The organism is Achromobacter sp. 01N37, assembly GCF_056399725.1.
The window spans coordinates 115,344-172,361 of record NZ_JBFTRX010000012.1 but is presented as its reverse complement, the minus strand read 5'-3'; the positions used below and the strand labels follow the sequence as shown (position 1 = coordinate 172,361).

At 65.7% G+C, this 57,018-nt stretch carries 52 protein-coding genes (2 of these 52 running past the window's edge); 29 read left to right on the top strand and 23 right to left on the bottom strand.

Annotated features, from left to right (window positions below; genetic code table 11):
• Positions 1–765: the 5' portion of a phosphoribosylformylglycinamidine cyclo-ligase gene (gene purM, locus AC1DSJ_RS22830; protein WP_054420588.1), read on the bottom strand. It extends 285 nt beyond the left edge of the window; 765 of the gene's 1,050 nt are visible here — the first part of the coding sequence; it begins with the start codon at positions 763–765; its stop codon lies off the left edge, out of view.
• Between the two features lie 419 nt (positions 766–1,184).
• On the opposite strand from purM, the gene hda reads away from it, so the two are divergent.
• From hda to AC1DSJ_RS22810, 4 genes are read left to right on the top strand one after another with little or no spacing between them, the layout of a single operon-like run.
• Positions 1,185–1,886: a DnaA regulatory inactivator Hda gene (gene hda / locus AC1DSJ_RS22825; RefSeq protein ID WP_054420587.1), complete on the top strand. Its 702-nt coding sequence runs from the start codon at positions 1,185–1,187 to the stop codon at positions 1,884–1,886.
• Positions 1,883–2,581, top strand: a complete 699-nt coding sequence (locus AC1DSJ_RS22820; RefSeq protein WP_054420586.1) for an HAD family hydrolase — start codon at positions 1,883–1,885, stop codon at positions 2,579–2,581. The genes hda and AC1DSJ_RS22820 overlap by 4 nt, the downstream gene beginning before the upstream one ends.
• Positions 2,582–3,973 carry a polynucleotide adenylyltransferase PcnB gene (pcnB, locus tag AC1DSJ_RS22815; protein WP_054420585.1) on the top strand — a complete coding sequence of 464 codons (1,392 nt, stop codon included), beginning with the start codon at positions 2,582–2,584 and terminating at the stop codon, positions 3,971–3,973.
• Between the two features lie 16 nt (positions 3,974–3,989).
• A complete protein-coding gene (locus AC1DSJ_RS22810; protein WP_441370527.1) occupies positions 3,990–4,466 on the top strand; it encodes a 2-amino-4-hydroxy-6-hydroxymethyldihydropteridine diphosphokinase in 477 nt (158 codons plus the stop codon).
• A 190-nt stretch (positions 4,467–4,656) separates the two neighbouring features.
• Here the strand turns inward: AC1DSJ_RS22810 and AC1DSJ_RS22805 are convergent, their stop codons facing one another.
• From AC1DSJ_RS22805 to AC1DSJ_RS22790, 4 genes are read right to left on the bottom strand one after another with little or no spacing between them, the layout of a single operon-like run.
• Positions 4,657–5,553, bottom strand: coding sequence for a sugar kinase (locus tag AC1DSJ_RS22805; protein WP_054420583.1), 897 nt, complete (start codon positions 5,551–5,553; stop codon positions 4,657–4,659).
• Positions 5,550–6,383, bottom strand: coding sequence for an HpcH/HpaI aldolase/citrate lyase family protein (locus tag AC1DSJ_RS22800; RefSeq protein WP_054420582.1), 834 nt, complete (start codon positions 6,381–6,383; stop codon positions 5,550–5,552). Before AC1DSJ_RS22800 ends, AC1DSJ_RS22805 begins: the two co-directional genes overlap by 4 nt.
• Positions 6,380–7,573, bottom strand: coding sequence for a CaiB/BaiF CoA transferase family protein (locus AC1DSJ_RS22795; RefSeq protein ID WP_441370526.1), 1,194 nt, complete (start codon positions 7,571–7,573; stop codon positions 6,380–6,382). The genes AC1DSJ_RS22800 and AC1DSJ_RS22795 overlap by 4 nt, the downstream gene beginning before the upstream one ends.
• Positions 7,570–8,400: an HTD2 family dehydratase gene (locus AC1DSJ_RS22790; RefSeq protein WP_342067582.1), complete on the bottom strand. Its 831-nt coding sequence runs from the start codon at positions 8,398–8,400 to the stop codon at positions 7,570–7,572. Before AC1DSJ_RS22790 ends, AC1DSJ_RS22795 begins: the two co-directional genes overlap by 4 nt.
• Before the next feature lie 150 nt (positions 8,401–8,550).
• On the opposite strand from AC1DSJ_RS22790, the gene AC1DSJ_RS22785 reads away from it, so the two are divergent.
• Positions 8,551–9,444, top strand: coding sequence for a LysR substrate-binding domain-containing protein (locus AC1DSJ_RS22785; RefSeq protein WP_054420579.1), 894 nt, complete (start codon positions 8,551–8,553; stop codon positions 9,442–9,444).
• 40 nt (positions 9,445–9,484) lie between these two features.
• Here AC1DSJ_RS22785 and paaG read toward each other — a convergent pair whose 3' ends face one another.
• Genes paaG through AC1DSJ_RS22770 form a run of 3 tightly spaced genes read right to left on the bottom strand, consistent with a single transcriptional unit; the run spans position 9,485 to position 12,790 of the window.
• Positions 9,485–10,402 (bottom strand): 2-(1,2-epoxy-1,2-dihydrophenyl)acetyl-CoA isomerase PaaG, encoded by a 918-nt coding sequence (gene paaG, locus AC1DSJ_RS22780; RefSeq protein WP_441370524.1) that lies wholly within the window; start codon positions 10,400–10,402, stop codon positions 9,485–9,487.
• Complete coding sequence (locus tag AC1DSJ_RS22775; protein WP_441370523.1) at positions 10,399–11,565, bottom strand: acyl-CoA dehydrogenase family protein; 1,167 nt, start codon at positions 11,563–11,565, stop codon at positions 10,399–10,401. The genes paaG and AC1DSJ_RS22775 overlap by 4 nt, the downstream gene beginning before the upstream one ends.
• Before the next feature lie 34 nt (positions 11,566–11,599).
• Positions 11,600–12,790: an acyl-CoA dehydrogenase family protein gene (locus tag AC1DSJ_RS22770; RefSeq protein WP_346552217.1), complete on the bottom strand. Its 1,191-nt coding sequence runs from the start codon at positions 12,788–12,790 to the stop codon at positions 11,600–11,602.
• 198 nt (positions 12,791–12,988) lie between these two features.
• Between AC1DSJ_RS22770 and AC1DSJ_RS22765 the strand changes: the two genes are divergently transcribed.
• The 5 genes from AC1DSJ_RS22765 to AC1DSJ_RS22745 are packed head-to-tail and all read left to right on the top strand — an operon-like array spanning position 12,989 to position 18,124.
• Positions 12,989–13,393, top strand: a complete 405-nt coding sequence (locus AC1DSJ_RS22765) for a Zn-ribbon domain-containing OB-fold protein (protein ID WP_054420576.1) — start codon at positions 12,989–12,991, stop codon at positions 13,391–13,393.
• Positions 13,390–14,562, top strand: coding sequence for a thiolase (locus AC1DSJ_RS22760; protein ID WP_441370522.1), 1,173 nt, complete (start codon positions 13,390–13,392; stop codon positions 14,560–14,562). The genes AC1DSJ_RS22765 and AC1DSJ_RS22760 overlap by 4 nt, the downstream gene beginning before the upstream one ends.
• A gap of 17 nt (positions 14,563–14,579) precedes the next feature.
• On the top strand, positions 14,580–16,100 hold the full coding sequence (locus AC1DSJ_RS22755; protein ID WP_441370521.1) for a class I adenylate-forming enzyme family protein: 1,521 nt from the start codon (positions 14,580–14,582) through the stop codon (positions 16,098–16,100).
• 57 nt (positions 16,101–16,157) lie between these two features.
• Positions 16,158–17,132 carry a Bug family tripartite tricarboxylate transporter substrate binding protein gene (locus AC1DSJ_RS22750; RefSeq protein ID WP_441370520.1) on the top strand — a complete coding sequence of 325 codons (975 nt, stop codon included), beginning with the start codon at positions 16,158–16,160 and terminating at the stop codon, positions 17,130–17,132.
• Between the two features lie 29 nt (positions 17,133–17,161).
• The gene (locus tag AC1DSJ_RS22745) at positions 17,162–18,124 is read left to right on the top strand and encodes an NAD(P)H-dependent flavin oxidoreductase (protein WP_054420572.1); all 963 of its coding nucleotides are present in this window, start codon (positions 17,162–17,164) and stop codon (positions 18,122–18,124) included.
• A 98-nt stretch (positions 18,125–18,222) separates the two neighbouring features.
• Here AC1DSJ_RS22745 and AC1DSJ_RS22740 read toward each other — a convergent pair whose 3' ends face one another.
• Both AC1DSJ_RS22740 and AC1DSJ_RS22735 read right to left on the bottom strand, forming a co-directional pair.
• Entirely contained in the window at positions 18,223–19,218 is a 996-nt protein-coding gene (locus AC1DSJ_RS22740; RefSeq protein WP_476760396.1) for a Bug family tripartite tricarboxylate transporter substrate binding protein, read from the bottom strand.
• Between the two features lie 262 nt (positions 19,219–19,480).
• The gene (locus AC1DSJ_RS22735) at positions 19,481–20,380 is read right to left on the bottom strand and encodes a LysR family transcriptional regulator (protein WP_054420571.1); all 900 of its coding nucleotides are present in this window, start codon (positions 20,378–20,380) and stop codon (positions 19,481–19,483) included.
• Between the two features lie 150 nt (positions 20,381–20,530).
• Between AC1DSJ_RS22735 and AC1DSJ_RS22730 the strand changes: the two genes are divergently transcribed.
• Genes AC1DSJ_RS22730 through AC1DSJ_RS22720 form a run of 3 tightly spaced genes read left to right on the top strand, consistent with a single transcriptional unit; the run spans position 20,531 to position 23,545 of the window.
• Positions 20,531–21,445, top strand: coding sequence for an SDR family NAD(P)-dependent oxidoreductase (locus AC1DSJ_RS22730; RefSeq protein WP_054420570.1), 915 nt, complete (start codon positions 20,531–20,533; stop codon positions 21,443–21,445).
• 7 nt (positions 21,446–21,452) lie between these two features.
• The gene (locus tag AC1DSJ_RS22725) at positions 21,453–22,313 is read left to right on the top strand and encodes a MaoC/PaaZ C-terminal domain-containing protein (RefSeq protein WP_054420569.1); all 861 of its coding nucleotides are present in this window, start codon (positions 21,453–21,455) and stop codon (positions 22,311–22,313) included.
• Complete coding sequence (locus AC1DSJ_RS22720) at positions 22,310–23,545, top strand: CaiB/BaiF CoA transferase family protein (protein ID WP_175170762.1); 1,236 nt, start codon at positions 22,310–22,312, stop codon at positions 23,543–23,545. Before AC1DSJ_RS22725 ends, AC1DSJ_RS22720 begins: the two co-directional genes overlap by 4 nt.
• Positions 23,546–23,629: 84 nt before the next feature.
• Here the strand turns inward: AC1DSJ_RS22720 and AC1DSJ_RS22715 are convergent, their stop codons facing one another.
• Positions 23,630–25,153: a fumarate hydratase gene (locus AC1DSJ_RS22715; RefSeq protein ID WP_054420567.1), complete on the bottom strand. Its 1,524-nt coding sequence runs from the start codon at positions 25,151–25,153 to the stop codon at positions 23,630–23,632.
• A gap of 244 nt (positions 25,154–25,397) precedes the next feature.
• Positions 25,398–26,165, bottom strand: coding sequence for a crotonase/enoyl-CoA hydratase family protein (locus tag AC1DSJ_RS22710; protein WP_476760395.1), 768 nt, complete (start codon positions 26,163–26,165; stop codon positions 25,398–25,400).
• Between the two features lie 314 nt (positions 26,166–26,479).
• Here AC1DSJ_RS22710 and glyQ point away from each other — a divergent pair, with 314 nt between their 5' ends.
• Genes glyQ through def form a run of 8 tightly spaced genes read left to right on the top strand, consistent with a single transcriptional unit; the run spans position 26,480 to position 33,960 of the window.
• The gene (glyQ, locus tag AC1DSJ_RS22705) at positions 26,480–27,379 is read left to right on the top strand and encodes a glycine--tRNA ligase subunit alpha (protein ID WP_054420565.1); all 900 of its coding nucleotides are present in this window, start codon (positions 26,480–26,482) and stop codon (positions 27,377–27,379) included.
• Positions 27,380–29,518 carry a glycine--tRNA ligase subunit beta gene (glyS, locus tag AC1DSJ_RS22700; RefSeq protein ID WP_054420564.1) on the top strand — a complete coding sequence of 713 codons (2,139 nt, stop codon included), beginning with the start codon at positions 27,380–27,382 and terminating at the stop codon, positions 29,516–29,518. It begins immediately after the preceding gene.
• Positions 29,515–30,054, top strand: a complete 540-nt coding sequence (gmhB, locus tag AC1DSJ_RS22695) for a D-glycero-beta-D-manno-heptose 1,7-bisphosphate 7-phosphatase (protein WP_054420563.1) — start codon at positions 29,515–29,517, stop codon at positions 30,052–30,054. The genes glyS and gmhB overlap by 4 nt, the downstream gene beginning before the upstream one ends.
• Before the next feature lie 4 nt (positions 30,055–30,058).
• Positions 30,059–30,787, top strand: coding sequence for a lysophospholipid acyltransferase family protein (locus tag AC1DSJ_RS22690; RefSeq protein ID WP_054420562.1), 729 nt, complete (start codon positions 30,059–30,061; stop codon positions 30,785–30,787).
• Entirely contained in the window at positions 30,774–31,841 is a 1,068-nt protein-coding gene (locus AC1DSJ_RS22685) for a M48 family metallopeptidase (RefSeq protein WP_427949586.1), read from the top strand. The genes AC1DSJ_RS22690 and AC1DSJ_RS22685 overlap by 14 nt, the downstream gene beginning before the upstream one ends.
• A 20-nt stretch (positions 31,842–31,861) precedes the next feature.
• The gene (locus AC1DSJ_RS22680; protein WP_441370519.1) at positions 31,862–33,004 is read left to right on the top strand and encodes a 2-aminoethylphosphonate--pyruvate transaminase; all 1,143 of its coding nucleotides are present in this window, start codon (positions 31,862–31,864) and stop codon (positions 33,002–33,004) included.
• Positions 33,005–33,015: 11 nt separating this feature from the next.
• The gene (gene gloA / locus AC1DSJ_RS22675; RefSeq protein ID WP_054420560.1) at positions 33,016–33,411 is read left to right on the top strand and encodes a lactoylglutathione lyase; all 396 of its coding nucleotides are present in this window, start codon (positions 33,016–33,018) and stop codon (positions 33,409–33,411) included.
• Between the two features lie 15 nt (positions 33,412–33,426).
• Complete coding sequence (gene def, locus AC1DSJ_RS22670) at positions 33,427–33,960, top strand: peptide deformylase (RefSeq protein ID WP_054420559.1); 534 nt, start codon at positions 33,427–33,429, stop codon at positions 33,958–33,960.
• On the opposite strand, the gene AC1DSJ_RS22665 is transcribed toward def, so the two are convergent.
• Positions 33,957–36,302: an acyl-CoA dehydrogenase gene (locus AC1DSJ_RS22665; RefSeq protein ID WP_441370518.1), complete on the bottom strand. Its 2,346-nt coding sequence runs from the start codon at positions 36,300–36,302 to the stop codon at positions 33,957–33,959. The genes def and AC1DSJ_RS22665 overlap by 4 nt on opposite strands.
• A gap of 149 nt (positions 36,303–36,451) precedes the next feature.
• On the opposite strand from AC1DSJ_RS22665, the gene AC1DSJ_RS22660 reads away from it, so the two are divergent.
• A complete protein-coding gene (locus AC1DSJ_RS22660; protein ID WP_054420557.1) occupies positions 36,452–37,681 on the top strand; it encodes a nucleoside recognition domain-containing protein in 1,230 nt (409 codons plus the stop codon).
• Positions 37,682–37,724: 43 nt separating this feature from the next.
• Here the strand turns inward: AC1DSJ_RS22660 and pyk are convergent, their stop codons facing one another.
• Entirely contained in the window at positions 37,725–39,167 is a 1,443-nt protein-coding gene (gene pyk / locus AC1DSJ_RS22655) for a pyruvate kinase (protein WP_054420556.1), read from the bottom strand.
• A gap of 128 nt (positions 39,168–39,295) precedes the next feature.
• Here pyk and AC1DSJ_RS22650 point away from each other — a divergent pair, with 128 nt between their 5' ends.
• Positions 39,296–40,438: a glycerate kinase gene (locus tag AC1DSJ_RS22650; protein ID WP_441370517.1), complete on the top strand. Its 1,143-nt coding sequence runs from the start codon at positions 39,296–39,298 to the stop codon at positions 40,436–40,438.
• Between the two features lie 120 nt (positions 40,439–40,558).
• Here AC1DSJ_RS22650 and rsmA read toward each other — a convergent pair whose 3' ends face one another.
• From rsmA to AC1DSJ_RS22635, 3 genes are read right to left on the bottom strand one after another with little or no spacing between them, the layout of a single operon-like run.
• On the bottom strand, positions 40,559–41,350 hold the full coding sequence (gene rsmA / locus AC1DSJ_RS22645; protein WP_054420554.1) for a 16S rRNA (adenine(1518)-N(6)/adenine(1519)-N(6))-dimethyltransferase RsmA: 792 nt from the start codon (positions 41,348–41,350) through the stop codon (positions 40,559–40,561).
• 18 nt (positions 41,351–41,368) lie between these two features.
• Positions 41,369–42,973 carry a peptidylprolyl isomerase gene (locus AC1DSJ_RS22640; RefSeq protein WP_175170758.1) on the bottom strand — a complete coding sequence of 535 codons (1,605 nt, stop codon included), beginning with the start codon at positions 42,971–42,973 and terminating at the stop codon, positions 41,369–41,371.
• Positions 42,970–45,360, bottom strand: coding sequence for an LPS-assembly protein LptD (locus AC1DSJ_RS22635; RefSeq protein ID WP_054420552.1), 2,391 nt, complete (start codon positions 45,358–45,360; stop codon positions 42,970–42,972). Before AC1DSJ_RS22635 ends, AC1DSJ_RS22640 begins: the two co-directional genes overlap by 4 nt.
• Before the next feature lie 168 nt (positions 45,361–45,528).
• Between AC1DSJ_RS22635 and AC1DSJ_RS22630 the strand changes: the two genes are divergently transcribed.
• The 6 genes from AC1DSJ_RS22630 (at position 45,529) to AC1DSJ_RS22605 (ending at position 50,666) form a co-directional block, all read left to right on the top strand.
• Positions 45,529–46,569, top strand: coding sequence for an aminoglycoside phosphotransferase family protein (locus AC1DSJ_RS22630; protein ID WP_441370516.1), 1,041 nt, complete (start codon positions 45,529–45,531; stop codon positions 46,567–46,569).
• Positions 46,569–47,255, top strand: a complete 687-nt coding sequence (gene murU / locus AC1DSJ_RS22625; RefSeq protein WP_441370515.1) for an N-acetylmuramate alpha-1-phosphate uridylyltransferase MurU — start codon at positions 46,569–46,571, stop codon at positions 47,253–47,255. Before AC1DSJ_RS22630 ends, murU begins: the two co-directional genes overlap by 1 nt.
• A 146-nt stretch (positions 47,256–47,401) precedes the next feature.
• Complete coding sequence (locus AC1DSJ_RS22620) at positions 47,402–48,100, top strand: DUF6776 family protein (protein ID WP_175170754.1); 699 nt, start codon at positions 47,402–47,404, stop codon at positions 48,098–48,100.
• A gap of 186 nt (positions 48,101–48,286) precedes the next feature.
• Positions 48,287–49,912: an FAD-dependent oxidoreductase gene (locus tag AC1DSJ_RS22615; protein WP_441370514.1), complete on the top strand. Its 1,626-nt coding sequence runs from the start codon at positions 48,287–48,289 to the stop codon at positions 49,910–49,912.
• Positions 49,909–50,136, top strand: a complete 228-nt coding sequence (locus tag AC1DSJ_RS22610) for a hypothetical protein (protein ID WP_441370513.1) — start codon at positions 49,909–49,911, stop codon at positions 50,134–50,136. Before AC1DSJ_RS22615 ends, AC1DSJ_RS22610 begins: the two co-directional genes overlap by 4 nt.
• 26 nt (positions 50,137–50,162) lie before the next feature.
• A complete protein-coding gene (locus tag AC1DSJ_RS22605) occupies positions 50,163–50,666 on the top strand; it encodes a MarR family winged helix-turn-helix transcriptional regulator (RefSeq protein WP_441370719.1) in 504 nt (167 codons plus the stop codon).
• On the opposite strand, the gene AC1DSJ_RS22600 is transcribed toward AC1DSJ_RS22605, so the two are convergent.
• The 6 genes from AC1DSJ_RS22600 to AC1DSJ_RS22575 all read right to left on the bottom strand — a co-directional run.
• Positions 50,663–50,989: a 4a-hydroxytetrahydrobiopterin dehydratase gene (locus AC1DSJ_RS22600; RefSeq protein WP_054420546.1), complete on the bottom strand. Its 327-nt coding sequence runs from the start codon at positions 50,987–50,989 to the stop codon at positions 50,663–50,665. The genes AC1DSJ_RS22605 and AC1DSJ_RS22600 overlap by 4 nt on opposite strands.
• Before the next feature lie 9 nt (positions 50,990–50,998).
• Complete coding sequence (locus AC1DSJ_RS22595; protein WP_054420545.1) at positions 50,999–51,646, bottom strand: YiaD family glycine zipper/OmpA-like lipoprotein; 648 nt, start codon at positions 51,644–51,646, stop codon at positions 50,999–51,001.
• 163 nt (positions 51,647–51,809) lie between these two features.
• Positions 51,810–52,475, bottom strand: coding sequence for an HAD family hydrolase (locus AC1DSJ_RS22590; RefSeq protein WP_441370512.1), 666 nt, complete (start codon positions 52,473–52,475; stop codon positions 51,810–51,812).
• A 119-nt stretch (positions 52,476–52,594) separates the two neighbouring features.
• Positions 52,595–53,203, bottom strand: a complete 609-nt coding sequence (locus AC1DSJ_RS22585; RefSeq protein WP_342066835.1) for a hypothetical protein — start codon at positions 53,201–53,203, stop codon at positions 52,595–52,597.
• A 42-nt stretch (positions 53,204–53,245) separates the two neighbouring features.
• A complete protein-coding gene (locus AC1DSJ_RS22580) occupies positions 53,246–56,389 on the bottom strand; it encodes a T6SS effector BTH_I2691 family protein (protein ID WP_054420542.1) in 3,144 nt (1,047 codons plus the stop codon).
• Positions 56,386–57,018, bottom strand: partial view of a hypothetical protein gene (locus tag AC1DSJ_RS22575; protein WP_441370511.1) — the 3' portion only. It continues 315 nt past the right edge of the window; only the last 633 of its 948 coding nucleotides appear in the window; its start codon lies off the right edge, out of view — the gene reads right to left on this strand; the stop codon is at positions 56,386–56,388. Before AC1DSJ_RS22575 ends, AC1DSJ_RS22580 begins: the two co-directional genes overlap by 4 nt.

Here is a 57,018-nt window from a genome sequence, read left to right as displayed (position 1 = left end):
ACCGCCGCCGGTGATGTGGGCCAGGCCCTTGATGTCGGTGCCGTGCTTGGCCAGCGCGGCCAGCACTTGCTTCACGTAGATGCGCGTGGGCGCCATCACGACGTCAACCAGCGGCTGGCCGTGGAAGTCGTCGGTGGGCTTGGCGCCGGCGCGTTCGATGATCTTGCGCACCAGCGAAAAACCGTTGGAATGCACGCCGCTGGAGGCCAGGCCCAGCACCACGTCGCCCGGCTTGATGGACTTGCCGTCGATGATGGCGGACTTTTCCACCGCGCCCACCGCAAAGCCAGCCAGGTCGTATTCGCCGTCCGGGTACATGCCCGGCATTTCAGCGGTTTCGCCGCCGATCAGCGCGCAGCCCGACAATTCGCAGCCCTTGGCAATGCCGCCCACCACCGACGCCGCCGTGTCCACCGAGAGCTTGCCGCAGGCGAAGTAGTCCAGGAAGAACAGGGGTTCAGCGCCCTGCACCAGGATGTCGTTGACGCTCATGGCGACCAAGTCGATACCCACGGTGTCGTGGCGGTTCCACTCGAAGGCCAGGCGCAGCTTGGTGCCCACGCCGTCGGTGCCCGAGACCAGCACGGGCTCGTTGTACTTCTTCGGCACTTCGAACAAGGCGCCAAAGCCGCCGATACCGGCCAGCACCCCGGGGCGCATGGTGCGCGCGGCGAGGGGTTTGATACGGTCGACCAGGGCGTCGCCTGCGTCGATGTCGACACCGGCATCGCGGTAGGTCAAGGGGGCTTTAGGTTGATTCGTCATGAGAAATGCCGTGGGGTATGTAACAATTGCTGGGAATTTGGTGGAACGCCCTGCATTTTACGATGTTGCGGCGTTGAGCAGGGATCGAACCGGCCGCGCGTGGGGATTGCGGCAGGGGCCGGTCTGACCGGCCAGGGGGCAAAAAAGGGCGCAAACCCAAGCCAGGCAAAGCCCTTGGGCGCGACACCATCCCCCCAGGTGGTTTAAAGTGTCGGGTTGGCCGGTATGGATTTTGCCAGTTTCTGGCGGATAGCGCCTGGAAAGGGCTTGCCCCGGCCCCTTGCTTCACCGTTTTTTGGCTTTTCCGGCAACACCGGCATGTCCTGCGCCGCTGCGCGCCCCCGCGATGCAATTGTCGTGCCGGGCCGTGTTTGTGCCGGGCTGCGGCAGTACCGAACCAGCCTGATTGATAACCTCTCATGAACCGCCAGCTGCTGCTCGACGTTCTTCCCGCGCCAGCGCCATCGCTGAACAACTACATCGCCGGCCCCAACGGGGAAGCGCTGGCAGCGGTGCGCGCGCTCAATCCGGGCCGCGCCCTGTATATCTGGGGCGCAGCCGGTTGTGGCCGCACGCATCTGCTGCGCGCGCTGACCGCCCGCCCCGACGCCGTCTTCATCGACCCCGCCAAGGGTGAAACGATGCTGCGCCGTCTGGCCGAGGCCGATTCCAAATCGCCCATGCCCAAGTTCGTGGCCGTGGACGATGTGCACCGCATGGACGACACCCGTCAGGCCGCGTTGTTCGCGCTGTACAACCGCTGGCGCGAATCCGCCGCCACTGGCCGCGCCTTTGCGCTGGCCTTGGCGGGCGACCGCGCCCCGCTGTCGATGCCGCTGCGCGAAGACCTGCGCACCCGCCTGGGCTGGGACCTGGTGTTCCGCCTGGACCCGCTGTCGGATGCCGACAAGCTCGCCGCGCTGTCCGCGCAGGCCGCCGAACGCGGCATGCATCTGGCGCCTGAAATCATCAACTGGATGTTGATTCACCACGAACGCGACATCCGCAAACTGGCCGCGCTGATCGACGCGCTTGACCGCTATTCCCTGGCCACCGGCCGTCCCATCACCTTGCCTTTGTTGCGGGCCATGCTCGCAGACCCTGATTCACAACGCACATGACCTCCCGACGTCTCGCCCTGTTCGACCTGGATCACACCCTGTTGCCGCTGGATAGCGACTACCAATGGGCCGACTATCTGGCACGCACGGGCCGTGCGGGAGACCCGGACGAAGCCCGCCGTCAGAACGACGACCTGATGGACCGCTACAACCGCGGCGAACTCACCGCCGAACAGGCCGCCGAGTTCATGCTGGGGTTGCTGGCGGCGCATTCTCCTTATGACCTGGCGGACTGGCACGAAGAATTCATGCGTGAAGTCATCCGCCCGTCCATCACCGCCGACGCCCGCGCGTTGGTGCAATCCCACCTGGATGCTGGCGACCTGTGCGCCATCGTCACGGCGACCAACAGCTTCGTCACCGCCCCCATCGCCCGCGCCTTTGGCGTGCCGCACCTGGTGGCTACCGACGCCGAATACCTGAACGGCCGCTACACCGGCCGCATCCTGGGCACGCCCAGTTTCAAGGAAGGCAAGGTGGTGCGCGTGAACGATTGGCTGTCCGCGATGCGCCTGGGGCTTGCGGATTTCTCCGAATCGTTTTTCTATAGCGATTCGGTCAATGATGTACCGCTGCTCGAAAAGGTGACCCGTCCGATCGCCGCCAACCCCAGCCCGACCCTGCGCAATATCGCTCAGGAACGTGGCTGGCAAGTGATCGACTTGTTCGACCACATGGAAGACTCGAAGTCCTAAATGATCACTGACACCATAAAAAAATTCGTCGGCCGCTTGTTCGCGCCGGCGCCCCGGGGGCCGTTGCGCATCGAGCGCGACAAGCACGGCATCGACCGCCGTAACGTTTCGCGCCACGCCATCAAGGTCTGCGAAGTGCTGCGCCAGCACGGCTATGACGCATTTATCGTCGGCGGCGCCGTGCGCGACCTGATCGTGGGGCTGGAACCCAAGGACTTCGACGTGGCCACCAACGCCACGCCCGAACAGATCCGCCCGCTGTTTCGCCGCGCCCGCATCATCGGCCGCCGCTTCCAGCTGGTGCACGTGGTGTTCGGCCAGGAAATCATCGAAACGTCCACCTTCCGCGCGCCCGCCTCGGAAGAGCAGGAAACCGACGAGCACGGCCGCATCCTGCGCGACAACGTGTTCGGTTCGCAGGAAGAAGACGCCAAACGCCGCGACTTCACGATGAACGCGCTGTACTACGACCCGCACAACGAGGAAGTCATCGACTACCACAATGGCGTGGCCGACTTGAAAAAGCGCCAGGTCCGCATCATTGGCGACCCGGTCAAGCGTTACCGCGAAGACCCGGTCCGCATGCTGCGCGCCGTGCGTTTTGCCGCGAAGCTCAATGGCACGATCGACCCGGCCACGCGCCAGCCGATCAGCACCATGGCCGAGCTCATTGAAAACGTGCCGGCATCCCGCCTGTTCGACGAAATGCTGAAGCTGCTGACCTGCGGCCACGCCATGGATTGCCTGCGCCAGTTGCGCGCAGACGGCCTGCACAACGGCCTGTTGCCGTTGCTGGATGTGGTGCTGGAACAACCGGGCGGCGAGCACTTCGTTGAACTCGCGCTGGAACGCACCGACGCCCGCGTGCGCGCCGGCAAGACCATCAGCCCCAGCTTCCTGTTTGCCGCCCTGCTGTGGCAGCAGGTGGACGTGCGCTGGAAGCAGCTGCGCGCCCAGGGCGAGCACACCATTCCCGCGCTGTCGCAAGCGGCGGATTCCGTGCTGGACGAACAGACCGAGAAGCTCGCCATCCAGCGCCGCTTCTCGTCCGACATGCGCGAAATCTGGTTCATGCAGCCGCGTTTCGAACGCCGCATGGGCAAGACGATTTTCCGCATGATCGAGCAGCCGCGCTTTCGCGCCGCCTGCGATTTCCTGCAACTGCGCGCCGCGGCCGGCGAGTTCGACAGCGTGCTGGCGCAATGGTGGATGGACTTGGCTAACGCCGATGACGTCACCCGCGCCGACATGATCGAAGAAGTCTCGCGCCTGCCGCGTGAAGCCGGTGATACGGGTGGCGGTGGTGGCGCAGGCCCGTCCACGTCGTCGGGTCCGCGCAAGCGCCGCCGTCCGCGCCGCTCGCCGTCGCGCGGCCCGTCCAGCGCCGAGTAACACCGTGCCGCCTGCCATGGTCCGCGCGTATATCGGCCTGGGCGCCAACCTGGGTGATGGCGCGGCCACGCTGCGCCACGTGCTGGCCGAGCTGCAAGCCACGGACGGCATCGCCGCCGTGACGGCATCGCCGTTCTACCGCAGCGCCCCCGTGGAGGCCACCGGCCCCGACTTCGTCAATGCCGTGGCAGCGCTGGATACGCACTTGCCGCCTTTGGCCTTGCTGGACGCGCTGCAAGCGCTGGAAAACCAGCACGGCCGGCAGCGTCCTTATAAGAACGCGCCTCGCACGCTGGACCTGGATCTGTTGCTGTACGGAGATAGGTCGATGGATCACGAACGCCTGATCCTGCCGCATCCGCGCATGCATCAACGGGCGTTTGTGTTGCTGCCGCTAAGCGATCTGGCGCCGGAAATCAGCGTCATGGGACGGCCGGTTTCGGCGTGGATTGCAGAGATCAAAGATCAGGCGATTGAGCGAATTGCGGTTTGAGGGACGCGGGCCGGTATGGGCTTGCAGCATCCTCTGATGGGTGGCGCTTCGCAGGATGCGTGAAGCGCGGCACCGTCTGGACCAAGCATCCCGCACGTTCAAGCATCCCGCACGCTCAAGAATCCCGCACGCTCAAGAATCCCGCACGCTCAAGCATCCCGCACGCGCAACCCATCACACCACCGCAGCGCTACCCCTTCGGCGCGAATGCCATCATCGCCCGTTCCACATCTTCCACCTTCGGCAGCCCGGCTTCATTGCCCAGATGCTGAATCTTGTGCGCCGATGCCGCGCGCGCGAAAGTGAAGTGTTCCGCCCAGGGTTGATCCGGGCGGTTCAGGTAAGACCACACATAGGCGCCGTGGAACACGTCACCCGCCCCCGACGTATCCACAATGCGATGACCCGGCACGTCCAGCGACGGCAGGATATCGACGTGGCCCGTTTCGTCGTACCACAGCATGCCGCGCTCGCCCATCGTGACGGCGCCGATGCGGCAGCCGCGGGCCTTGAGCAGATCCAGCAAGCCTGCGGGCGTCAGGTCCAGCTGTTCGCACATGCGTTCGGCGCAGACGGCGACGTCGATGTAGCGCAGCAGCTCGTCAGTGTTCTCGCGCACGCCGCCGCCATCCAGTGACGTCAGCACCCCCGCCTGCCGGCAAGCGCGCGCATAGTGCAGCGCGGCGTCGGGCTGATGGCCATCCAGATGCAGGGCGCGGTACCCGCTGATATCCAGCCGCGGGAATTCATTCAGGTAGTCCACATCGCGCGCGCGAACAATCGCGCGCTTGCCGTGGTTGGGCATGATGAACGACAGCGACGACCGCCGCACATGCCGCGCGTGCAGCGTCACGCCGTGCGCCGCCGCCATGTCGGAATACATATGCCCCAGCCAGTCGGGCGCCAATGAACAGATCAGATCGGGCGGCGACCCCAGCCGTCCGCACGCAAACGCCGCCGTGACGGCGTTGCCGCCAAAGGACACGGCGTAGTCACGCGCCACGCTTTTTTCGTCGCCGGTGGGCCAGGTGTCGGCCAGCACGGTGACGTCGATATAGGTATGCCCGATAAACAGCGCGTCGCTCATGCGGGGGCCTGCTCGCCCGCTTGGGCCAGCACCAGTCGGGCGCGTGCGATCACGGGCGCATCGACCATCTTGCCGTCCAGCATGAAGGTGCCGGCCGCCGTCTCGCGATGCGCGGCAACGACGCGGCGCGCCCAGTCGAGTTCTTCCCGCGCCGGCACGAAGGCCGCGTGGATCACCGGAACCTGCGCCGGGTGGATGCACAGCATGCCGCCAAACCCCATCTGCTGAGCGCGGCTGGCCGCCTGCGCCAGCCCGGCCACGTCTTGCACGCCCGGAAACACGCCGTCCAGCGCGGGCGCAAGGCCCGCCGAACGGCTATGCAGCAAGACCTGCACCCGCGCATGGTCCAGCACCGTATCGGCGCCGGGCGTGTCGGGCGTCAGGCCCATGTCCAAGCCGTAGTCCAGGCTGCCGAACGCCAGCCGCGCCACGCCGGGCGTGGCGGCGACCTCGGCCGCGTTGAGCAGGCCGCGCGCGGTTTCAATGATGGGAATCACCGGCAGACCGGTCTGCGCCACATGCCGCACCTGGGCCAGGCTTTCGGCCTTGGGCAACAAGATGCCGGCCACGCCGGGCCGGCCACGGCACGCTTTCAGATCGTCGTCGTGCCAGGAGGTTGATGCGTCGTTGATGCGCACCCACAAACGGGCCTCGCGATGCGTCCCCAGGAAGTCGCAAAGCGATTCCCGGGCAGACGCCTTGGCCAGATGTTCGACGGCGTCTTCGAGATCGACGATGACGGTGTCGGCGCCAGCCGCCAGCGCTTTGGGGATGCGCTCGGCGCGCGAGGCCGGCACGAACAGGGCGCTACGAACGACGGGATGGGTCACACGACCTCCGAATCATGGAACTGCGCCACTTGTTCTGGCGCGTATCCCAGCGATGCTAGCACCGCATCCGTGTTTTGGCCCACGGCAGGCACGGCGGCCATGCGCGGCGTAAAGGCGTTGCTGCTGGCGGGCGGCAGCAGCGCGGGCAGCACGCCGGCGGGGCTGTCCACCTGGCTCCAGCGGGCGCGCGCCTGCAACTGCGGGTGCGCCCAGACGCCTGCCATATCGTTGACGCGGGCGTTGGCAATTTGCGCATCTTCCAGCCGTTGCGTGACCTGGTCGATGGACAAGTCGGCAAACGCCGCCACGATCAGATCGCGCAAGGCGCCGCGGTTGGCGGTGCGCTGCGAATTCGAGATAAAGCGCGGGTCTTCGGCAAGCGAGGCCTGGCGCAGCACCTGGGCGCAGAACACGCGCCATTCGCGTTCATTCTGCAGGCCCAGCATGATGGTCAAGCCGTCGCCCACCGGGAACGGGCCATAGGGGTAGATGGAGGCGTGCGCCGCGCCTGCGCGCACGGGGGGCTTTGCGCCTTCGAACGCGTAGTACATGGGAAAACCCATCCACTCGACCATGCTTTCCAGCATGGACACGTCCAGCCGGCTGCCCAGCCCAGTTTTCTGGCGCAGCAGCAGCGCGTTCAGAATGGCCGAATACGCATACATGCCCGCCGCGATATCGGCGATGGAACACCCGGCCTTGACCGGGTCGTCCTGCGTACCGGTGACCGACAGAAAGCCGCTTTCGCTCTGGATGAGCAGGTCGTAGGCCTTCTTGTCCTGATACGGGCCGCCTTCGCCATAGCCCGAGATATCACACACGATCAGGCGCGGGAATTTCTTGTGCAGGGCGTCAAACGACAGGCCCAGCCGGGCCGCTGCGCCCGGCGCCAGGTTTTGCACCAGCACGTCGGCCGATTCCAGCAGACGGTCCATGATGCCACCGGCCTCGTCGCGCTTCAGGTCCAGTGTCAGGCTTTCCTTGGACCGGTTGGTCCAGACGAAGTGCGACGACAAGCCGCGCACGCGCTCGTCGTAGCCGCGCGCGAAATCGCCGCTGCCGGGGCGTTCGATCTTGATGACGCGGGCGCCCATATCCGCCAGCTGGCGGGTGCAGAACGGCGCGGCGATGGCGTGTTCCAGGCTGACGACGGTGATGCCGTCCAAGGGGCGGGATGCCTGTGTGCTCATTCGGTAAACCTCAGTTCAGCTTGGTGGGCCAGCGTGCCGTCCTGCTCGGCCCACAGCTGGGCCAGGCCCGGCTCGGTCAAGCGGCCGGCTACCTGGAAGGGCGTGGGCGAAATCAGCGGGCGCAGGCCACGGTAGGCCAGATGCGTCAGGCGCGCCTTGGGATGGGCACGCGTAAAGGCGGCGACCATTTCCGTGGCGATCAACGGGCCATGCACAACCAGGCCGGGATAGCCCTCGGTGCCCGTCACGTAGGGGTGGTCGTAATGAATGCGATGGCCGTTGAAGGTCACCGCGGAATAACGGAACAGCAGAATGGAAGACGGGTTGACGGTGTCGCGCCATTGCGCCTCGGGGGCCGGTTCGCTGCCTGCGAGCTTGGGCGGCGACGGCTGGCGGTACACGATGTCCTGCTCTTCCTGGATGACGATTTCGCCCGCCTGGTGGTATTCGTGGCGCACGGTGACAAACAGCAAGGCGCCCGTGCGGCCCGTTTTTTCCTTGACGTCGGCAACGGTGGACACGCGCTCGGCCGGCACACCCACCTTCAGCGGCTGGCGGAACTCAACCCGGCCGCCCGCCCACATGCGGTTGCGGTCCTGGGCGGGCGGCAGGAAACCGCCGCGCGAGGGGTGCCCATCTGTCCCCAAGCCATCCATGCCCACCGTGCTGATGAAAAACGCCCATTGCCACAGCGGCGGCAAGGCTTCTCCCTGCGCGGGCGCGGCCCCGCCCAGGGTGGCGGCGATACGCGCGGCATGGCCGGGGTCCATGGCGTCCGCCTTGCGTTCGCCGCTGCCGATCCAGGCTGCCGGATCTGTAGAAGTCATGCCATATCCTTTGGTGGGGTTTTCTCAAGGATGAAGAATGCCCGCAAGCCGTCCCCGTTGTGAATTCGTTTTTCCTCAAGGCGGGGTTTGCGGCGCCTGAATCGACAGCCCACGCCCAGTCCCGGCGCCGCGCGCCGTAAACTACACCCCATGCACTTCGACCTTGCCGACCTTCGCCTGTTCATCCACATCGCCGAATCCCCCAGCCTGACCCAGGCGGCCAAGCGGGCGCATCTGTCCCTGGCCGCGGTCAGCGTGCGGATCAAGGCGCTGGAGAACCAGCTCAATTCCCGGCTGCTGTACCGCGACAGCCGCGGCGTGGAAATCACGCCCGCCGGCCAGAAGCTGCTACAGCATGCCCGCGTGATCATGCGCCAGGTCGACCACCTGAAGCATGACTTCCAGGAGCAATCAGATGGCGACGCCGGGCATATCCGGATCTTCGCCAACACCACGGCCGTGACCGAATTCATGCCGGACATCCTGGCGCAATTCCTGGCGGGCCACCCGGGCGTGACGGTGGACTTGCAGGAACGCCTGACGCGCGACATCGTGCGCGGCGTGCTGGACGGCACGACCGACCTGGGCATCGTGGCAGGCCCCGTGGACGCGCCCGAACTGCAAGCCATCCACTTCAGCACCGACCGGCTGGTGCTGGTCGTGCCCAATGGCCACCCGCTGCAAGACCAGGACAAGGTCAAGCTGATCGACGCGGTGCGCTACCCGTTCATCACCATGCACGAAGGCTCAACGCTCGTCGCCTTCCTGCGCGACCAGCTGGAACGCAACGGCCAGCGCCTGCCGCAGCGCATCCAGCTCTATAGCTTCGATTCCATCTGCCGGATGGTGCAGGCGGGCGTGGGCGTAGGGGTCATTCCTGATTCCGCTGCCCGCCGTTACGGCGCCGACACCAAGTTGCGAGTGGTGGAACTGGATGAACCCTGGGTGGTACGCGAACGCAAGCTGCTGGTGCGCGACATTGACGCCCTGCCCGGCTGCGCGCGCGAACTCATCGAACAGATCCAGGTTCCGCACGCGCCGTGATGCACGGTAGGTTGGGTGATGTCCGGCATCACGTCCGGGCTCACTTCCCGCTGAAGGCCGGCGGCCGTTTTTCGGCAAACGCGCGCATGCCCTCCAGGTAATCGTCGGTGTAGCCCAGCTCGCGCTGCAAGCGGCATTCCATATCGAACTGCTGCGCCAGCGTGTTGCCGCTGGACGCATGCAGCGCGGCTTTCGTCGCAGCGTATGCCCGCGTTGGCCCCGCCGCCAGGGTTGCCGTCACATCAGACAGTGTGGCGGCAAGCGCATCGTCAGGCACCACGCGCCAGATCAGGCCCCAGGATTCCGCTTGCGTGGCGGTCACCGCTTCGCCAAACAGCGCCGCCCCCATCGCGCGGGCCGACCCCACCAGACGCGGCAGGAACCACGTGCCGCCTGCATCCGGCAGCAAGCCGATCTTGCTGAAGGCCTGAATGAAGCGCGCGGACTGCACGGCAAATACAACATCGCAAGCCAGCACCAGACTCGCGCCCGCACCCGCCGCGACGCCATTCATCACGCACACCACCGGCACCGGCAAAGCGCGCAGTCGTGTGATCAAGGGCCGATAACATGCCTCAAGAATCTGGCTCAGGTCGCGCCGCGAGCCATCTTCGGCAGGTTTGCGTTCGCTTAAGTCCTGGCCAGCGCAAAAGCCACGGCCGGCGCCGGTGATGACCAGGCCGCGCAAGTCCGCATCGGCTTCCATGACATCCATTGCGCGCGCCAATTCGGCGTGCATGACTTCGGTGAAGCTGTTCAGGCGATCAGGCCGATTGAGCGTGATGACGCCGACGCCACGGTCCAGCGTGAATTGAATCTGAGTGTAGTCGCCGGGGTTGCCGACTTTGTTGCCGACTTTGTTGCCGACTTTGTTGCCGACGTTGTTGTCGGCTTTGTTGCCGGCTTTGTTGCCGGCTTTGTTGTCAACCGCTGCCGCGCGGGAAGGTTGTGCGCTCATGCCCATTCCTTTTCAGTGGCGGATTTCTTTTCAGTGGCGGATTCCTTTGCAGCGGCCAGTTGCTCAAGCACCGCCAGCTGTTCGGCAGTGTCGCCCAACAGTTGATCGATCACCGTCAGCCGCTTGAAGTAGTCGCCCACATCCAGCTCGTCCGTCATGCCCATGCCGCCATGCAGCTGCACCGCCATCTGCGCCACAAGGCGCCCGGCGCGCGCCGCTTCCAGCTTGGCCGACGCAATCATGCGGCGGCGCTCCGCCAGGTCCGGCTCGGTCAACGCCGCCACCGCCACATAGGCCATGGACAGGGCCAGTTCCTTCGCCACCAACATCTCGGCCAAACGATGCTGCAACGCCTGGAACGTCGCCAGCGGCTGGCCGAACTGCTTGCGCGTTTTGAGATAGTCGACGGTGATTTCCAACAGGCGGTCCATCGCGCCCGCCGCATGCGCGCACAAAGCCGCCGTACCCCATTGCAACGCCTGCGCCAGCGCCTGATCGGCAGCCGGCCCTTCCGCCAGCAAGGCATCCGCAGGCAAGCCGACCGCATCCAGATCCAGCCGCGCACAGCGCGCGCCGTCCAACGTGGGCGTGTCGGTGACGCGTACGCCCGCCGAGTCTGCGGGCACCGCCAGCAACAGCGTCTGGCCGTCTGCGCCCTTCGCGCTGACCAGCCACGCCGTGGCGGCGGCGCCATGCCACACCAGATGTTTGACGCCGTCCACGCGCCAGCCCTCAGCCGTTTTGGCGGCGCGGCAATCTTGCGGGTCGGTGTCGTAGCGCCGGCCGGGTTCCTGATACGCCACGCTGACGATGGACTCGCCCGACGCAATGCCGGGCAACCAGCGCGTGCGCACCGCGTCATCGCAGGCATCCAGCAAGGCTGCGCCCATCACGGCGCTGGGGATGACCGGCTCGGACACCAGCCCGCGCCCCAGCTCCACGTGCACCGGCAGCAGGCTGGCCGGCACTTCGCCAAAGCCGCCAAAATCCTGCGAAATGGTCAGGCCCAGCACGCCAAGCTCCGCCAGCGCGCCCCATGCCTTGGGGTCAAGCCGGCCAGCTGCCTGACGGGCGCGGCGCTGGGGATAGGTCCATGCCTGGTCCACCAGGCGGCGCAGGCTGTCGGCCAGCATGCGCTGTTCTTCGGTATAGATGAAATCCATGCGTCTCTTCCTGTCGGGTTGCGCGTCAGCCGGCCTACAGGCCCAGCACCAGGCGGGCGATGATGCCCTTCTGCACTTCGGTCGTGCCGCCGTAGATCGAGGTCTTGCGCATATCGGCGTAACCCGCGCCGGCCGCGGCGGCCATCTCTGGCCCCGGCCCGTGGCCGTCGTTGTCCGCTTCCAGCCAATCGGGGTCGTAAGGCCAGGCATCCGGCCCCGCCACTTCCATTTGCAGCATGGCCAGATCCTGCTGAATCTCGGAGCCGCGTATCTTCAGCACCGACGCTTCCGGCCCCGGCGTGCCGTCATTGCTGGACGCCACGCGCAACAGCAGCATTTCCAGCGCCATGATGTCCACTTCGATGCGCGAGATGCGGTCGCGGATACGGTTGTCGGCCAGCAGCGGCAAGCCGCGCGAACGCGCGCGCGCAGCCATGTCCTTCAAAATGCCCAGCTCGCGATGGCAATGGCCCAAGCCGGCGATGCCCGTGCGCTCGTGGCCCAGCAGATACTTGGCGTACGTCCAGCCCTGGTTCTCTTCGCCCACCAGGTTCGACACCGGCACCCGCACGTTTTCCAGCCAGACCTCGTTCACATCATGGCCGCCGTCCAGCGTGCGGATGGGGCGCACCGTCACGCCCGGCGAGCGCATGTCCAGCAACAGCATCGAGATGCCGCGCTGCGCGCGCGCGTCGGGGTCGGTGCGGACCAGGCAGAACATCCAATCGGCGTACTGCGCCAGCGTGGTCCAGGTTTTCTGGCCGTTGACGATGTAGTCATCGCCCTCGCGCACGGCGCGCGTTTTCAGCGACGCCAGATCAGACCCGGAACCCGGCTCGGAATAGCCCTGGCACCACCAGTCTTCCACGCGCAGCATGCGCGGCAACAGGCGGGCCTGCTGTTCGGCGCTGCCGTACTTCATCAGCACCGGGCCGATCATGGACAAGCCGAAGGGCAGCAGACGCGGCGCACCGGCCTTGAAGCATTCCACTTCGAAGATCAGGCGCTGCAACGCGTTCCAACCCGTGCCGCCGTGTTCGACGGGCCAGTTGGGCGCGCCCCAACCCTGATCCGCCAGGATGTTGTGCCAGCGCACATAGTCGTTGCGCTCCAGCCGCTGATGCCGCAGCACCTTGTCGCGAATATCGTCCGGCAGCTTCGAGATGGCGAACGCGCGCACCTCGTCGCGGAATTGGCGCTCTTCGGGCGTCCAGGTCAGGTTCATGGTCTACCTCCTTTGCCCGGTATCTAGCCATGGCCGGTGCAACCGGACAATCTGCCTCTTCCGAAGACCGGCTTCGCGCAGGATGTAGGGCGCCGCCACTACAGGCGCGCAAAAGGCCTGCTTCAGCAATGAAGAATGGCCGAACGCGGCGGCTGTGCCGACACTAGCAAGCGTCATCCACTGGAATCCCCTCCCACCATGACTGTTTCCGATCCCAAGGAAAGCGGGTTGCAAGGCGTCGAGGCGCAGTACCGCCAGGCGCTCGATCAAGGCCGCTTTCTTATCCAGCATTGCAACGGCTGCGACCGCGCCGTGTTCTACCCCCGCATGATCTGCCCGCATTGCGGCGCAGACAAACTCGATTGGGCCACGCCCGACGGACGCGGCACCGTTTATTCCACCACCGTCGTGCGGCGCAAGCCCGAAGCCGGTGGCGACTACAACGTAGCGCTGATCGACCTGCAAGAAGGCGTGCGGCTGATGAGCCGCGTGGAAGGCGTGGCACCCGGCGACGTACACATCGGCATGGCGGTGCGCGCCCAGGTCGCGCAACAGGATGGCCACGGCCTGGTGATCTTCGTACCCAACAAGGAGGCGGCATGACGCTTAATGATCTACGCGGCGCCGTCGCCGTGGCCGGTGTGGGCCACGCTGGCCTGGGGCAAGCCACGGGCTACACCGAAATGGAAATCCTGGTGCAGGCGGCGCAGCGCGCCGTGGCCGACGCCGGGCTGACGATGCGCGACATCGACGGCATCTGCACCGCCAGCGTGGCGGCGCCGATGTGGGCGATGCCGGTCATCGAACACCTGGGCATCCGCCCCACCTTCATCGACAGCACCATGCTGGGCGGCTCCAGCTTCGTTGCGCACCTGATGCCGGCGCTGCATGCGCTGGCCTCCGGCCAGTGCAACGCCGTGCTGGTCTGCTATGGCAGCACGCAGCGCACGTCCACGCTGAGCCGCGCCGAAGTCGGCCGCGTCCGCAAGCAGTTCGACCCCCAACCCTACGAAGCGCCCTACGACCCGCTGAGCCCGTTGTCGTCTTATGCCCTGGCGGCCGCGCGCCACATGCACCAGTACGGCACGCGCCGCGAACATCTGGCGCAGGTGGCGCTGGCGGCCAACCAGTGGGCGCAGCTGAACCCCGAGGCGCAACTGCGCGAACCCGCCACCTTGGACCAGATTTTGTCCGCCCGCATGGTGTCAGACCCCTTGAGCGTGCGCGACTGCTGCCTGGTCACCGACGGCGCGGGCGCCTACGTGCTGGTGCGCGCCGACCGTGCGCGCGACCTGCCGCGTCCGCCCGTCTACGTGCTGGGCAACGCCACCGCCGTCTGGAACCGGCAGATCTCTTCAATGGAAGACCTGACGGTGACCGCCGCCGCCGAATCCGGCAAGCGCGCCTTTGCCATGGCGGGGGTAACGCCCAAAGACATCGACGTCGTCGAGCTCTACGACGCCTTCACCATCAACACGCTGCTGTTCCTGGAAGACCTGGGCTTCTGCGCCAAAGGAGAAAGCAAAGACTTCATTGCGGACGGCGCCATTGCCCCGGGCGGCAGGCTGCCCGTCAACACCAATGGCGGCGGCTTGTGCTGCGTGCATCCCGGCATGTACGGCGTCTTCATCATGATCGAAGCCGTCAGGCAGCTACGCGGTGAAGGTGGCGCGCGCCAGGTCGCCAACGCCCAGCTTGCGCTGGTGCACGGCAATGGCGGCACGCTGTCCAGCCAATCCACCGCCATCCTCGGCACCCAAGCCACGCTTTGATTTAACCGGCGACTCCGATGTCTCACGCAGAACCCATCACCCGTATCCATCACGTGCTGGCGCAGCAAGCGCGCCAGCAGCCCGACGCCATCTGCCTGTACGAAGAAGGTGGCGGCACGCTGACGTACGCGCAGCTGTGGCAGCGCGTTCAAGCCGTGGCGGGCTGGTTGCGCGATCAAGGCGTGCAGCCCGGCCATCGTGTGCTGATGGTGGGGGAAAACTGCGCGGCGATGGTGGCGGCGCTGTTCGGATGCGGCGTCGTGGGAGCGTGGCCGGTGGGCGTGAACGCCCGCTTGTCCGCCCGCGAGGTCGACAACATCCGCCAGCATGCGCAGCCCGAGCTGCTGCTCTACACCACCGGCATCTCGGCGGCAGCGGTTGATCATGCCAGGGCCGCTGATGCAGCGGATGCGGACCCGGCCGTCTGGGGGCCTGGCGTACAGGCCGCGCGCGCCAGCACGCCAACCCCAGCGGAAACCGGCGCGCAGGCCGCGGAAGTCGCCACCGTCATCTACACGTCCGGCACCACGGGCGCACCCAAGGGCGTGCTGGTGCCGCATCGCGGCCTGCTGCATTTTGCGCGCGTGTCGGCGGCATCGCGCCGCCTGACGCCGCACGACATCGGCTACGCGGCGCTGCCCATGTCGCACATCTTCGGCATCGCCACCGTGTTGATGGCCACCGTGCATGCGGGCGCCAGCCTGGTGCTGCGCAGCCGCTTCGACGCCGACGACGCCTTCAACGCGTTGGCGCATCCCGGCGTCAGCATCCTGCAAGGCGTGCCCACCATGTTCAGCCGCATGATGGCGGTAGCCCCGCCCCGCGCAGAGCTGCGCGCCCCTGCCCTGCGCTACGTGTACACGGGCGGCGCGGCGCTTGACCCGACGCTCAAGCGCGACGCCGAACGCTACTTTGGCGTGCCCATGCATCACGGCTACGGCATCACCGAATACGCGGGGTCGATGTTCATCACCAACATCGACGCGCCGCGCGACGACTGCTCGGCGGGCTATGCGGTGGACGGCGTCGAACTGCGCATCGGCAGCCCCGACGCGGGCGCCCCCACGCCCGGCGAACGCGGCGACATCCTGATCCGCGGCCCCGGCGTCATGCTGGGCTACTACCGCAACCCCGAACAAACCGCCGACGCGCTGCTGCCCGGCGGCTGGCTCAACACCGGTGATATCGGCTATGTCGATGGCAGCGGCGCGTTGTTCATCGCGGGCCGCACCAAGGACTTGATCATCCGCTCGGGCTTCAACGTGTATCCCATCGAAGTCGAGTCGGTCATCAACGCCTACCCGGGCGTGCGGCTGTCGGCCGTGGTGGGGCGCAACACCGCTGACCAGAATGAAGAAGTCATCGCGTTTGTCGAGCCGCTGCCCGGCGCCACGATCGACACCAACCTGCTGGGCTTGCATCTGCGCGCGCAGCTGGCGCCGTACAAGCGCCCCGCTCGCATCATCCCCATTGACACGATTCCCACGACCGTCAGCGGCAAGATCCTGAAGCAGCCGTTGAAAGAAAGGCTGGCGTAGGCGCGGACTCGCTGTTCCGCTCCACGACCTGCCCCCTACCCCCAAGGAGACAACAGCGTGAACATCAAGACCCTATTCGCTACGGCCGCCGCCGTGGCGGCTTGCGCACTTGCGGCCCCCGCAAGCGCGGACGCCTACCCCGAACGCCCCATCCGCCTGCTGGTGGGCTACGCCCCCGGCGGCCCCGTGGACACCACGGCGCGCGTGTTCGCCAAGTACCTGGGCGACAAGCTCGGCCAGCCCGTCGTGGTGGAAAACCGTGCGGGTGCAAGCGGCATGATCGCCTCGGACGCCACCGCCAAGGCCACGCCCGACGGCTACATGCTGGGCTTTGCCGCCAGCCCCACATTGACCATGTCGCCGCTGGTTCAACGCAGCACGCTGTTCGATCCGCGCCGCGATTTCTCGTTGATCGGGCTGGTCGTCGACTACGCCAACGTGCTGCTGATCGGCCCGCAGATTCCCGCCAAGAATGTGGGCGAGCTCGTCAACTACGCGCGTTCGCATCCCGATGCCGTGTCGTTCGGCTCCGCCGGCATCGGCGCGTCCAACCACCTGTCTGCCGAACTCTTGAAGAAGCAGGCCGACGCTTCCATGCTGCACGTGCCGTACCGCGGCAACTCGCCCGCGATGATGGACGTGATCAGCGGCAAGGTGACGTTCATGTTCGACATCACCAGCACCGCCATCCCCTTCATCAAAAGCGGCAAGGCGCGCGCGCTGGCCGTCACGTCCAAGACCCGCAACCCGGAACTGCCCGACGTGCCCACGATGATGGAAGCCGGCATGAATGACTACGAAGTGGTCGGCTGGTACGCGCTGGTCGGGCCGAAAAAGCTGCCTGACGCCGTCTCCGCACGGCTCACGCGGGCGCTGGCCGACGTGTCCAAAGACCCCGCCTTCCGGCAAGCCATGACCGAAGGCGGCTACACCATCAACACGGGCGATTCCCAGGCGCTGCAATCCCGCATCGACCGCGAATACGCCCTGTGGTCTGACGTTATCCAAAGCGCCAACATCCAGGCCAACTGACCCCCGCTGACCCTTACCGGAGCCCCCTGATGCATCCTCCGCTTGCGCTACACGCCCAGACCCGCCTGCCCATCATCGGCGCCCCCATGTTTTTGGTCTCCGGGCCAGAGCTGGTCGTGGCGCAGTGCGCAGCGGGGATCATCGGCACCTTTCCTTCCCTGAATGCCCGCCCGCAAGAGCAGCTGCAAGACTGGATCACCCGCATCGAAGACGGGCTGGCGGCCAAGCGGCGCGCCGATCCGTCGGCCAAGGTTGCGCCGTATGGCGTGAACCTGATCATTCATCCCAGCAACCCGCGCTGGCAGGGTGACCTGGCCATCTGCGCGGAACGGCGCGTGCCGCTCATCATCACGTCACTGCACGCACCCGAAGCGGTGGTGCGCGCGGTGCACCCCTATGGCGGGCTGGTCTATCACGACGTCACGAACGTGCGGCACGCCAAGCGCGCGCTGGAAGCGGGCGTCGATGGCCTGATCCTGGTTGCCGCGGGCGCGGGGGGCCACGCGGGCCAGATCAATCCGATTGCGCTCGTCAATGAAATCCGCGCGTTCTACGACGGCCCGCTGGCGCTGTCGGGCTGCATCAGCCACGGCAAAGACATCCTGGCCGCCCAAGTGCTGGGCTGCGACTTCGCCTACATGGGCACCCGCTTCATCGCCACGCAAGAATCGCTGGCGGGCGAGGCGTATCGCGAAATGGTGCTGCAAGCGCAAGCGGCCGATGTCACCTACACGCCCTACTTCTCGGGCGTGCCCGCGAATTATCTGTCGGCCAGCATCCAGGCCGCCGGACTGGACCCGCTGGTGTTGGCCAAAAACGGCGAAGCGCCGCCCGCCAACATGGACAAGAACGCGCGGCCGAAAGCCTGGAAGGATGTCTGGAGCGCCGGCCAGGGTGTGGGCGCAGCGCAAGAGATCCTGCCGATCGCGACGCTGGTGGATCAGTTGGAATTGGAATATCGCAACGCGCGCAAAGCAGTGATGGGGGCTTGATCACCACAAGGCGGTGATGGGAGCTTGATCACCACAAGGCGATGATGGCAGCTTGATCACCGCCTTGCGGTGAGGGGACTTGATTCCCCTTCCCGCCCCTACTCCAGCTTGATGTTCGCCGTCTTGATCAGGTCGCGCCACTTCAYGATTTCATCGCGCACGAATTCGCCGAACTGCTCGGGCGTTCCTGGTTTCGGCTCGGCGCCCGCCGCGATCATGCCCTTGGCCGTGGCGGGGTCTGACAGCACCTTTACCATGTCGGCGTTCATGCGTTTCACGATGTCGGGCGGGGTGCCCTTGGGCGCCATCACGCCGCTCCAGGAATAGGCTTCGTAGCCCGGCAAGCCGGACTCGGCGATAGTCGGCACATCGGGCAGCATGCTGGAACGCGTGGGGTTGCCCACGCCCAGCGCACGCACCTTGCCGCCCTTCAAGTGCGGCACCGCAGACGGGCCATCCGCGAACATCACTTGCACCTGCCCCCCCAACAAGTCCTGCATGGCGGGAGCGCTGCCGCGATATGGCACGTGCTGGATGCGTATGCCGGCCATGGCGTTGAAGAGTTCGCCCGCCAGGTGCGTGCCGCCGCCCGTGCCCGACGAGCTGAACGACAGCTTGCCGGGGTTCTGCTTGGCGTAGGCGATCAGTTCGCTCACCGTGTTCACGGGCAGTGACGCATTCACCACCAGCACGATGGGGAACACCGCCGCCATGCCCACCGGCACGAAGTCGGTGGTGATGTCGTACGTCAGATTGGTGCGCAGGCTGGGCAGCACCGCATGGTGAATGGACGCGAAGAAAAAGTTATAGCCATCGGGTTCGGCCTTGGCCGCGAACTGCGCGCCGACGATGCCGCCCGCGCCCGACTTGTTATCCACAACAGTGGGCACCGACCACAGCTGGCCCAGCGGCTGCGTGGTGAAGCGCGCGGTGGTGTCCACCGGGCCGCCCGCGGGAAAGGGAACGATGAACGTGACGGCGTGGCCCGGCCAGGTGGCGGCGCGGGCGGCCTTGGGGAACAGCACAGGCAAAGCAGCGGCGGCGCAGGCGGCGCCCAGCCCCGCGACGACGCGGCGGCGTTGAGGATCGATCACAGCAGTCTCCTGATTCTTGGTCTTGTTCACGGTCAAGCGTTCAGAACTGCTGCCCGCCGCTCTTATTGGCTAGCGTGTGTTTGCTAACTCTTTTTTATTATTTTCCGAGCGCCCGGATTCGCCGCTACATATTTTCAAAAGCCCCTCTTTCGCAGCGCCCCTGGGTTCGCTGACCGAACAGGATTTTCCCTATGGCGATGCGCGGATACGACATCCGGCGCACGCCAAAAGGACGATGGCAAGTTAGGACAACGTCCCGATGCTATTGCCCGCGCGCCGCGCGCTGCACGTGTTCGATGAAGCACTCGGCAAAGCTCGGCAGGTCGCGGCCGCGTTGCCGGCACAGCAGGCGGTCACGCAAGGCCCAGGGGTCGTCCAGCTTCAGCACATGCAAGGCGTTGGGACGGCTGTAGCGGGCGGCGCACGCGCGTGGCACCACGGCAATGCCGGCGCCCGCTTCAACCATGCGGCACACCGCTTCAAAGCTGCCGACGTGCACGCGCTGGCAGATGCGCTTGCCCAGACCGCTGGCAATATCTTCCAGAAAGGTCTGGATAGCGCTGTCGGGATGGATGCCCACAAACTGGTAGGCGTCGACCAGGTCTGCAAAGTGCGCCGACTGTGACGCGGCCAGCGGATGATCCAGCGCCGTCACCACCGTGAGTTCGTCGCGGAACAGCGGCGTGACGTCCAGGCCTTCGACGTCGATGTTGCCCGCCACCAGGCCAAGGTCTCCCGCCCCCGCACGGATGGCAATGACGATGTCGCCCGAAATTTTCTCTTCAAGCTCGACGTCCACGTCAGGGTTTTCCGCAAGAAACGTGGACAGCGCATCGGCCAGGAACGAGTTCGTGGCGGTGGTGTTGGCCAGCAATCTCAAGCGTCCCTTTAACCCGCTGGCATAGGGTTGCAGATCGGCGTTCAGGCATTCCAGCTGCCGGAAGACGGCATTGGCGTGCTTGAGCAGCACCTCGCCCGCGGGCGTCAGCGCCACGCCTGTAGCCAGCCGCACCAGCAGGCGCGCCTTGAAGGCTTCTTCCATGTGCTTGACCCGGGCGCTTGCCGCCGGCAAGGACAGGAACGTGCGTTCCGCCGCCCGGGTCAGGTTGAGTGTTTCGCCCACGTTCAGAAACAAACGCAGGTCCGTCAAATCATGTCTCATGTTCCACCACGCAGAAGGGGGGCATTTCTAATTTTGAATTCTTCGAATGCCGGGTCGAATCTACCATGGTGTTTTCCCGTGAACCAGACCGGTTGATGCGGAACTGTTTTCCACAAACGGCGCACGCGCCGCAGCAAAGGAGTCGATTCAATGAGCGGCATGGTTTCCGGAAAGGTAGTGGTCGTCACGGGCGCGGGCGGCGGCATCGGGCGCAGCATTGCGCTGGCGATGGCGCAGGCGGGCGCCAAGGTGGTCGTGAACGATATCGGCGTATCGCTCACTGGTGAAGGCGGCGCCGAAGGGCCTGCGCAAGCGGTTGTGAAAGAGATTATTTCGGCGGGTGGCCAGGCCGTGGCCAACACCGATAGCGTGGCGGCGTATGACAGCGCCAGCCGCGTGGTGCAGACCGCGATCGACGCGTTCGGCCGAATTGACGCCGTCATCAACAACGCGGGAAATTTGCGCGACCGGGTTTTCCACAAGATGAGCGAAGAGGAATGGCGTCAGGTGATTGACGTGCATCTGAACGGCTCGTTCTACATGAGCCGCGCAGCCGCGCCCTATTTCCGCGAGCAGGAATCGGGCGCCTTCGTGCACATGACGTCCACCTCCGGCCTGATCGGCAACTTCGGCCAAGCGAATTACGCCGCCGCCAAACTGGGCATCGTGGCGCTGTCCAAATCCATCGCGCTCGACATGGCGCGCTACCACGTGCGCTCGAATTGCATCGCCCCCTTTGCGTGGAGCCGCATGACGAGTTCCATCCCCGCCGAAACAGACGAAGAAAAGGCGCGCGTCGAAAAGCTGAAGAAGATGGAAGCGGGCAAGGTCGCACCGATGGCGGTGTATCTGGCCAGCGACGCGGCCAGCGAGATCACCGCGCAGATCTTCGCCGTGCGCGCCAACGAAATCATGCTGATGAGCCAGCCGCGGCCGCTGCGCACGGTGCACAACAGCGAAGGCTGGACGCCGGAACGTATCGCCGAGATCGCCGTGCCCGCCATGCGCAAGCACTTCTATGCGCTGGAGCGTTCGCCAGACGTCATCGACTGGGACCCCATCTGAGACCGCCATGCCGCTGGATTACGCAACCGTGAAGGATTGGCGCTTTGACGAGGTCCGTCAGCGCTACGAGCAGAAAGACACCATGCTGTACGCGCTGGGCATCGGCCTGGGGCAAGACCCCGAAGACGCCAGCCAGTTGCGCTACGTCTACGAAAAGGACTTGCAGGCCTTTCCCACGATGAGCGTGGTGCTGGGCTACCCGGGCTTCTGGGTGCGCGAGCCGCGCGCGGGAATCGACTGGGTGAAGGTGGTGCATGGCGAGCAACGGCTGACAGTGCATGCGCCGTTGCCGGCATCCGGCATGGTCACCGGCCGCAGCCGCAACACGCATGTGATCGACAAGGGCGCAGACAAAGGCGCCATCGTCATCACCGAGCGCACGCTGCATGGCGAAGACGGCACGCATCTGGCCACCTTGCAGCAAAGCACCTTCTGCCGGGGCGACGGCGGTTTCGGGCAAGGCGACGCCAGCCCCGAACCGTTGCCCGCCGCGCCGGATAGCGCGCCGGACCTGCGTTGCGAGTTGCGCATTCCGCCCAGCGCGGCGCTGCTCTACCGCTTGAACGCCGACCGCAATCCGCTGCACGCCGACCCCGACGTCGCAAAGCAAGCGGGTTATCCCCGGCCCATTCTGCATGGGCTGTGTTCGTATGGCGTGGCGGCGCACGCCATCGTGAAAAGCTGCTGCGATTACGACGCGTCGCGGCTGACCAGTTTGAACACGCGCTTCTCGGCGCCGGTGTACCCCGGCGAGACGCTGCAATGCGATATCTGGCGCATGCCGGATGGGCAGATCCGCTTTCGGGCGCGAGCGCGCGAACGCGACATCGTGGTCATGAGCCACGGCACCGCGACGGTGCAATCATGACGCGGCCGCCCGCGCTCGATGGCATCCGCGTGCTGGATTTGTCACGCATCCTGGCCGGCCCCTGGTGCACGCAAAACCTGGCCGACCTGGGCGCCGACGTCATCAAGATCGAACGCCCGCGCGTGGGAGACGACACGCGCGCCTGGGGGCCGCCTTACTTGAAGGATGGCGACGGCCAGGACACCAGCGAATCCGCCTACTACCTCAGCGCCAACCGCAACAAGCGTTCGGTGGAAGCCGACATGGCCACGCCCGAAGGGGCGGCGCTGATCCGCGAACTGGCGGCCGTCAGCGACATCCTGGTTGAGAACTTCAAGGTGGGCGGGCTGGCCAAGTACGGGCTGGACTACGACAGCCTGAAAGAAATCAATCCGCGCCTGATCTATTGCTCGGTCACCGGCTTCGGGCAAGACGGGCCCTTCGCGCAACGCCCCGGGTACGACTTCATGATCCAGGGCATGGGCGGGCTGATGAGCATCACCGGCGAACGCGATGATCTGCCCGGCGGCGGCCCGCAGAAGGCGGGCGTGGCGGTTACCGACATCGTCACCGGCATGTACGCCACCGTCGCCATCCTGGCCGCGCTGCAAGAGCGCCATCGCAGCGGGCTGGGCCAGCATCTGGACATTGCCTTGCTGGATTGCCACGTGGCGCTGCTGGCCAACCAGAACTCGAACTATTTCAACTCGGGCGTGGCGCCCACGCGCGCGGGCAACGCGCATCAGAACGTGGTGCCGTATCAGGTGTTCGCGGCCAGCGACGGCCATCTGATCGTGGCGACGGGCAACGAATCGCAATACCGCGCGTATTGCCGCGCCATCGGTGTGCCAGAGCTGGGCGACGACCCGCGCTTTTGCACTAACCGGCTGCGCGTCACGAACCGCGAATTGTTGATTGGCATGTTGACGGCCATCATGCAGGAAGGCCGGCGCGACGACTGGATCGCCAAGCTGGAAGCGGTGGGCGTGCCTTGCGGCCCGATCAACAACATCGCACAGGCGTTTGCGCATCCGCAGTCGGAAGCACGGCAGCTGCGCCGCGATCTGCCGCATCCGTCAGGCAGCACGGCACCCGTCACGGCCAGCCCGTTGCGGTTCTCGGGGTCGCCCGTGGTGTACCGGCGCGCGCCGCCGCTGCTGGGCGAACATACGGACGAAGTGTTGCGGGACGTGCTGGGGAAATCGGCCGAGGCCATTGCCACATTCAAGACCAAGACCTTGGGCGGCGCCTGACGCGTTGTCGTTATCGTTATCGTTATCGCCATCCCAAAAAAAACGGCCGCTGAATCGTCAGCGGCCGTTTTTCTGTGAGGGGGCTTACGCCACCGCGACCGGAATCTTCCCGATCTTGGCTTGCCATTCCTTGGGGCCGGTCGTGTGGACGGACGTGCCTTGGGCGTCAACCGCCACGGTCACCGGCATGTCCTTCACGTCGAACTCATAGATGGCTTCCATGCCCAGGTCGGCAAAGCCCAGCACCTTGGCGCCACGGATGGCCTTGGACACCAGGTACGCTGCACCGCCCACGGCCATCAGGTAGGCCGAGCCGTGCTTCTTGATGGCTTCGATGGCCACGGGGCCGCGTTCCGACTTGCCGATCATGGAGATCAGACCGGTCTTCTCCAGCATCATGTCGGTGAATTTGTCCATGCGCGTGGCGGTGGTCGGGCCTGCGGGGCCGACCACTTCGTCGCCCACCGGGTCCACCGGGCCCACGTAATAGATCACGCGGTTGGTGAAGTCCACGGGCAGCGGCTCGCCCTTGGCCAGCATGTCCTGGATGCGCTTGTGCGCGGCGTCGCGGCCGGTCAGCATCTTGCCCGACAGCAGCAGGGTCTCGCCCGGCTTCCAGCTGGCGACTTCTTCCTTCGTCAGCGTGTTCAGGTCCACCTGCTTGGACTTGTTGTAGTCGGGCGCCCAGTGCACTTCCGGCCATTCGGACAGCGACGGCGGGTCCAGGCGCGCCGGGCCCGTGCCGTCCAGCTCGAAGTGGGCGTGACGCGTCGCGGCGCAGTTCGGGATCATCGCCACGGGCTTGGAGGCCGCGTGCGTCGGGAAGGTGCTGATCTTGACGTCCAGCACGGTCGTCAGGCCGCCCAGGCCCTGCGCGCCRATRCCCAGCGCGTTGACCTTTTCGTAGAGCTCGATGCGCAGCTCTTCCAGCTTGTTCTGCGGGCCGCGGGCCAGCAGTTCGTACATGTCGATGTCTTCCATCAACGACTGCTTGGCCATCAGCATGGCTTTTTCAGCGGTGCCGCCGACGCCAATGCCGAGCATGCCCGGGGGGCACCAGCCGGCGCCCATCGTCGGGACGGTCTTCAGCACCCAGTCCACCAGCGAATCGCTGGGGTTCAGCATGGCGAACTTGGACTTRTTTTCCGAACCGCCGCCCTTGGAAGCGATTTGCACATCGACCTTGTCACCCTGGACAAGCTCGACGTGCAGGATACAGGGCGTGTTGTCGCGCGTGTTCTTGCGCGCGAACAGCGGGTCGTCCAGCACCGAGGCGCGCAGCGGATTATCCGGGTTCAGGTAACCACGGCGCACGCCTTCGTCACAGAGCTCTTGCAGGGTGCGCTTGGTGTCAAAGCGCACGCTCATGCCGATCTTCAGGAAGACGTTGACGATGCCGGTGTCCTGGCACAGCGGACGCTTGCCTTCGGCGCACATGCGGGAATTGGTCAGGATCTGCGCCATCGCGTCACGCGCGGCCGGGCTTTCCTCGCGCTCGTAGGCGCGCGCCAGGTGGCGGATGTAATCCACGGGGTGGTAATAGCTGATGAACTGAATGCCATCGGCTATCGACTGGATGAAGTCTTCTTCTTTAATGATGACGGACATGGCGATTTGCGGGTCTAGATGGAAAACATGAAAACGCGGCTGGCACTAACGGCCAACCGCAGTGGAAAAGAAGTATTTTTGCCGCCGGGCCGCCCCAAGGCAAAAAACGCCCCCTCGGGGGGCAGCAAGCGAGCGTAGCGAGTGCGGCGTGGGGGCCATTTTTGCCGCCGGGCCGCCCCAAGGCAAAAAACGCCCCCTCGGGGGGCAGCAAGCGAGCATAGCGAGTGCGGCGTGGGGGCTCACATCACTTGCCTTGCCAGACCGGCTTGCGCTTTTCAGCGAAAGCGGTCGCGCCTTCCTTGGCGTCGGCGGACGAGAAAATGTGGGCGATCAGCGGGCGCTGGCGGTCGAACATGCCTTCCTGCTCCCAGTCACCCGATTGCGACACGATGCTCTTGGCGGTCTGCACGGCCAGCGGGCCGTTTTCGACAATGGCGCGCGCCAGTTCCAGCGCGCCGGCCAGTGCGCCGCCCGGCTCGGTCAGGCGGTTGACCAGGCCAAACGAATAGGCGCGTTCGGCGGTCAGCATTTCGCCGGTCAGAATCACTTCCATGGCGATGTGGTACGGCAGGCGGCGCGGCAGGCGCAGCATGCCGCCAGCGCCGGCCACCAGGCCACGCTTGACTTCGGGCAGGCCGAACTTGGCGTTATTGGCGGCCACGATCAGGTCAGAGGCCAGCGCCATTTCGCAGCCACCGGCCAACGCATAGCCTTCCACGGCGGCGATCAGCGRCTTCTTGGGCGGGCGTTCGTTCAGGCCGGCGAAACCACGGCCTTCCACGTAGGGGCGCTGCCCGGATTTGGCAAACGCCTTCAAGTCCATGCCCGACGAGAACGTGCCGCCGCCACCGGTCAGGATGCCGATACGGATATCGTCGCGGCTGTCCAGCTGGTCCAGCGCGGCGGCCATGGCCTGCGCGGTTTCCAGGTTGATGGCGTTCTTGGCTTCGGGGCGGTTGATCGTGATGATCTGGATGCCGTCGGTGACTTCCACCGTGATCAGGTCTGACATTGGGACTGCTCCTTCCGGGAATTCTCGGAATCGGGTTCCGGGTTTTATATAAGACTTGGGACGTAACCTGGAATCATACGACCATTGGTTTCCAGGCGCAGCCGAGGTCTGCCGAAGCGTCCGCCAGCGGCACACCCGCAGCGCCGCAGCCGGCCGCCCGGCAAGGCCCCGACGCCTTCCGAACGATGCCCAAAAGACGTAGATGTAACCGTCCATCGGCCATGGGGAAACAGGACCGGCCCGGGCCAGTTAAAATGCCGGGTTTCCCACGCCCATGGCAGGCCTTGCCCGGGCGACCGAATTCCAAGAATCCTATGCTCACCTTTCAGCAAATCATCCTTACGCTCCAGGAATACTGGGACAAGCAGGGTTGCGCCCTGCTGCAACCCTACGACATGGAAGTCGGCGCCGGCACCTCGCACACGGCCACGTTCCTGCGCGCGATCGGCCCGGAGCCGTGGCGCGCCGCCTACGTGCAGCCGTCGCGCCGCCCCAAGGATGGCCGCTACGGCGAAAACCCCAACCGCCTGCAGCACTATTACCAGTACCAGGTGGTGCTGAAGCCGGCGCCCCCGGACATTCTGGACCTGTACATCGGTTCGCTGAAGGCGCTGGGCATTGACCCCACCCAACACGACATCCGCTTCGTCGAAGACGACTGGGAAAACCCCACGCTCGGCGCCTGGGGCCTGGGCTGGGAAGTCTGGCTGAACGGCATGGAAGTCACGCAGTTCACCTACTTCCAGCAAGTGGGCGGCCTGGATTGCACGCCGACCACGGGTGAAATCACCTACGGTCTGGAGCGTCTGGCCATGTATCTGCAGGACGTGCAAAGCGTGTACGACCTGGTCTGGACCGAAGGCGCCAACGGCAACCGCGTGCTGTATCGCGACGTGTTCCACCAGAACGAGGTTGAGCAATCGACCTACAACTTCGAGCACTCGTCGGCCGACATGCTGTTCGCGCACTTCAATGACTACGAAGCCGAAGCGAAGCGCCTGATGGAAGTGCCGCTGGCGCTGCCGGCCTACGAGGCCGCGCTGAAAGCCGCGCACACGTTCAACATGCTGGACGCGCGTGGCGCCATCAGCGTCACCGAGCGCGCCGCCTACATTGGCCGCATCCGCAACCTGTCGCGCGCTGTTGCGCAGGCTTATTTCGATTCCCGCGAACGACTGGGCTTTCCCATGCTGCGCCGCGGGGAGGCTGCATAAATGACGACGAACATCCGCCCGCTGCTGGTCGAACTGCTGACCGAAGAACTCCCGCCCAAGGCCCTGCAAAAGCTGGGCCAGGCCTATGCCGAAGGCGTGCGCGCCACGCTGGAACGCCACGGCCTCTTGGCCGAAGGCTGCGCGGTCACCGCGTATTCCACGCCGCGCCGTCTGGCCGTGCACCTGTCCGCCGTACTGGCGCAGGCGCCCGACCAGCCCTACGCTGAAAAGCTGATGCCCGCCAAGATCGGCCTGACCGAAGACGGCAAAGCCACGCCGGCGCTGCAAAAGAAGCTGGCCGCCAAGGGCCTGGAAAATATTGATCTGGCCACGCTGGACCGCGAATCCGATGGCAAGCAGGACTACCTGGTCGCGCGCGGCACCGCCCCCGGCGCGTCGTTGGCCGCCGGCTTGCAGGAAGGCATCGACACAGCGTTGAACAGCCTGCCGATTCCGAAGGTCATGCGCTACCAATTGGCTGACGGCGTCACCACCGTCAAGTTCGTGCGTCCGGCGCACGGCCTGGTCGCGCTGTTTGGCGCCGACGTGGTGCCGGTGTCGGCGCTGGGCATGCAAGCGGGCCGCGACACCCTTGGCCACCGCTTCATGAGCACGGGCCCGGTGTCGTTCGCCGACGCCGATTCCTACGCCGCCACCCTGGCAGAAAAGGGCCGCGTCGTGGCGTCCTTCGAAGGCCGCCGCGACGACATCCAGCGCCAGTTGCTGGACCACGCCGGCCGCCTGTCGGCCACGCTGGGCGACGACCCCGAAGTGGCCGCGCTGCTGGACGAAGTGACCGCACTGGTCGAACACCCCACCGTCTATGTGGGCGAGTTTGAAGAACAATTCCTGCAAGTGCCGCAAGAATGTCTGATCCTGACCATGCGGCTGAATCAGAAGTACTTCCCGCTGTTCGACCCGGCCACCGGCCGCCTGACGCACCGCTTCCTGATCGTGAGCAACATGCACACGGACAAGCCGGTGAACATCGTCGAAGGCAACCAGCGCGTGGTGCGCCCGCGCTTGGCGGACGCCCAGTTCTTCTTCGAAACCGACCGCAAGACGCCGCTGGCCGCGCGTGTCGAGCAACTGGGTTCCATCGTGTATCACAACAAGCTGGGCACCCAGCTTGAACGCGTTGAACGCGTGCGCGCCATCGCGCGCGGCGTGGCCGGCCAGCTGGGCGGTGACGTCGCCGCCGCAGACCGCGCCGCCATGTTGGCCAAGGCCGACCTGGGTTCGAACATGGTGGGCGAATTCCCCGAGCTGCAAGGCATCATGGGCGCCTACTACGCCGCGGGCGACGGCGAACCCGCCAGCGTCGTCGAGGCGCTGCGCACGCAGTACCGCAACCGCTACGACGCGCCCGTCACCCAAGACACGCTGACGGCCGCCACGCTCTTCATCGCCGAACGCGTGGAAACGCTGGTCGGCATCTGGGCCATTGGTCTGGCGCCCACGGGCGAACGCGACCCCTTCGGCCTGCGCCGCGCCGCGCTGGGCCTGATCAGCGCGTTCGAACAACTGGCCGCAGGCGGCTGGCTGAAGATCAGCGAAGACGGCCCGCTGTCCCTGAACGGGCTGCTGGAACTGGCCGCGGGCACCTTCCCCGCCGGCAAGATTCCCGCCGACACGCTGGCTGAAGTTCGCACCTTCATCTACGAACGCTATCGCAACCAGCTCATCAACGACTTCGACCGCAACGCGGTGGAAGCCGTGATTGCGCTGACGCCGCCGCTGCACCAAGTGGCCGAGCGCGTGCGCGCCGCCGCCGCGTTTGCGCAGCTGCCCGAGGCCGCGAGCCTGGCCGCCGCCAACAAGCGCATCGGGAATCTGCTGAAGAAGGCAGAAGGCGAGATCGGTGCGGTGAATGACGCCGCGCTGGTCGAGCCCGCCGAACGCGCGCTGGCCGCCGCCGTGGCCGCGCTGCGTCCGCAGGCCGAAGCGCAACTGGCCGCAGGCGACTTCGCCGGCAGCCTGTCCACGCTGGCTCAGGCCCGCGAGCCTGTAGACGCCTTCTTTGCCGACGTCATGGTCATGGCCGAAGACCCGGCCGTGCGCGCCAACCGCCTGGCTCTGTTGAGCCAGCTGCATGGCCTGATGAACCAGGTGGCCGACATTTCCAGGCTGGCACAGTGAAACTGATCATCCTTGACCGCGACGGCGTCATCAATCAGGACAGCGATGCGTTCGTCAAGAATCCCGACGAGTGGATTGCCCTGCCGGGCAGCCTGCACGCCATCGCCCGGCTGACGCAGGCCGACTGGAAAGTGGTGGTTGCCACCAACCAGTCCGGCCTGGCGCGCGGCCTGTTCGATATGGACACGCTGACCGCCATCCACACCAAGATGCGGCGCGAGCTCGCTGCTGCGGGCGGCGCGATTGACGCCGTGTTCCTGTGCCCGCACGGGCCGGACGACAACTGCACCTGCCGCAAACCGCGTCCGGGTCTGTTCGAACAGATCGGCCACCGCTACGACATCCATCTGGCTGGCGTGCCGGCCGTGGGCGATTCACTGCGCGACTTGCAGGCGTCGTCGGCCGTGGGCTGCTCGCCGTGGCTGGTGCAAACCGGCAATGGCAAGAAGACGCTGGCCAAGGGCGGCTTGCCCGAGAACACGCGCGTGTGTGAAGACCTGTCGGCCGTGGTCGACCTTCTGCTTCAGGACAACTGATTCAATGGCCCGGCTACGTTCGCTGCTGTACTTCATGTTCCTGGCCGTCACGGTCATCCCCTACGCCTTCGCCTGCATCCTGTGGGCGCCGCTGCCGCTGCACTGGCGCTACAAGCTGACGGTGGGCTGGCCGCGTCTGGCCATCTGGGGCGCCAAGGTGTTCTGCGGTATCCGCTGGCAGGTCAAGGGCTGGGAAAACCTGCCCGACGGCCCCGCCGTGATCCTGTCGAAACACCAGTCGGCCTGGGAAACGTTGTTCTTCCCGGCCCACATGCCGCGCGAAGTCTGCTTCGTCTACAAGAAAGAACTGCACATGGTGCCGTTCTTCGGCTGGGGCCTGGCGCTGCTGCGCATGATCGCCATCGACCGTTCGAAAGGCCGCGACGCCTTCGATCAGGTGGTCAAGCAAGGCCAGACCCGCATGGATGAAGGCCGCTGGCCGCTGCTGTTTCCCGAAGGCACTCGCGTGCCGCCGGGCAAGACGGCGCGCTTCAAGATGGGCGGCGCGCTGCTGGCTTCGCGCACGGGCGCCGTCGTCATTCCCGTCGCGCATAACGCCGGCGAGTGCTGGCGGCGCAACGCTTTCGTCAAATATCCCGGCATGATCACCCTATCGATCGGTCCCGCGATAGAATCCAAGGGACTCTCCCCCGAAGAACTGAACCAGAAGGTTCAGGCATGGATCGAAGGGGAAATGCGGCGTCTCAACCCCGAAAGGTATGTCCAGCACTGATCAGCTCGAACTCCTGTTCGACGTGCACGAAGACGACGCGCCCCAGGGCGCGTCGCCGCTGATCGCCACGCCGAAGCCACCGGCCGCGCCCCGCCCCGCTCCCAAGGCGGCGCCCCCGCAGCCGGTCACCCCCAAGACACTTTTCCCCGACGCGCAGGCCGGCACCCGGCCAGACAGTCAACCCCACACGCCCCTCGGCTCGCCGTCCGGCCCCCCGTCCAACGCCGCCCCCTCCGGCGAGCCGCTGTTGACGTTGTCGCCCAATGCGTCGTCGCGCGTACCCACGCCCTGCCCTGATCCTTTGCCGCCCGGCGCGCGCTGGCGCGAAGTGCCGACGGAACAACAGCCCATCGGCTTCGTGCTGCTGCGCTCGCGCCGCCGCAGCATCGGGTTTGTGATCACGGACGACGGCCTTCGAGTCACCGCGCCCAGCTGGGTCACGCTGACACAGATTGACGACGCCGTGCGCGAGAAGGCCCGCTGGATTCTCGCAAAGCTGCGTGAATGGCATGCCCGCAAGCAGCAGCTGGCCATGGCGCACACGCGCTGGCAGGCGGGCGGCGAACTGCCGTATCTGGGCAAGCGCATCCTGATTGGTGTGGGCGGCGACAGCCGTCAAGCCTGGCTGTCCGGTGACGCCGATGCGCCCGCAGACGGCGACACGCTCTGGCTGGCGCTGCCCTCGCATGCCGACCAAAGCCGCATCCGCGACTCTGCCCAAGCCTGGCTGCAACAGCGCGCCGGCGCATGGTTCGGCGCGCGGCTGGCGCACTTCCTGCAAATCAGCGGGCTGAAGATTCGCCGCTGGAGATTGTCATCGGCCGCCACGCGCTGGGGCTCGTGCACCAGCGACGGCAACATCATGCTGAATTGGCGCCTGATCCATTTCGCGCCCGGCATCATTGATTACGTCATCGCGCACGAGCTTGCTCATCTGCGCGAGATGAACCACAGTCAGGACTTCTGGCGCGAAGTGGGCCAGATTCTGCCCGACTTCGAAGACGCCAAGAACATCCTGCGGCGTCACGACCCCGCATCCTTGCCTCAGTTCTGAGGCGTTTTGGAGACTAGACAATGTTGCTGCTGATTCCGGGCCCGGTCACGACCGACGCGCGGGTGAAGGCCGCCATGGCGCAAGACTATGCGCCGTGGGACAACGACTTCCGCGAGACCTACCGGCAGGTCTGCGATGGGGTGCTGCGTGTGGCGCAGGCGTCGTCCGATACGCACGCCGCGCTGGCGCTGCCCGGCTGCGGCCACTTTGCGGTGGAAGCCGCGATCCGTACCTTCGTGCCCACGGGCGGCCGCCTGCTGGCGCCGTCCACAGGCGCATACGCCGCGCGCTTGCAGAAGCTGGCGGGCGACGCGGGCCGTGTGGCGGTGCCCTTGCCCGTGGGCGCCTCCGAACGCGTTGACCCGCAAGCCGTCGCCGCCGTGCTGGAACGCGACCCGACGCTGACGCATCTGGCGCTGGTCTACAGCGAAACCGGCAGCGGCATCTGCCATGACGTGCCTGAGCTGGCCCGCATCGCGCACGCGCTGGGCCGCCGCGTCATCGTCGACGCGGTGTCGGCCTTTGGCGCGTTGCCGCTGGATCTGTCCCTGCTGCCGGCGGTAGACGCCGTCGTGCTGACGGCCAACAAATGCCTGGAAGGGCTGCCGGGCGCAGCCTTTGTGGTGGCGCGCCGTGACGCGCTGGACGCCGCACGCGGCAACGCGGGCAGCTGGTCGCTGGATTTGGCCGACATTTATCAGCACACGTTGGCGCCCAACGCCGGCCCCCGCTTCACGCCCCCCGCGCCAACGATTGCCGCGCTGGCCGTGGCGCTGGAGCTGTATCACCAGGAAGGCCGCGAAGCGCGTCTGGCGCGTTACACCGCCAACATGCGCACGCTCTATGATGGCGTCAGCGAGCTGGGGCTCACGCCTTACCTGCCGCGCGATCAGCAAGGCCCGATTGTCGTCAACGTCCATGCGCCGGATTCGCCTAACTGGCACCTGCAATTGTTCGTCGACGTCCTGAAAGCGCGCGGCTACGTGCTCAGCAATTTTTTCAACACCGAACAACCCACGTTCCGGGTCGGCTGCATCGGCGCCTTTGGCGCCGACCAGATGCGGCTAGCGGTCGACGCCATGGGCGGCGCACTGCGCGACATCGGCATTACACGGGAAGGCGCTGGCGCTGCCCGGTTCTTCCCCCAACCCCTCATCGCTTAAGGAAAAATCCCATGCGTATGCTCCACACCATGCTGCGAGTCGGCAACCTCGACAAGTCCATCGATTTCTACACCAACGTGCTCGGCATGCGCGTCCTGCGCCGCAACGACTACCCGGAAGGCAAGTTCACGCTGGCCTTCGTGGGCTATCAAGACGAATCCGAAGGCGCGGTCATCGAACTGACCCACAACTGGGACACCGACAAGTACGACCTGGGCACCGGCTACGGCCACATCGCCCTGGAAGTCGACAACGCCTACGAAGCCTGTGACAAGGTCAAGGAACGCGGCGGCAAGGTCACCCGCGAAGCCGGCCCGATGAAGCACGGCAAGACGGTCATCGCCTTTGTGGAAGACCCGGACGGCTACAAGATCGAGTTCATTCAGAAGAAAGACCGCCAGGACTAATCAGGAACGCCAGCCATGATCCACCCCATCCTCAAAATGGGCGACCCGCGCCTGCTGCGCGTGGCGCCCCCGGTGGAGCGTTTCGACACGCCCGAGCTGCATGCCCTGATCGAAGACATGTTCGAGACCATGGCGGCGGCGCAGGGCGTGGGCCTGGCCGCGCCGCAGATTGGCGTGGACTTGCAACTGGTGATCTTCGGTTTCGACCGCAACGAGCGCTATCCCGACGCGCCCGCCGTGCCGCAGACCATCCTGTGCAATCCCGTCATCACGCCGCTTTCCGACGAAAAGGAAGACGGCTGGGAAGGCTGCCTGTCGGTGCCGGGGCTGCGCGGGCTGGTGCCGCGCTACCGCCACATCCGCTACAGCGGCTTCGACCCCTATGGCAAACCGATCGAGCGCGAAGCCGAAGGCTTTCACGCCCGCGTGGTGCAGCATGAATGCGATCACCTGATCGGCCGCCTGTACCCGTCGCGCATCCAGGATTTCTCGAAGTTCGGCTTCACGGAAATCCTGTTCCCGGGCATGGACCCGAACGCCGACGATTAAGCGTCCGGGCGGGGGGCAGGCGCGGCGGACGCGGTATCGGACGCGGTATCGGATGCATCGCCCGCCGCCTCGCCAGACGCCTTGGCCGCCTGCGGCGACAACTCCTCCGGCGCGAAATCATCCACCTGCAAGACCTGCGACACCAGCGCCTCGGCAGCCTCCAGCTGCGCGGCCTGCGTGTCGGTGATGGCGCCGCGCTGATGCGCCTCGCGCCAATCACGCACGCCAGATTGCCGCAGCCGGTCGCGGATGGGCTGCACGGCGTCCACCAGCGCAAACGCACGCGTCAGATCGGCCAGCGGGTCGTGCGCCCGCCGTCCGCCCCCCAGCAGCACGCCCGCCGCCGGATTGCCGGACGGTTCCCGATGCAGGTCCGCCGCCAGCCGCACATGTGTGGGCGACGGCTTCAACAGCAGCTCCGCGCATTCCCGGGTCAGCGCGTCGTTTGGCCCGCGGGCCAGCCGCAGCGGCAGGATGGCCGCGCGCAGCCCCCAGGCCAGCACGCGGCCCGGCAGGTTGCGCAGCACCTGATCCAGGCTCTTTTCGATGGTGGCGTAGCCCTGCTCCATGCACCAATGCACCAGCGGCAGGTCGTCGTGCTTGCGCCCGTCGTCCTCCCAGCGCTTGAGCACGGCGGATAGCAGATACAGCTCGGACAGCACATCGCCCAATCGGGCCGAGATCATTTCGCGCCGCTTCAAGCCGCCGCCCAACTGCGCCAAGGTGGCGTCCGCCAGCAACGCAAACCCCGCCGAATAACGCCCCAACCGGCGGTAGTGTCCCGCCGTGGGGCCTGACACCGGCGACGGCGCCAGCATTCCACCCGTCCACGCGCGGCCGATCGCGCGCAGCGTGTTCTTGCCCGCGTGGCGCAGATGCCGCCAGAACACATCGTGGAAAACCTCGATGCCGCGCTCTTCGTCCGGGTTGGCCAAAGCCAGCATTTCCGGCATCAGGTACGGATGCGCGCGGATGGCGCCCTGGCCGAAGATGATCAGATTGCGCGTCAGGATGTTCGCGCCTTCCACGGTGATGGCGATTGGCACCGAGCGATACAGCGCCCCCAAGTAGTTGCTGGGCCCGTCGATGACGGCGCGCCCGGCGTGCACATCCATTGCCGCATTGACCGAGCCGCGCATGCGTTCGGTGGCGTGATATTTCATGATGCCGGATACCACTGCCGGCTTCACATCCTGGTTCAACGCCGCGCACGTCAGGCGGCGGGCCGCTTCGACCAGATAGGCGTTGCCCGCCAGCACAGCCAGCTGTTCCTGCACGCCTTCGAATTTACCGACCGGGATGCCAAATTGCTCACGCACGCGGGCATACATGCCGGTCGTGTGCGCGCACATGACCGCGGCTGCGGCCGACAGCGATGGCAGCGATATGCCACGCCCCGCCGCCAGCGCGCTCATCAGCATCTTCCAGCCCTGCCCCGCACGCGCCTCGCCGCCGATCAGCGCGTCCAGCGGCACGAACACATCGCGCCCCTTGTTGGGGCCATTCTGAAAGACCTGCATCGCGGGCAAATGGCGCCGTCCGATCTCCACGCCCGGCGCCTCGGTGGGCACCAGCGCCACTGAAATGCCGATGTCTTTCGCGCCGCCCAGAATGCCGTCGGGGTCGCTCATCTTGAACGCCAGGCCCAGCACCGTCGCAACCGGCCCCAGCGTGATGTAGCGCTTGTGCCAGTTCAGCCGGATACCGATGAGCTCGCGGCCGTCCACCACCTGGCGGCAGACGACGCCGGTGTCGACCATGGAGGCGGCGTCCGACCCGGCCTCGGGGCTGGTGAGGCCGAAGCACGGCACTTCCCTGCCATCCGCCAGCCGGGGCAGCCAATAGTCGCGTTGTGCGGGCGTGCCGAACTGCATCAGCAATTCGCCCGGCCCAAGGGAGTTGGGCACCATCACCGTCACGCCCGCGGTGATGGAATACGCCGAGATGCGCCGCACCACTTCCGAATGCGCATAGGGCGAAAAGCCCAGTCCGCCGTAGCGGCGCGGGATGATCATGCCGAAGAAGCGCTGCGATTTCAGAAACGCCCAGACCGCTGGCGGCAGGTCACGCCGGTTCCAGGTGATGTCCCATTCGTCCAGCATGGAACACAGTTGCGCCACCGGGCCGTCGATGAACGCCTGTTCTTCGCGGGTCAGCGTGGCGGCGGGCACGTCGAGCAGCTTGCGCCAGTCGGGGTTGCCGGTGAACAGGTCTGCGTCCCACCAGGTGTCTCCGGCCTCGATGGCCTCGCGCTCGGTCGCCGACATGGGAGGCAGGGCGTTGCGCGCCCAGCGGTACGCAGGTTCCGAGATGCGGCGGCGGCGCCAGGCATTGAAATCCATGAGTGTCCCTCACTGTTATGGCCCTAGGGCGGTTCGGGTCAAAGTACCAGAATTGGCGGCGCGCGGCCAAGCCGGACAGCGCTGACTCTGCGACAATGGGCGTCCCCCGCGCTGGTGCGCAATCAACCGCTATCCGGGCATCAAGACGCATGCTGAACAAACTCTGGCTGGGCTTCTTCCTGACCGCCGCCGCCGCCGCGCTGTACCGCTGGCTGGCCATCGGAGACCCCGACGTTTTCCGCCTGATGGTGGCCAGCCTGTTCGACATGGCGCGCGTATCCGTGGAAGTCATGGTGCTGCTGTTTGGCACGCTGACCCTGTGGCTGGGCTTTCTGCGCATCGCCGAAGGCGCGGGGCTGGTGGAGCGGCTGGCGCGTTTGCTGGGGCCGCTGTTTGCCCGCCTGATGCCCGAGGTGCCACGCAATCATCCCGCCATTGGTCTGATCACGCTGAACTTCGCCGCCAATGGGCTGGGGCTGGACAACGCCGCCACACCGATCGGCCTGCGCGCCATGCGCGAGCTGCAATCGCTGAACCCCACGCCCGAGACCGCCACCAACGCGCAGATCCTGTTCCTGGTGCTGAATGCGTCATCGTTGACGTTGCTGCCCGTCACGCTCTTCATGTTCCGCGCGCAACAGGGCGCGGCGGACCCGACGCTGGTATTCCTGCCCATCCTGCTGGCCACCAGCGCATCCACGCTGGCGGGCTTTCTGGCGGTTGCCCTGTGCCAGCGGCTGCGGTTGGCCGACCCCGTCGTCATGCTGTGGCTGGGCGGCGCGGCGCTCGTCATGGGCGGATTCATGGCGCTCTTGGCCAGCATGTCGGCAGTGGCCATCGCGTCGCTGTCGTCGCTGATGGGCAATCTGGCGCTGTTCGGCATCCTGCTGGCGTTCCTGATTGCGGGCGCCTGGAAAAAAGTGCCGGTGTACGAAGCCTTCATCGAAGGCGCCAAAGAAGGCTTCGACATCGCCAAGAGCCTGCTGCCCTATCTGGTGGCGATGCTGTGCGCCGTGGGCGTGCTGCGGGCCTCGGGCGCGCTGGACTTTCTGTTGGACGGTATCCGCTGGATGGCGCAGCACGCGGGCTGGGACACGCGTTTCGTTGACGCGCTGCCCACCGCGCTGGTCAAGCCGTTTTCCGGCAGCGCAGCGCGCGCGATGATGCTGGAAACCATGACGCACTTCGGCGTCGACAGCTTCCCCGCGCTGCTCGCCGCGGTGATGCAAGGCAGCACCGAAACCACCTTCTATGTGCTGGCGGTGTATTTCGGATCAGTGGGAATTCTGCGCGCGCGCCACGCGGTGGGCTGCGCGCTGATCGCCGATCTGGCTGGTGTGCTGGCCGCGATCGGCGTGTGCTACTGGTTCTTCGGCTGAAGGCGATAACTGCCTGCGGGGCAAGCCCCGCAGGCGCCGCGCGTCAATCCACCAGCAGGATTTTCATGCCGTTGGTGCCACCGCTGTCGCGGTAGAAATCACCCTTGGTGAGAATGACCCAATCGCCCGTCTGCACCAGGTTGCGCTTGCGCAGTTCGTCGATGGCGGCGTTGCTCAGATCGGCCGGTTCGTAATCCGACGGCGAGAACGGAATGGTGTAGACGCCACGGAACATCGCCACGCGATTCTGCGTCAGGCTGTGCGGGCTGTAGCAGTAGATCGGCACGCCCGACCGGATGCGCGACATGATCAGCGGCGTGTGGCCGCTTTCGGTCAACGCGATGATGGCTTTGACGCCCGGGAAATGATTGGCCGCGTACATGGCCGCCAGCGCGATGGTTTCATCGCAGCGCGTGAACGTTTCGCCCATGCGGTGATGCGACTTCGTGGACGTGGGATGCTTTTCCGCGCCCAGGCACACACGCGCCATCGCTTGCACGGTTTCCACGGGGTACTGGCCTGACGCGCTTTCGGCGGACAGCATCACGGCGTCGGTGTAATCCAGCACGGCGTTGGCCACGTCGGACACTTCGGCGCGCGTGGGCATGGGGCTGGAGATCATGGATTCCATCATCTGCGTCGCCGTGATCACGACCTTGTTCAGCGTGCGGGCGTGCTGGATGATGCGCTTCTGAATGCCCACCAATTCGGCGTCGCCCACTTCCACGCCCAGGTCGCCGCGCGCCACCATCACGCCGTCGCTCGCGCGGATCAGCGAGTCCAGCGCTTCGTCGTCCGCAACGGCTTCGGCGCGTTCGATTTTGGCGATGATCCAGGCCTGGCTGCCCGCTTCGGCAAGCAGGGTGCGGGCTTCGTCGATGTCGCTGCCATAGCGCGGGAACGACACCGCGACGTAATCCAGCTCCATCTCGGCGGCCAGCTTGATGTCGACGCGGTCTTTGTCGGTGAGGCTGGGCGCAGACAAGCCGCCGCCACGGCGGTTGATGCCCTTGTTGTTCGACAGCGGGCCGCCGACGGTGACGGTCGTGTGGACCTCGTCGCCTTCAACGCGGTCAACCACCAGCACCACGCGGCCGTCGTCCAGCAACAGCTCGTCGCCCACGCGGCAGTCGGTCACGAGTTCGGGGTAGTCAATGCCGACGATGCTGGCGTTGCCGGCATCCTTGGGATGCACGCGCGACAGCGTGAACGGCTGGCCGACTTGCAGCTGCACCAGCTTGTCGGTGAAGCGCGCAATGCGGATCTTGGGGCCTTGAAGGTCGCCCATGATGGCGACGAAGCGGCCTTGCTTGGCGGCGATCTCGCGCACGAGGCGGGCGCGGTCGCGGTGATCGTCCGCGCTGCCGTGCGAGAAGTTCAAACGGGCCACATCCAGGCCTGCGCGGATCAAGGCTTCAATGCGTTCGGGCGACGAAGTCGAAGGGCCCAAGGTGGCGACAATTTTTGTGCGGCGCAATACAGGCATGACGGTCCACTCTCGCAAAAACAACGAAAGCGCTATGGTACGCCGCCTGCGTTCGCACGGGTATCATGGTCGTCACGCCGGCCTTCTCGCCACCTTCATCGCAGCCTTTTACGAGCCCAGTCAAACCCGTGAAAATTGTCATCGCTCCCGACTCTTTCAAAGAAAGCGTGTCCGCGCCCGATGCGGCGGCGGCCATTGCGCGCGGCGTCAAAGCCGCGTTTCCCGGCGCCCACACGGTGTGCGTGCCGATGGCCGACGGTGGCGAAGGAACGGTTGAAGCCGTGCTGGCTGCAACCGGCGGCAAGGAACACGAGCTGACGGTAAATGATGCGCTCGGCTACAAGGTCGACGCCATCTGGGGGCTGCTGGCAGACGGCACCGCCGTGATCGAAATGGCGGCAGCAGCCGGGCTTGAACTGATCTCGCCCAGCAAGCGCGACCCGATGCGCGCCAGCAGCCACGGCGTGGGCGAACTGATCCTGGCGGCGGTTAACGCCGGCGCCACGCGCATCATCCTGGGCCTGGGCGGTTCGGCCACCAACGACGGCGGCGCCGGCATGCTGACCGCGCTGGGCGTGCGTTTGCTGGACGCCGACGGCCACAGCCTGCCGCCCGGCGGCGGCGCGCTGGGCAAGCTGGCCAGCATCGACACGCGCGGGCTTGATCCGCGTCTGGCCAAGATCCGCATCGATATCGCCTCGGACGTCGACAACCCGCTATGCGGCCCGCACGGCGCATCCCATATCTTCGGCCCGCAAAAAGGCGCCACGCCGGAACAGGTGCAAACGCTGGATCAGATGCTGGGCAATTTCGCCGATGTCTGCGCGCACCATCTGGGCGTGGACCATCGCAATGAGCCGGGCGCGGGCGCGGCAGGCGGCTTGGGTTTCGCCGCCAAGGCATTTCTGCAAGCGCACTTTCGCCCGGGCGTCGAGATCGTGGCGGAGCTGGGCCATTTGGCTGAAGCCATCGAAGGCGCCACGCTGGTGTTCACCGGCGAAGGCCGCATGGACGCGCAGACGCTGCGCGGCAAGACACCGGCCGGTGTGGCAAAGATTGCACAACGCGCGGGTGTGCCGGTCGTGGCGTTGGCGGGGTCGCTGGGGGATGGCTATGAAGCGCTGCATGCCGTCGGCATCAGCGCGGCGTTCAGCTTGGCGCCGGGGCCGATCACGTTGCAGCAGGCGCTGACGGACGCAGAAAAGCTGCTGGCGGATCGTGCGCGCGATGTGATGCAGCTGTGGATGGCGGCGCAGAAACGGATGCTGTAAGGGGCCGGGGGTACCGCTGGCACGCTGCCCATCGGCGTCGTTCTGTCCATCAGCCATGACGCGCCCGGCACCATAAAAAAAGCCCGCATCATCGCGGGCTTTCTCATGCGCGGCCGGAACTCAGGCGCTTTGCAGCACGCCCGCTTCCACCAGCGCGTCCGACAAGCGGATATAGCGGTCGACCGAGATATCTTCCGCGCGTGCGGTCGGCGCAATGTCCAGCGCTTCCCACGGCACTTGCGGCGCCCAGTCGGCCAGCACGCGGCGCAGCATCTTGCGGCGTTGCGAGAAGGCGCGCGCCACCACCGTTTCAAAGGCGCGGACACTGACCGGACGCAGCCGGTCTGCCGGCAGCGGCACCATGCGCACAATCGCCGACACCACCTTGGGCGGCGGATCGAACGCTTCCGGCGGCACGTCGAACAGCTTGTGCATGCGATAGCGCGATTGCAGCATCACGGACAGGCGGCTGAAATCGCCCGAGCCCGGTTGCGCGACCATGCGGTCGATCACTTCGCGCTGCAACATGAAATGCTGGTCGCGAATGTGGTCGGCCCACGTCATCAGATGGAACAGCAGCGGGCTGGAAATGTTGTAGGGCAGATTGCCCACGACACGCAGCGCGCTGCCGAACTGTGAAAAATCGACCGTAAGCGCATCGGCCTCGACCACCGTCAGGCGGCCGGCTTCGAACTGCTTGCGCAGGCGGGCGGCCAGATCGCGGTCGATCTCAACCGCGGTCAGATGGTCCAGCCGCTCAAGCAGCGGCCGGGTCAGCGCAGACAAACCCGGGCCGATTTCGACCACGGCATCGTCACGGGCGGGTGCAACCGCCCGGACGATGGACTCGACGACACTTTCGTCGGTCAGAAAGTTCTGGCCAAAGCGCTTGCGCGCCTGGTGTTGAGACATGAAAAGCCCGTAATGCGTTTAGCGGTTGTTCTGCTGGATCTTCTGCTGCTTTTCAAGACGGTTGTCGACGTACGCCTGAGCGCGCAACTGGTCGAGCCAATCTTCAAAGGCAGGCTGGGCACGGCGCTCGAACAGAATCTGGCGCGCCTTCATGCGGGCCAGCTCGTCGGTGACGTCGTGCTGACGGCGTTCTTCAACCTGGATCAAGTGCCAACCGAAAGGCGACTGGATCGGCGGGCTGATTTCGCCCGGCTTCAAGGCATTCATGGCGGCTTCGAACGGCGGCACGGTTTCGCCCGGGTTCAACCAGCCCAGCTCGCCGCCCTGAGGCGCGTTCGAATCCTGCGAGTATTGACGCGCCATGTCTTCGAACTTGGCGTCGCCAGCCACCAGGCGCTGACGCACCTGCTCCAGACGTTGACGCGCGGTTTCGTCGCTCATGACGGTGGACGTCTTGATCAGGATGTGGCGCGCACGGGTCTGCATCACTTCCGTCGGCCCTTGCTGCGCCGGCGCTTGCGGGCGCGCAGCGGGTTGCGGAGCCGGCGTGGGCGCCGGCGCGCGCGCGGTGCGGCCAGGCGCCGGTTGGGCGGTGCCGCGGTCCATGACCTTGATGATGTGGAAGCCGTTGCCGCTTTGGATCAAGCCCGACACATCGCCCTTCTGCAGATTGCCGATGGCCTTGACGAACAGGTCGGGCCATCCATCCAGCGGACGGACGCCCATGACGCCGCCTTGCAGCGCTTCCGGGCCGTCCGAGGCGGCGGCCGCCAGGCTGGCGAAGTCGTCGCCGCGCTTGGCGCGCGCCAGGACGCCTTCGGCCTTCTTGCGCAAGGCCGCCAATTGCTCCGGTGTCGAGCCTTCCGGCACGCGCACCAAAATCTGCGCCAACGCGTAGAGCATCGGGCCCGACGGCGCCGCGGCTTGTTCGGGCGCGGGTTGCTGCTGGGCCTGCTGTTGCGCTTGCTGCTGAGCGGCCGCTTGCGGCGATGCGCCGAACGCCGGATTGCGGCGTTGGTCCTTCAGGAAGGCATCCACCTCGGCGTCCGAGATGACGATGGTGGAATCCACCGCGCGCTGGCGCAGGCGATCCGTGCGGATCTCATCGCGCAGCGATTTGCGGTAGGCATCCCACGAGGTGCCCGACTTTTCGATTTCGGCGCGCAGTTGCGCCACGCTGATCTTGTTGCGGCCGGCGATGGTCGTGATGGCCTGATCAACCTGGGCGTCGTCCACGCGAATGCCAAGGCGATCCGCTTCGTGGCGCTGCACGCGTTCCATGATCAGGCGTTGCAGCACCTGATGCTGCAAGGTCTGGTCGTCCGGCACCTGGATGCCGCGCGACTTCAGTTCAGACGCAATACGGACCGACGCATCGCGCAATTCGCGCAGCGTGATCACGTCCTTGTCGACCACGGCGGCAATGCCGTCCACGAACTGTTCGCCCTTGGCGGCGGGTGCGGCCGGCGCGGCCTTCTGCGAAGCGGCGGGCGCGGCCTTGCCGCCATTGCTTGCGGGCCGGCCCGTCTGCTCGGCCGCGTGTGCGGCGGGCAGGCCGGCGCACAGCGCCAGCAACAGCGCACTGCCGGACAGGCGGCGCAAAGAGTGCAACCTACGCATCATTCATACCTTTCAAATGTGGTCCCGGCCGGCGCAGGCGGGGTAATGCCGGTGTAGCCAGGGATACTTCTGTTCAGCAGGTTCATCGGATCGGTTCCCAAGGAACCCAGACCGGTCAGCTCAAGCTGGAAGAACACTGCGGAGTTGGCGTCCGTTGCCGACACGGCGTAGCGCTGATAGACCACGCGGCCCACCCAGCAGCAATCACCCTTGTACTCCAGGCCGGCGATGGCCTGCGTAACGCGGGGGGATTCCGTCGTATTGGCGACCGTGCTCGACGGCCCGGAGCGCAAGGAATAGTCGACGCGGCCAACGCCATACCAGCGCTTGCTGAAGGGCCATTGCATCGCCAGACTGATCTGGTTCTGCCCCTGCGGCTGATACTGGACCCCCGTTTGAGGATCACGCTGATAGCGGTACGACAGCGCCACCGTCGTCAGACGCTGCGGCGACCAGCGCGCGCTGACCAAGCCGCGCGACCAGTTGTTGTCATACGGGTTGTACTGCGCCGCCACGTCGGTGCTGAGCGTATCGGTCAGCGCCGCGCTGGCGCCCACCAGGAAGTCCGACCGCACATTTTCGCGCGGCGTCTCGCCCGGCAGGGTCACTTTCTGGTCTTCAAAGTACAGGCGCTGGGCCACGGCCAGCGACATGCGTTCGAAGCCGGTATTGGCGTCCAGCCAGCGCGTCGTCAACGCCGCGGTCAGCTGGTTGGCGTTGGAAATACGATCCCAGCCGCCCGTGTAGATGTTCTCTTCGAAGGCCTGCGAGAAGCTGAAATCCGCCAGTGACGTATCGTAGACGGGCATCTTGGACTGATCCCGGTACGGCACGCGCAGGTAATACAGGCGCGGTTCGAGCGTCTGCGTGGAGGCCTTGCCGAACAGCGAGGTGTCGCGTTCGAAGATCATGCCGGCGTCCAAGGACATGATGGGGACGGTGCGCGATTGCGAACGCGGAAGTCCATCCGCCGACCCCCCATTGAGACCGAGTGCGTCCACCCCATACCATTTCGTTTGGTACTGGGTGTAATTGACACCAGCCTTGGGAATAATGAACCAACCCGGGCGAATGACCGGATACGACACCGTCGGATAGCTCTGCAAGCGGTCGCCATCTGGATAACGCAATGTGGAGCCAAAATCAGGACGGCGGAAACGCACTGCCGTCGTGGTCCAATCTACGTCGAAACCACCCCAGTCATAGCGTGCACCCCGCAAAAAGAGCTCGGGTTCTTTGTCATAGGGCGGCACCAGGGGCGCATCCGGGTCCTGCAGCGTCTGATACTTGTAGACCTGTGCGTACGCACTCCAGTAATTGGAACTCCAGCCCACTCGGCCACGCTGCGGCAGATACGTCGTCGATGCCTGGTTCAGGCCCAACTGCGAAATATCGCGGAAATAGTTGTCGTCCGAGACCTTGGCGATGTCCCAGTCCGCATAGAAGCCATGCGATAAGACCTGCTGATGGCGCCACCAGTACATCCACCGGTCTTCGCCAGTAATGTTGTCATTGGGCAGATAGGTGCCATCCATCGTGCCGACGTAGCTGTTGCCCAGATACCGGAATTCGCCGCCCAACTGCATGCCGCGCTTGGAGAAATAGCGGGGCTGGATGGTTGCGTCGTAATTGGGCGCCAGGTTCAGGTAGTACGGCAGTGAGAAGTCGAAACCGCCCTGGCTGGTCGTGCCGTAGGTCGGCACAAGAAAGCCCGACTTGCGTTCCTTCTTGACCGGAAAGGTCATGTAGGGCGCCGCCAGAATTGGCACGTCCTTGAAATACAGCACGCCGTTGCGCGCCACGCCTTCGTTCTCGTCGAAATCGATGTCGACGGTGTTGGCCTTGATGTACCAGGACGGCGTCTCGCACGAGCAGCCGCTATAGGTCACCGTATGCAGCCGCATCTGCGACTTGCTGAAAATATCCGCGTGTTCGGCCACGGCGAAACCGCCGGTGGCGCCCATCCAGAAGTTGGGCTTTTCGACTTCGCCGGAATACTTGTCGACGTTGAACTTGGCGTTCGGGCCGGTCACCAGCGTGCCGTCGCGCATCATGCGCGCGCTGCCCTGGACGTCGACCTCGCCCGTATCCTTGCGGTAGTTGATGCGGTCGCCCTTGATCACGCCGTCGATGCGGCGCACCTGCGCGCTGCCCGTCAGGGTCAGGTCGGAATCCGGATCGCCTTCAATGCTGTCCGCTTCCATATAGGCGGGGATGCTGTCGTCCGGCAGGCGGTGGATGCGCAAACCGGGAGAGGTGCGCAGCACGGGAGCCGAGGAGGCGGCGGTCGCCGACGATGCAGCTGGTGTCGCGGTCTGGCTGCCTTGAGCCTGAACGGCTCCGGCGGCGACGCTGACAGCAGAGAGGATCAACCACCGAACCTTGCGCACGAGTGAAAACAGCCCTTATCTACGATGGGAAATCCGGCATCGGCGCCCGAAAAGGCCCCAATGCGAATGGAAACGAGCCGGTATTATAGAGAAGCCGCGCCATACGCCCAGCCTTATGTGCGCCGAACGCAAATTTCAGCAATATTGCCCTTCTGACACGGATCTTCTTTGAAAAACGATCACGACCCCCGCCTGGTGCAGATCCGCAACTGGCTGGAAAGCCTGCCCGCCTCCCTGAATCTGGCCATCGGCACGCTGCGCCCGGCCTCTGCCGACGCCAGTTTCCGCCGCTATTTCCGGCTGGACGCAGTCGAGCGCACCCTGATTGTCATGGACGCCCCGCCCGCGCATGAAGACTGCCGCCCGTTCCTGCATGTGGGCCAGTTGCTGGCGGACGCCGGCCTGAACGTGCCCAAGGTGCTGGAACAAGATCTGGACCAGGGCCTGCTGCTGCTGTCCGACCTGGGCGAGCAGACCTATTACCAGCGCATCCAGGCCGGCCTGTCCGACAGCCAGCTTCAAACGCTGTACCGTGAAGCGCTCGCCGCGTTGGTCCGCCTGCAACAGGCGTCCTCGGCCGGTTTGGGCAACTACGACACCCCCCGCCTTGCTGACGAGCTCAAGCTCTTTCCCGAGTGGTACGTGGAAAAGCACCACGGCGTGACGCTGGACCACAAGACCGCGAACGCGCTGGACAAGATTTTCGCGCTGCTGTCGGCCAGCAATGGCGGCCAGCCGCAGGTGCTGGTGCACCGTGACTTTCACTCGCCCAACCTGATGGTCTGCGACCAGCCGCAGTACGGCCCGAACCCCGGCATCATCGACTTCCAGGACGCGCTGGCCGGCCCCATCACCTATGACCTGGCGTCATTGGTGACGGATGCTCGCACGACGTGGGAAGAACCGCAGCAACTGGACTGGGCGATCCGCTACTGGGAAATGGCGCGCGCCGCCGGCCTGCCGGTCGATGCCGATTTCGCCGAATTCCACCGCGCCTATGAATGGATGGGCTTGCAGCGCAACCTGCGCATCCTGGGCGTGTTCGCCCGGCTGAACCATCGCGATGGCAAGGCCCATTACCTGGCCCACATGCCTCGCGTGAACGGCTACGTGCGCCAGGTCGCCCAGCGCTATGGCGTCTTCACGCCGCTGCTGCGCTTGCTGGACCGCATGGATGACCGCCAGGTCAGCGTCGGGTACACGTTCTGATGCAGGCGATGATTCTTGCCGCGGGCCGCGGCGAACGCATGCGCCCGCTCACCGACCGCCTGCCCAAACCCATGCTGGCGGTGGGCGGCAAGCCGCTGATCGTCTGGCATCTGGAACGGCTGGCTGCGGCCGGCATCCGCGACGTCGTCATCAACCATGCGTGGCTGGGTCACGAGATCGAAAACGCCTTGGGCGATGGCAGCGCTTACGGCGTGCGCATCCGCTATTCGCCGGAAAGCACCGCGCTGGAAACGGCGGGAGGCATCGCGCAGGCGTTGCCCCTGCTGGGTGACGCGCCCTTTCTGGTGATGAATGGCGACGTCTGGTGCGACTGGAATCCCGCCGCAGCCCCGGCGCGGGCGGCCGGCCTGCCCGACGGCGGCGCCTGGATGCTGATGGTGGATAACCCCGTCCAGCACCCCAATGGCGATTTTCATCTGGCGTCCGACGGCCGCCTGCACGCTCAGGGCGAGCCGCGTTTGACCTACGCAGGCATCGCCGTCTACCATCCCTCGTTGTTCAAGACCGTCCCGCGCGGCACGGCAATTCCCATGCTGCCCCTTTTCCGGCAAGCCATGGCTGACGGTCTGGCGCAAGGCGCTCACCACACCGGCCGCTGGACGGATGTCGGCACCCCGCAACGGCTTGCTGATCTGGACGCAGAGCTCCGCGCCATGGCGCGTTAATGCTCACATATTTCACAATATCAAGGTGCGCAACCAGGCTTGTCCGCGCACCCAACGGCCCCGGCTAACGGGGTATTCTCTGACGCTTTGGCACGCGCGGGCACCGCGCGGACGAGCAACACACAGGAAGTTTTCTAGGAATGGGGATGTTTGGAAGATCGCAACGGGCTGTATTCAAGCCCTCCGTATACCAACCCGGTCAACGCACGCGGCGCCTGCCGCGCTGGCTCGTCCTGCTGCTTGTGGGGATCGCCCTGGGTGCGGGCGGCGTGCTCTTCCTGCAAACCAACTATGGCCCGCAACGCCTGACGGTCGAGCAATCGGAATCGCTGCACAGCGAACTCAGCGCCTCGAACCTTGAGCGCCAACGTCTGCAAACGCAGCTGGAAGAAGCCACCCAGCAGCGCGACGCCAACAAGTCGGGCCACGAAAAGCTGACGACCGATCTGGCCGACGCCCGCGCCAAGATCGACACCCTGAACAAAGAACTGGTTCTGTTCCAGGACGCCATGCCCGCCGACCCGCGCGGCGGCAACCTGGGCATCCGCTCGGCCACGTTCAAGCGCGCCCCCGGCCAGTTGGACTACCAAGTGCTGGTCATGCGCGAAGAGCGCACCGGCGCCCCCTTCAAAGGCACGCTGACTTTCTCCATCGACGGCAGCTACCCCAACGGCCGCGCCGCCACCGTCACGCCCGAAGGTCCGACGCTGAATGTCGACCGTTACGACTACGCACTCGGCCAGCTGAAGCTGCCCGACGGCTTCACCCCCAAGGTGGTGGTGCTGCGCGTGATGGACGGCGCGCAGAAGCAGCAAGCGATGCGTATCTATTACGTGCGCAACTAAGACGTGCGCAACTGATACGTCGGCAGCGAAGACGCGCGCGACAAATCCTGACGCGCCCGCCAAGAAACCCGCCCGAACCAAACCCGCCCCAACCGGCGGGTTTTTTTTCGCCCTTCACAACTAGTTGCGCGCGCAACTTTTCAGGAATATAGTTGCGCAAACAACCAAATAGATTCTGGAGACAAGATGCCGCTACCCGCGCACGTACCCGTCCTGATCGCTGGCGGAGGCCCCGTCGGCCTGACGCTGGCCGCGCTGCTGGCCGAATACGGCATCGCTTCCCTGACCGTGGAAGCCGACGATGACTATTGCAGTGGCAGCCGCGCTATTTGCATCTCGCGCCGCTCGCAGGAAATCCTGGGCTGGGCGGGCGCTGACCGGCCGCTCGTGGAGACGGGCCTGGCCTGGACCGGCGGTCGCAGCTACTACCGCGACCGCGAAGTGCTGCACTTTGAAATGCCGCACGATCCGCTGCAACGCTACGCGCCGATGGTGAACATCCAGCAATACTCGGTCGAGGAATACGCCCATCAGGCCATGCAACGCCACCCCGGGCTGGCCACGCTGCAATGGTCAGCCCGCGTTGCCGGCGTGCAGGCGCACGCTGACGGCGTCGATGTTGAAATCGAAGTTGGCGGCCAGCGCCAGACGGTGCGCGCCGATTGGCTCATCGCCTGCGACGGCGGCCGCAGCACCGTGCGCGAGGCCATGGGCCTGAAGCTGGAAGGCATGCAGTACGAAGGCCGTTACGTCATCGTCGACATCGAGCAGGCCTCCAACCGCCCGGTCGAACGCCTGGCCTGGTTTGATCCCCCCTCCAACCCCGGCTCGACCTTGCTGATGCATCGCCAGCCCGGCAACGTCTGGCGGGTGGACTATCAAATCCGCGACGACGAAGATCCCGAAGAAGCCGTCAAACCCGAAAACGTGCTGCCGCGCGTGCAAAGCCATCTGGACATGATCGGCGAGACCGCACCGTGGAAGCCGCTGTGGATTTCCGTCTACAACGCCAAATGCCTGACGCTGAACCAGTACCGCCACGGCCGCGTGCTGTTCGCGGGCGACGCCGGCCACCTGGTGCCGATCTTCGGCGTGCGCGGCCTGAACTCTGGCCTGGACGACGCGGGCAACCTGGCCTGGAAGCTGGCTTGGGTGCTGAAGGGCCAGGCGCCCGACAGCCTGCTGGACAGCTATAGCATCGAACGCGTTCACGCCACCCGCCAGAACCTGGCCTATGGCGCGAAGAGCACTGAATTCATGGCCCCGCCCGATTTCGGCTTCCGCCTGATGCGCGAAGCCGCATTGCGGCTGGCCTTGGCGGACGACACCGTGCGCTCGCTGATCAACCCCCGCCAATCCGCGCCCATCTCGTACGACACCTCGCCCTTGAATCTGCACGACGGCGCCCGCCAAGCCGGCATCGCCGCCGCGCCGGGCCAGCCCGCCCCCGACGCGCGTCTGCAAGACGGCGACACGCCGCGCTACCTGAGTGAATGCTTTGGCCGCGGCTTCGTCATGCTGGCGGTATCGCCCGATGCCACATTGGCTGCCGACCTTGCCGCGTTGGCGGCGGCCACGCAAGACGCGCCCCATCCCCTGCGCATCGTGCGCACGGGCGACGGCGGCTGGGATGACGCGCATGGCCAGTTGCGCCAACGCTATGGCGCAGCTGAAGGCATGGTCTGCCTGATGCGCCCCGACGGCTATGTGCTGGGCCGCTGGGCCACCCCCGACACCGGCACGTTGCTCAGCGCACTCGCGCCCTACTATCCTTCAATCGCCTCGCGCGCCCAACCGAAAGGCCAAGCATGAATCCCGATGAACTGGACCAGATCTACACCAGCATGGCGCAGGCGCTGACGCGCGTGGGTGAATCCCAAGCGCCGCTATTCCTGTCGATACTGGGTTTGTCTTTGCTGAGCCGCCAAGCCGACGCCGGCACCGCCCTGGCCTTGCTGGCGCAAGCCGAAAGCGCCTGCCTGGGCGAACGCGCTGTGGCAGACTATCCCGCCCCCACCGCCGCCCACCCCTCGTGACAACGCAAGATTCAACGCCGCCCGCCGTGAACGAGAACCCGCGCCGCACCCCGCCGCAAGACGACCCAACGCCGGCCCTGGAACGATTCCTGACCTACCGCCTGCACGTGCTCAACAAGATCACCGACCGGGAGACGAATCGCGCCTACCTGTCGGACTGCGGCATTCCCTTGGGCGAGGCGCGTTGCCTGGCCGCCATCGGCCGATACGCGCCGCTATCGGTGAACGATCTGGCGCGCGCGGCCAACCTGAACAAAGGCCAGGCCAGCCGTTCGGCGCAAGCGCTGGTGGATCGCGGGCTGGTGGAAAAAGCGCTGTCCGCGTCAGATGGGCGCGGCGTGGTCCTGACGCCCACCGAAGCCGGCACGGCGCACTATCAGCGCATCATCGCGCTGATCGCGCGCCGCAATGAAGAGATCTTCGGCTGCCTGGACGCCGCCGAACAAGCCGCGCTGGGCGGGATGCTCGACCGCCTGATCGAGCATCTGCAAGACCGCGAAGATCGCGCGGGCGACGACGACGATAGCTAGGCGTCCGCCTTCGGCGCCGTCGCCCCCAACTGCGCGGCGGCCTCATCCATGAACTGCGCCATGCGCACGTCCAGCTCCGTGACGCCACCCGCGTCATGCGTGGTCAAGGTCACATCCACCCGGTTGTAGACGTTGGTCCATTCCGGGTGGTGATTCAGTTTCTCCGCAAACATGGCCACGCGGGCCATGAACCCGAACGCAGCGTTGAAATTCGGGAAGCGAAACCGCTTCTCGATCGCGTCGCGCGTGGCGTCTGCCTGCCAACCGGTCAGCGCGGCCACGGCGATATCAGTGCCGATACGGGCGGGGGGAAACATGCTCATGGCTAGACCTTATTGTTTGACCGCATACAAATAGATTTCGACGCGCCGGTTCAGCGCACGGCCTTCGGCGGTCGCATTGTCGCCGATCGGGTCATTGGGCCCGCGTCCTTCAACCGCCATGCGGCCCGACGCCACGCCCTGCTTGGCCAGATAGTCCGTCACGCTTTTCGCGCGGTTGACGGACAGCGTCTGGTTATGCGCCAAGGCGCCCGTGCTGTCGGTGTGGCCGACGACCTTGGTGCGCAGTTCGGGATGCTGATTAAGCGACCGCGCCACGCTGTCCAGCACCGGCAGCAAGGCCGGCTTGAGTTGCGTCTTGTCCGTGTCAAACGACACGCCGCTGGGAATGTTGACCTTCAGGCTGCCATCGGGCATTTCCACCACGTCGATCCCCAACGACGACGCGCCCGACTGCTGCACGTCGTCCTTGACGACCTTCCAGTTGTAGCCGACGAGGCCACCCGCCACCGCACCGATACCGGCGCCAATGGCCGCGCCCTTGCCGTGCCCGATCAGCGCGCCGATGCCCGCGCCCACCGCGGCCCCCGCCCCCGTGCCCACGGCGGTGTTGGTTTGCTGTTGCGTGGCGCACCCCGCCAGCAACGCACCCGCCGCCGCCACCACGGCGACCCGGTTGAGTATTGTTCTTGAATTCATGGCAACCTCCACTATCCCTTCGGTGTGCCGGATCATTCCGGCGTAGACCATGCTAGCAAGGGGACGCAAGGCGACCAGCAACATTTTGTGTGGGCAAACCGGGGATTGCTGCGGTGCAGGCCCGCGTTCAGGCCTGAGTTCAAGACCGCGTTCAGGCCGGCATTCAGCCTGCGTGAAAGCGCGCCAGCCAGGGCAATGCCGCGTCCAGCGTGGGGGATTCCAATTCGGGCGGCGGCGCGCCGTCGGGCAGCGTCAGCCCCACCCGGTTGTGCCAATAGGTGCGCATGCCGACTTTGCTCGTTCCGAACAGGTCGTAGCCAGAACCCGCCACAAACGCCGCATTTTCGGGACGCACCCCCAGGCGCGACAAGGCCAGTTCGTAAGGGCGGGGATCGGGTTTATAAAACCCCGCGGCTTCCGACGTGACGACCACATCCCAATCCACCCCCAATAAGCTGGCGGCACGCTGGCCCAGTCGGTCGGAACAGTTGGTAACCACGCCCAGCCGGCAATGCGGCCGCAGCGCCGTCAACAATTCGCGCGCGCCCTCCCAGACGGGCAGTTCGTCCCAGTGCGCTTCCAGCGCTGCCGGCGCGCTTGCCGGCAGGCCGACGGTGGCGGCGGCCTCCTGCACCAGTTGCTCATAAGGCTGATACGCGCCGCAGCCATAGGTGCGGCGCAGATACTCCGCGCGCCAGGTCCGGCCAGCGGTCTCGGAGCCGGCCGCCCGGTTCCATACCGTCCAGGAATCCAGCAAGGCGGTCAGCAGATCGAACAACACCGCTTCGGGATAGGCGGATGACGAACCGGGGGATGGGAAAGAAGACATGCGGCGCTCCGTGGATGGCAGTGCGGCCACTATAAAGAGCCGCGCGCCCGCTGTGGTTCAGCGGGCGTTTACCCATCGTTAAGCCAGAACTTAATGAAGCGCGACGCGAGCGCTACCGTTCAGCCCCGCCTGCCAAACAGCATCGACAAGCCGAACAGCGCGCCCAGCCCGCCCACGATCGCCAGCGAGATCGAGGGCTCGCGCAAGTTCAGCGCCAGTGCGGCCGAGCCCACGCCCAAGGCGGTGATCACCGCGCCCACCAGGCGGCCGCCGGTCGAACCGTAGAAGTGCGTGCGGTGCGCAGCATCCGTGCCAGCCGGCTGCCGCTTCTGCCAGGCCGCCAGCGCCTGCTCGAAGTCGCGCAGCAAGCGCTCGCGGCTGGGCAGGTCGACTGGGCTGACCAACAGCGTCGGCAGCCCCGGCCGGATCAGCTTCAGATAATCGTCCGTGCCCCAGCTTTTCAAATCGGCGAACGCGATAGGCGAACGGCGCGAGAATTCCAGGCCGTCGGGCGTGACCTTCACTGCATTGCGGGTAGGAAAACCTCTGAAGGCCACCAACGGCGGCACCAGCAAGCCCAGCACCGCCAGCACGATCGCCAAGGCGATTGGGCCACGGTTGAACACAACCAGCATGAAGCTGCCAGCGGCCAACGCGAACGCCAGCGGCACTGACAGCTGATGCCAGCGCGTGTAGACGGCCGCCTGGATACCTTCATTGCTATTCATGCTTTAAGCCTTGTCACATTGCTATTCATGCTTGAAGCCTTCTCAATTAGTCGCTTTCACGACATTCGTGCCCGCGCCGCCCACCGGCAGCGACCGAATATCCGGCATGCGTTCCGGGTCAGGCCAAAACTCAATCTTGATGAGCGCTTCCGTGAAGATGTCGTCATCCACCAGCACTTCGGTGCGCAACACCGCGTAGCCATTATGAATCTGAAATTGGACCGAATCGTCCCAAGGCTTGCTCGTGAATTCAACGGATTGGCTGCGGTCCTTGCGTATCCAGCGCCAGATATCCGCCCACCCTGGCCGAGCGCTCAAGTTATCAACGTACTTGTCCACGCGGTCGGCCCAGGTTTCAGGGTCTGGCCGGCCCGCCACCATTTGCGCTTGCGACGCGCCGCGCGGCTGCAAGTCCGGGTCTTGCGCACGCATCGACCCTTTACTGGCCACCACCACGCTGATGCCCGGGCCGATCAGTTTCAGGTTGTAGGCGTAGTCGCTGTTCTGGGTATAGCCGGGCATCACCACCTCTAGCACCACCCGGTCGCGGCCGAACAGTTCGCCGCCCGTGAACCCATACCATTGCAGCATCACGCGCACGCCGAACACGGCCCGGTTGAAATCTTCCAGCTCGTCTTCGCGGGTCGCATACAGCTCGCGGCCTTCCACGCCTTCGTATTCCGATGACCGCATGCAGCAGCGCGTATACCAGACCTCCAGCTCATTGTCGGTCGCGCTGTCGCCCCAGAATTTGAAATACAGGCCGGCCGCCAACAAGCACAGGCCCAGTGCGATCCAGCCCCACACCGGAATACCCAACAGCACCGATCCGCCGCTGGTCAGCCCGACCATCGCCCCGCCGAACCCGCCCGCGCCCGCCACTACGCCTGCCGTGCTGAACGCCCCGCCCACAGCGATCACCGCCGTCGCTACGCCCGTCAGGCCTGACATCAGCAGAAACGCCGACGACGTCGCATACGCGCCGCCCGCTTCGTAGTTGTGGACGTCGTACTGGTCGATGGCGCTGAGCGCATTGTTCGTGCTGTCCACCAGGGTTGCCGCCGTTGCAAACACGGCGCCTGCCGTTCGGAACGTCGCCAAGCGCATGTTCAATTGCAAGTTCATCGTGAACGCCGTGTTGGTGCCCACGCGCGCACCGATCGCCCCCGCGGTGACTTCGATCGCCACGCTGCCCACCCCCAGCATGCCGGAGGTGATGCCGAACCACGCCTTGCGTTCTTTCTTGCCATCCGCAACCACTTGCGCCGCTCGCAAATCCGACACCGACGAGTAAATCGCCACCAGCGCCATCACGCCCGTCGCCCCGGCGTTGGCGCCATCTCGCGACTTGGCCCATTTGAGCAGCCCGGCCATCGGCGACATCGTGGGTGCAGGCAGCGCCAGCACCGTCGGTGGCGCGGGCAGCCCCAGCGGAGGCCTCGTCCCCGCGCCGGGCCGCGCCCCGGTCGGCGGTGGCGCGTTGAGCTGCGCGTCGACCTCTTGCGGAATGATGTAGTTCATCGTGACCGGCCGCGATGCCTCGGACTGCGTGCCGATCCACCCGGCCTGCATGTGCTGCGTCGCGTTCATGCCACCGCCCGCAATCACCGCCATCGCCCGGGGGTTCGGTTCCCAGATGATCTGGTGCATATCCGCGATCAGCCGGGGAACCGTGGTCGTATGGGTTCGAACCACCATCACGGTGTTCATGCGTGCGGCCATCGTGAACGTCACGCGCGCGGCGACCCGCTCCGCAATGGGGTCGCGCGCCAATTGCAGCCGCAACAGCTGGGTGGCGATAAACCGGCCAATCGCAGTCGTGGCGGCCCGCACCGGCGTGATCGGCGTCGGCAGGCCTTGCGCCCGCCGCTTGGTCAGCCAATCGTTGTAGCTCTTGACCATCTTGCGAACTTTCGAGATCTCTTTCGATAGCTTGCCCTTGGCCTCTTTCTGCAAGAAGGCCAGCAGCTCGCCATCGTTCGAGGCCATCCCGCGCCACATCGCCTCGTACATCCCGTCCGTATCGTCGTCCTTCAGCGAATCGTCGATCGCCTTGTGCTCGCACTCCACCGCCCCGGCGCCATCCACGCACAGCGCCATGTCATCTTCCAGGCGCACGCCCGCCGCGTCATCCTTGGGCGAATAGGTCTTCAGCGTCACCCAGAACGACTCGCGGCCATACCACCACGTCCAGTCCCGGGCGGCGCCATCGATCAGGGCCTTCATCCGGCTGATGGCTGCGGTGTTGTCGCTTAGCGTTTTATTGACCTTGCCAACATCGACACGCTCGCGCATCCGTTTGACTTCGTCACCGCCAGCGTCCATCTGCTTTTCCAGACCCTTGATGATCTGCGCCACTCCCACTTCGCGCAGACGGGTCGGCTCCATGTGATGGTCGGCCAAATCGCCCATGCGCTTGTTGCGCCACGTCGATACGTCCGCCAGCACGCCCACCGGATCACGCAGCGCCAGCACGATGCCGCCCTTGGGCGTCATCTGACGCATCTTCTCCGCCATTTCCGCGGCCTTTCCGCCGAACACATTCGTGCCCGGCGTCAGCGTATTGGCAAACAAGGTGGCCGCCCCAGCCGCATCGCGAAATTCGATGGAATGCTTCGCCAGATTCGCGCCGTTTTCGGCCACGCGGTAGCCAGCCAGCGGATCGGGGTGGCCGCCCGCCCACACCGCCTTCGCATCCAGCTCCAGCATGACCTTCTTGCGCCACCTGTCGTCCCGCACCAGCGCCTGGCGTATATCGCGCGTCCACCACACGCGGGAATAGCCGACCCACACCGTGCGCGACGCATTGGCCGGCGCCTCCACATTGATCAAGGCAGATTCCAGGCCATGCCCTTCACGCGTGCATGTGAACGTCGGCTGCTGGGACGGCCGGTCGTCGTCATCCACCGGCACTTCCTTCATCTGCCCCGTCGCGGTGGCGGCAAACGCGCGCCAGCCGTAGCTGCGGCGCGGGTCCCAGATATACACATAGCCCGCCGTGATGGCGCGCAGCATGTACGCGCCCTGGCGCATGGTCTCGTAGTAGAGCTCGGGGTCCGTGTAGACCCCATCGGGCAGATCATTCTTGCCGCCGGGCACATACGAAATCCGCATCGGCAGGATGGGCAGCCCCGGCCGGCCGCAGAACTTGCCCTTGCAGGGCAGCGCGTCGTAGTCAGTCGTCATGCTTGCAAGTCCTCCTGCGCTTGCGCTTCCTGCGCAAACCGCTCCCAATCTTCGTCTTCCATGTCTTGCGCGGCGTTGCGCAAATGGCCGCCCTCTTCACGCACTTCGCGCAGCAGGGCCGCAAACGATGGCGCCTGTTCCAGCGGCACATCCAGGCGCACGCGCCAGGCGGCGAACAGCGCCACGTCGTCATCGTCATCCATGCCGCAAGCCGCCCCGGCATCCAACGCACGCCGCACCGCGTCCAGCACCGACGGCCCCCAGCACAACCCGTCTGCGTTCAGCCGTTGCAGCACGGCGTTGATACGGCCCAGGCGCGCCAGACGCGGCCACTCCGGCGTCACGGTCTGCATCGGGCCGGGCGTGTCCGGCAACACCTGCCAACGCGCGAATCCGTCCACAGACATCCAGGTCACGCCCGGTATCCACGACGCTGGCACCGTCCCGGCATACAGCTCGCTTTGATATTGAGTCGTGCGCGGGTCCCAGAACCGCAGGATGCGCACGCGGCCTTGCGCGTCGCGCAGCCGCGCGCGCAGGATCAGACGCTGCGCCACTTCCGCCAACGGCAAGTCGGTGGCCAGCCATGCCGACATCGACCGCGGCCGCTTGGCCGCAGGCGCGGCGCG

Coding starts and splice junctions, on each gene's coding strand:
- hda (WP_054420587.1), top strand. CDS start 1,185: ATGAACCGCCAGCTGCTGCTCGACGTTCTTCCCGCGCCAGCGCCATCG.
- AC1DSJ_RS22820 (WP_054420586.1), top strand. CDS start 1,883: ATGACCTCCCGACGTCTCGCCCTGTTCGACCTGGATCACACCCTGTTG.
- pcnB (WP_054420585.1), top strand. CDS start 2,582: ATGATCACTGACACCATAAAAAAATTCGTCGGCCGCTTGTTCGCGCCG.
- AC1DSJ_RS22810 (WP_441370527.1), top strand. CDS start 3,990: ATGGTCCGCGCGTATATCGGCCTGGGCGCCAACCTGGGTGATGGCGCG.
- AC1DSJ_RS22805 (WP_054420583.1), bottom strand. CDS start 5,553: ATGAGCGACGCGCTGTTTATCGGGCATACCTATATCGACGTCACCGTG.
- AC1DSJ_RS22795 (WP_441370526.1), bottom strand. CDS start 7,573: ATGAGCACACAGGCATCCCGCCCCTTGGACGGCATCACCGTCGTCAGC.
- AC1DSJ_RS22790 (WP_342067582.1), bottom strand. CDS start 8,400: ATGACTTCTACAGATCCGGCAGCCTGGATCGGCAGCGGCGAACGCAAG.
- AC1DSJ_RS22785 (WP_054420579.1), top strand. CDS start 8,551: ATGCACTTCGACCTTGCCGACCTTCGCCTGTTCATCCACATCGCCGAA.
- paaG (WP_441370524.1), bottom strand. CDS start 10,402: ATGAGCGCACAACCTTCCCGCGCGGCAGCGGTTGACAACAAAGCCGGC.
- AC1DSJ_RS22775 (WP_441370523.1), bottom strand. CDS start 11,565: ATGGATTTCATCTATACCGAAGAACAGCGCATGCTGGCCGACAGCCTG.
- AC1DSJ_RS22770 (WP_346552217.1), bottom strand. CDS start 12,790: ATGAACCTGACCTGGACGCCCGAAGAGCGCCAATTCCGCGACGAGGTG.
- AC1DSJ_RS22765 (WP_054420576.1), top strand. CDS start 12,989: ATGACTGTTTCCGATCCCAAGGAAAGCGGGTTGCAAGGCGTCGAGGCG.
- AC1DSJ_RS22760 (WP_441370522.1), top strand. CDS start 13,390: ATGACGCTTAATGATCTACGCGGCGCCGTCGCCGTGGCCGGTGTGGGC.
- AC1DSJ_RS22755 (WP_441370521.1), top strand. CDS start 14,580: ATGTCTCACGCAGAACCCATCACCCGTATCCATCACGTGCTGGCGCAG.
- AC1DSJ_RS22745 (WP_054420572.1), top strand. CDS start 17,162: ATGCATCCTCCGCTTGCGCTACACGCCCAGACCCGCCTGCCCATCATC.
- AC1DSJ_RS22735 (WP_054420571.1), bottom strand. CDS start 20,380: ATGAGACATGATTTGACGGACCTGCGTTTGTTTCTGAACGTGGGCGAA.
- AC1DSJ_RS22730 (WP_054420570.1), top strand. CDS start 20,531: ATGAGCGGCATGGTTTCCGGAAAGGTAGTGGTCGTCACGGGCGCGGGC.
- AC1DSJ_RS22725 (WP_054420569.1), top strand. CDS start 21,453: ATGCCGCTGGATTACGCAACCGTGAAGGATTGGCGCTTTGACGAGGTC.
- AC1DSJ_RS22720 (WP_175170762.1), top strand. CDS start 22,310: ATGACGCGGCCGCCCGCGCTCGATGGCATCCGCGTGCTGGATTTGTCA.
- glyQ (WP_054420565.1), top strand. CDS start 26,480: ATGCTCACCTTTCAGCAAATCATCCTTACGCTCCAGGAATACTGGGAC.
- glyS (WP_054420564.1), top strand. CDS start 27,380: ATGACGACGAACATCCGCCCGCTGCTGGTCGAACTGCTGACCGAAGAA.
- AC1DSJ_RS22690 (WP_054420562.1), top strand. CDS start 30,059: ATGGCCCGGCTACGTTCGCTGCTGTACTTCATGTTCCTGGCCGTCACG.
- AC1DSJ_RS22685 (WP_427949586.1), top strand. CDS start 30,774: ATGTCCAGCACTGATCAGCTCGAACTCCTGTTCGACGTGCACGAAGAC.
- AC1DSJ_RS22680 (WP_441370519.1), top strand. CDS start 31,862: ATGTTGCTGCTGATTCCGGGCCCGGTCACGACCGACGCGCGGGTGAAG.
- gloA (WP_054420560.1), top strand. CDS start 33,016: ATGCGTATGCTCCACACCATGCTGCGAGTCGGCAACCTCGACAAGTCC.
- def (WP_054420559.1), top strand. CDS start 33,427: ATGATCCACCCCATCCTCAAAATGGGCGACCCGCGCCTGCTGCGCGTG.
- AC1DSJ_RS22665 (WP_441370518.1), bottom strand. CDS start 36,302: ATGGATTTCAATGCCTGGCGCCGCCGCCGCATCTCGGAACCTGCGTAC.
- AC1DSJ_RS22660 (WP_054420557.1), top strand. CDS start 36,452: ATGCTGAACAAACTCTGGCTGGGCTTCTTCCTGACCGCCGCCGCCGCC.
- pyk (WP_054420556.1), bottom strand. CDS start 39,167: ATGCCTGTATTGCGCCGCACAAAAATTGTCGCCACCTTGGGCCCTTCG.
- rsmA (WP_054420554.1), bottom strand. CDS start 41,350: ATGTCTCAACACCAGGCGCGCAAGCGCTTTGGCCAGAACTTTCTGACC.
- AC1DSJ_RS22640 (WP_175170758.1), bottom strand. CDS start 42,973: ATGATGCGTAGGTTGCACTCTTTGCGCCGCCTGTCCGGCAGTGCGCTG.
- murU (WP_441370515.1), top strand. CDS start 46,569: ATGCAGGCGATGATTCTTGCCGCGGGCCGCGGCGAACGCATGCGCCCG.
- AC1DSJ_RS22620 (WP_175170754.1), top strand. CDS start 47,402: ATGTTTGGAAGATCGCAACGGGCTGTATTCAAGCCCTCCGTATACCAA.
- AC1DSJ_RS22615 (WP_441370514.1), top strand. CDS start 48,287: ATGCCGCTACCCGCGCACGTACCCGTCCTGATCGCTGGCGGAGGCCCC.
- AC1DSJ_RS22610 (WP_441370513.1), top strand. CDS start 49,909: ATGAATCCCGATGAACTGGACCAGATCTACACCAGCATGGCGCAGGCG.
- AC1DSJ_RS22600 (WP_054420546.1), bottom strand. CDS start 50,989: ATGAGCATGTTTCCCCCCGCCCGTATCGGCACTGATATCGCCGTGGCC.
- AC1DSJ_RS22595 (WP_054420545.1), bottom strand. CDS start 51,646: ATGAATTCAAGAACAATACTCAACCGGGTCGCCGTGGTGGCGGCGGCG.
- AC1DSJ_RS22590 (WP_441370512.1), bottom strand. CDS start 52,475: ATGTCTTCTTTCCCATCCCCCGGTTCGTCATCCGCCTATCCCGAAGCG.
- AC1DSJ_RS22585 (WP_342066835.1), bottom strand. CDS start 53,203: ATGAATAGCAATGAAGGTATCCAGGCGGCCGTCTACACGCGCTGGCAT.
- AC1DSJ_RS22580 (WP_054420542.1), bottom strand. CDS start 56,389: ATGACGACTGACTACGACGCGCTGCCCTGCAAGGGCAAGTTCTGCGGC.